Source organism: Pseudomonas taiwanensis DSM 21245, assembly GCF_000425785.1.
In the GTDB taxonomy this organism is placed as follows: Bacteria; Pseudomonadota; Gammaproteobacteria; order Pseudomonadales; family Pseudomonadaceae; genus Aquipseudomonas; species Aquipseudomonas taiwanensis.
Genome location: NZ_AUEC01000031.1, coordinates 1 through 57,671 on the forward strand (window position 1 = coordinate 1; position 57,671 = coordinate 57,671).

The 57,671-nt window shown below is 62.7% G+C and carries 46 protein-coding genes and 1 other RNA gene (1 of these 47 running past the window's edge); 31 read left to right on the forward strand and 16 right to left on the reverse strand.

Annotated elements, in window-relative coordinates:
* Window positions 1-365 precede the first annotated feature (365 nt).
* The 12 genes from ccoN to H620_RS0114710 all read left to right on the forward strand — a co-directional run bounded on the left by ccoN (window position 366) and on the right by H620_RS0114710 (window position 12,378).
* Window positions 366-1,808: a cytochrome-c oxidase, cbb3-type subunit I gene (gene ccoN / locus H620_RS0114655; protein WP_023381406.1), complete on the forward strand. Its 1,443-nt coding sequence runs from the start codon at window positions 366-368 to the stop codon at window positions 1,806-1,808.
* Window positions 1,808-2,416, forward strand: a complete 609-nt coding sequence (gene ccoO / locus H620_RS0114660) for a cytochrome-c oxidase, cbb3-type subunit II (RefSeq protein WP_023381407.1) — start codon at window positions 1,808-1,810, stop codon at window positions 2,414-2,416. The genes ccoN and ccoO overlap by 1 nt, the downstream gene beginning before the upstream one ends.
* Window positions 2,417-2,421: 5 nt before the next feature.
* Window positions 2,422-2,619: a CcoQ/FixQ family Cbb3-type cytochrome c oxidase assembly chaperone gene (locus H620_RS0114665; protein WP_023381408.1), complete on the forward strand. Its 198-nt coding sequence runs from the start codon at window positions 2,422-2,424 to the stop codon at window positions 2,617-2,619.
* Window positions 2,616-3,593: a cytochrome-c oxidase, cbb3-type subunit III gene (ccoP, locus tag H620_RS0114670; protein WP_023381409.1), complete on the forward strand. Its 978-nt coding sequence runs from the start codon at window positions 2,616-2,618 to the stop codon at window positions 3,591-3,593. Before H620_RS0114665 ends, ccoP begins: the two co-directional genes overlap by 4 nt.
* Before the next feature lie 290 nt (window positions 3,594-3,883).
* Window positions 3,884-5,299 carry a cytochrome c oxidase accessory protein CcoG gene (gene ccoG / locus H620_RS0114675; RefSeq protein ID WP_023381410.1) on the forward strand — a complete coding sequence of 472 codons (1,416 nt, stop codon included), beginning with the start codon at window positions 3,884-3,886 and terminating at the stop codon, window positions 5,297-5,299.
* Window positions 5,300-5,314: 15 nt separating this feature from the next.
* Entirely contained in the window at window positions 5,315-5,842 is a 528-nt protein-coding gene (locus H620_RS0114680; RefSeq protein WP_023381411.1) for a FixH family protein, read from the forward strand.
* Window positions 5,843-5,964: 122 nt separating this feature from the next.
* Window positions 5,965-8,409 carry a heavy metal translocating P-type ATPase gene (locus H620_RS0114685; RefSeq protein ID WP_027907551.1) on the forward strand — a complete coding sequence of 815 codons (2,445 nt, stop codon included), beginning with the start codon at window positions 5,965-5,967 and terminating at the stop codon, window positions 8,407-8,409.
* Between the two features lie 13 nt (window positions 8,410-8,422).
* Complete coding sequence (gene ccoS / locus H620_RS0114690; RefSeq protein WP_023381413.1) at window positions 8,423-8,635, forward strand: cbb3-type cytochrome oxidase assembly protein CcoS; 213 nt, start codon at window positions 8,423-8,425, stop codon at window positions 8,633-8,635.
* A complete protein-coding gene (locus tag H620_RS0114695; protein WP_027907552.1) occupies window positions 8,628-9,311 on the forward strand; it encodes a sulfite exporter TauE/SafE family protein in 684 nt (227 codons plus the stop codon). The genes ccoS and H620_RS0114695 overlap by 8 nt, the downstream gene beginning before the upstream one ends.
* Before the next feature lie 161 nt (window positions 9,312-9,472).
* The gene (hemN, locus tag H620_RS0114700) at window positions 9,473-10,855 is read left to right on the forward strand and encodes an oxygen-independent coproporphyrinogen III oxidase (protein ID WP_023381415.1); all 1,383 of its coding nucleotides are present in this window, start codon (window positions 9,473-9,475) and stop codon (window positions 10,853-10,855) included.
* A 184-nt stretch (window positions 10,856-11,039) separates the two neighbouring features.
* Window positions 11,040-11,774, forward strand: coding sequence for a Crp/Fnr family transcriptional regulator FnrA (gene fnrA / locus H620_RS0114705; RefSeq protein ID WP_015271145.1), 735 nt, complete (start codon window positions 11,040-11,042; stop codon window positions 11,772-11,774).
* Between the two features lie 55 nt (window positions 11,775-11,829).
* A complete protein-coding gene (locus H620_RS0114710; protein WP_027907553.1) occupies window positions 11,830-12,378 on the forward strand; it encodes an adenine phosphoribosyltransferase in 549 nt (182 codons plus the stop codon).
* 98 nt (window positions 12,379-12,476) lie between these two features.
* On the opposite strand, the gene recR is transcribed toward H620_RS0114710, so the two are convergent.
* From recR to dnaX, 3 genes are all read right to left on the reverse strand, one after another.
* On the reverse strand, window positions 12,477-13,079 hold the full coding sequence (recR, locus tag H620_RS0114715) for a recombination mediator RecR (RefSeq protein ID WP_023381417.1): 603 nt from the start codon (window positions 13,077-13,079) through the stop codon (window positions 12,477-12,479).
* 89 nt (window positions 13,080-13,168) lie between these two features.
* Window positions 13,169-13,504 carry a YbaB/EbfC family nucleoid-associated protein gene (locus H620_RS0114720; protein ID WP_023381418.1) on the reverse strand — a complete coding sequence of 112 codons (336 nt, stop codon included), beginning with the start codon at window positions 13,502-13,504 and terminating at the stop codon, window positions 13,169-13,171.
* A gap of 64 nt (window positions 13,505-13,568) precedes the next feature.
* Window positions 13,569-15,581, reverse strand: a complete 2,013-nt coding sequence (gene dnaX / locus H620_RS0114725) for a DNA polymerase III subunit gamma/tau (protein ID WP_027907554.1) — start codon at window positions 15,579-15,581, stop codon at window positions 13,569-13,571.
* Window positions 15,582-15,706: 125 nt separating this feature from the next.
* Between dnaX and H620_RS0114730 the strand changes: the two genes are divergently transcribed.
* Window positions 15,707-16,474 carry a substrate-binding periplasmic protein gene (locus H620_RS0114730; RefSeq protein WP_027907555.1) on the forward strand — a complete coding sequence of 256 codons (768 nt, stop codon included), beginning with the start codon at window positions 15,707-15,709 and terminating at the stop codon, window positions 16,472-16,474.
* Window positions 16,475-16,576: 102 nt separating this feature from the next.
* Here H620_RS0114730 and H620_RS0114735 read toward each other — a convergent pair whose 3' ends face one another.
* The 6 genes from H620_RS0114735 to H620_RS0114755 all read right to left on the reverse strand — a co-directional run bounded on the left by H620_RS0114735 (window position 16,577) and on the right by H620_RS0114755 (window position 25,217).
* Window positions 16,577-17,080, reverse strand: coding sequence for a hypothetical protein (locus tag H620_RS0114735; protein ID WP_023381421.1), 504 nt, complete (start codon window positions 17,078-17,080; stop codon window positions 16,577-16,579).
* A 231-nt stretch (window positions 17,081-17,311) separates the two neighbouring features.
* An RNA gene (gene ffs / locus H620_RS26515) (signal recognition particle sRNA small type) lies at window positions 17,312-17,408 on the reverse strand.
* Window positions 17,409-17,591: 183 nt separating this feature from the next.
* Entirely contained in the window at window positions 17,592-19,922 is a 2,331-nt protein-coding gene (ligA, locus tag H620_RS0114740) for an NAD-dependent DNA ligase LigA (protein WP_023381434.1), read from the reverse strand.
* A gap of 63 nt (window positions 19,923-19,985) precedes the next feature.
* Window positions 19,986-20,861, reverse strand: coding sequence for a cell division protein ZipA (zipA, locus tag H620_RS0114745; protein ID WP_023381435.1), 876 nt, complete (start codon window positions 20,859-20,861; stop codon window positions 19,986-19,988).
* A gap of 204 nt (window positions 20,862-21,065) precedes the next feature.
* Window positions 21,066-24,554 (reverse strand): chromosome segregation protein SMC, encoded by a 3,489-nt coding sequence (gene smc / locus H620_RS0114750; RefSeq protein WP_027907556.1) that lies wholly within the window; start codon window positions 24,552-24,554, stop codon window positions 21,066-21,068.
* 3 nt (window positions 24,555-24,557) lie between these two features.
* The gene (locus H620_RS0114755) at window positions 24,558-25,217 is read right to left on the reverse strand and encodes a GntR family transcriptional regulator (protein WP_023381437.1); all 660 of its coding nucleotides are present in this window, start codon (window positions 25,215-25,217) and stop codon (window positions 24,558-24,560) included.
* 269 nt (window positions 25,218-25,486) lie between these two features.
* Between H620_RS0114755 and xdhA the strand changes: the two genes are divergently transcribed.
* Genes xdhA through guaD form a run of 4 tightly spaced genes read left to right on the forward strand, consistent with a single transcriptional unit; the run spans window position 25,487 to window position 31,536 of the window.
* Entirely contained in the window at window positions 25,487-26,941 is a 1,455-nt protein-coding gene (xdhA, locus tag H620_RS0114760) for a xanthine dehydrogenase small subunit (protein ID WP_027907557.1), read from the forward strand.
* Window positions 26,934-29,330, forward strand: a complete 2,397-nt coding sequence (gene xdhB / locus H620_RS0114765; protein ID WP_023381439.1) for a xanthine dehydrogenase molybdopterin binding subunit — start codon at window positions 26,934-26,936, stop codon at window positions 29,328-29,330. The genes xdhA and xdhB overlap by 8 nt, the downstream gene beginning before the upstream one ends.
* Before the next feature lie 45 nt (window positions 29,331-29,375).
* Window positions 29,376-30,221, forward strand: coding sequence for a xanthine dehydrogenase accessory protein XdhC (gene xdhC / locus H620_RS0114770; protein ID WP_023381440.1), 846 nt, complete (start codon window positions 29,376-29,378; stop codon window positions 30,219-30,221).
* Between the two features lie 10 nt (window positions 30,222-30,231).
* On the forward strand, window positions 30,232-31,536 hold the full coding sequence (guaD, locus tag H620_RS0114775) for a guanine deaminase (RefSeq protein WP_023381441.1): 1,305 nt from the start codon (window positions 30,232-30,234) through the stop codon (window positions 31,534-31,536).
* Window positions 31,537-31,543: 7 nt separating this feature from the next.
* On the opposite strand, the gene H620_RS0114780 is transcribed toward guaD, so the two are convergent.
* From H620_RS0114780 to H620_RS0114790, 3 genes are all read right to left on the reverse strand, one after another.
* Window positions 31,544-36,565 (reverse strand): dermonecrotic toxin domain-containing protein, encoded by a 5,022-nt coding sequence (locus tag H620_RS0114780; RefSeq protein ID WP_027907558.1) that lies wholly within the window; start codon window positions 36,563-36,565, stop codon window positions 31,544-31,546.
* Window positions 36,566-36,678: 113 nt separating this feature from the next.
* Window positions 36,679-37,377, reverse strand: coding sequence for an aquaporin Z (gene aqpZ, locus H620_RS0114785; RefSeq protein WP_023381443.1), 699 nt, complete (start codon window positions 37,375-37,377; stop codon window positions 36,679-36,681).
* A 192-nt stretch (window positions 37,378-37,569) separates the two neighbouring features.
* Complete coding sequence (locus tag H620_RS0114790; RefSeq protein WP_023381444.1) at window positions 37,570-38,325, reverse strand: GntR family transcriptional regulator; 756 nt, start codon at window positions 38,323-38,325, stop codon at window positions 37,570-37,572.
* Between the two features lie 282 nt (window positions 38,326-38,607).
* Between H620_RS0114790 and H620_RS0114795 the strand changes: the two genes are divergently transcribed.
* Complete coding sequence (locus H620_RS0114795; protein ID WP_023381445.1) at window positions 38,608-39,957, forward strand: NCS2 family permease; 1,350 nt, start codon at window positions 38,608-38,610, stop codon at window positions 39,955-39,957.
* Window positions 39,958-40,770: 813 nt separating this feature from the next.
* Here the strand turns inward: H620_RS0114795 and uraH are convergent.
* Window positions 40,771-41,124 (reverse strand): hydroxyisourate hydrolase, encoded by a 354-nt coding sequence (gene uraH, locus H620_RS0114800; RefSeq protein ID WP_023381446.1) that lies wholly within the window; start codon window positions 41,122-41,124, stop codon window positions 40,771-40,773.
* A 397-nt stretch (window positions 41,125-41,521) separates the two neighbouring features.
* On the opposite strand from uraH, the gene puuE reads away from it, so the two are divergent.
* From puuE to H620_RS0114835, 7 genes are all read left to right on the forward strand, one after another.
* A complete protein-coding gene (gene puuE, locus H620_RS0114805) occupies window positions 41,522-42,448 on the forward strand; it encodes an allantoinase PuuE (protein WP_023381447.1) in 927 nt (308 codons plus the stop codon).
* Complete coding sequence (uraD, locus tag H620_RS0114810; RefSeq protein WP_023381448.1) at window positions 42,448-42,963, forward strand: 2-oxo-4-hydroxy-4-carboxy-5-ureidoimidazoline decarboxylase; 516 nt, start codon at window positions 42,448-42,450, stop codon at window positions 42,961-42,963. The genes puuE and uraD overlap by 1 nt, the downstream gene beginning before the upstream one ends.
* 107 nt (window positions 42,964-43,070) lie before the next feature.
* The gene (locus tag H620_RS0114815) at window positions 43,071-43,574 is read left to right on the forward strand and encodes an ureidoglycolate lyase (RefSeq protein ID WP_012315446.1); all 504 of its coding nucleotides are present in this window, start codon (window positions 43,071-43,073) and stop codon (window positions 43,572-43,574) included.
* A gap of 43 nt (window positions 43,575-43,617) precedes the next feature.
* Window positions 43,618-44,946, forward strand: coding sequence for a urate hydroxylase PuuD (locus H620_RS0114820; RefSeq protein WP_027907559.1), 1,329 nt, complete (start codon window positions 43,618-43,620; stop codon window positions 44,944-44,946).
* A 198-nt stretch (window positions 44,947-45,144) separates the two neighbouring features.
* Window positions 45,145-46,500 carry a nucleobase:cation symporter-2 family protein gene (locus H620_RS0114825; protein ID WP_023381450.1) on the forward strand — a complete coding sequence of 452 codons (1,356 nt, stop codon included), beginning with the start codon at window positions 45,145-45,147 and terminating at the stop codon, window positions 46,498-46,500.
* A 140-nt stretch (window positions 46,501-46,640) separates the two neighbouring features.
* Window positions 46,641-47,426 (forward strand): outer membrane protein OmpK, encoded by a 786-nt coding sequence (locus tag H620_RS0114830; protein ID WP_027907560.1) that lies wholly within the window; start codon window positions 46,641-46,643, stop codon window positions 47,424-47,426.
* A 352-nt stretch (window positions 47,427-47,778) separates the two neighbouring features.
* On the forward strand, window positions 47,779-48,561 hold the full coding sequence (locus H620_RS0114835) for an outer membrane protein OmpK (RefSeq protein WP_023381452.1): 783 nt from the start codon (window positions 47,779-47,781) through the stop codon (window positions 48,559-48,561).
* 78 nt (window positions 48,562-48,639) lie between these two features.
* Here the strand turns inward: H620_RS0114835 and H620_RS0114840 are convergent, their stop codons facing one another.
* Window positions 48,640-48,954, reverse strand: a complete 315-nt coding sequence (locus H620_RS0114840) for a hypothetical protein (protein ID WP_023381453.1) — start codon at window positions 48,952-48,954, stop codon at window positions 48,640-48,642.
* 153 nt (window positions 48,955-49,107) lie between these two features.
* Between H620_RS0114840 and H620_RS0114845 the strand changes: the two genes are divergently transcribed.
* Window positions 49,108-51,063 (forward strand): LTA synthase family protein, encoded by a 1,956-nt coding sequence (locus H620_RS0114845; protein ID WP_027907561.1) that lies wholly within the window; start codon window positions 49,108-49,110, stop codon window positions 51,061-51,063.
* Here the strand turns inward: H620_RS0114845 and H620_RS0114850 are convergent.
* The gene (locus H620_RS0114850; RefSeq protein WP_023381455.1) at window positions 51,053-51,961 is read right to left on the reverse strand and encodes a DUF808 domain-containing protein; all 909 of its coding nucleotides are present in this window, start codon (window positions 51,959-51,961) and stop codon (window positions 51,053-51,055) included. The genes H620_RS0114845 and H620_RS0114850 overlap by 11 nt on opposite strands.
* Before the next feature lie 132 nt (window positions 51,962-52,093).
* On the opposite strand from H620_RS0114850, the gene H620_RS0114855 reads away from it, so the two are divergent.
* Window positions 52,094-52,705, forward strand: a complete 612-nt coding sequence (locus H620_RS0114855) for a TetR/AcrR family transcriptional regulator (protein ID WP_023381456.1) — start codon at window positions 52,094-52,096, stop codon at window positions 52,703-52,705.
* A 91-nt stretch (window positions 52,706-52,796) separates the two neighbouring features.
* On the opposite strand, the gene H620_RS0114860 is transcribed toward H620_RS0114855, so the two are convergent.
* Entirely contained in the window at window positions 52,797-53,237 is a 441-nt protein-coding gene (locus H620_RS0114860; protein WP_023381457.1) for a GlcG/HbpS family heme-binding protein, read from the reverse strand.
* Window positions 53,238-53,494: 257 nt separating this feature from the next.
* Between H620_RS0114860 and gcl the strand changes: the two genes are divergently transcribed.
* From gcl to H620_RS0114880, 4 genes are all read left to right on the forward strand, one after another.
* Complete coding sequence (gcl, locus tag H620_RS0114865) at window positions 53,495-55,270, forward strand: glyoxylate carboligase (protein WP_023381458.1); 1,776 nt, start codon at window positions 53,495-53,497, stop codon at window positions 55,268-55,270.
* 54 nt (window positions 55,271-55,324) lie between these two features.
* Entirely contained in the window at window positions 55,325-56,107 is a 783-nt protein-coding gene (gene hyi / locus H620_RS0114870) for a hydroxypyruvate isomerase (RefSeq protein ID WP_027907562.1), read from the forward strand.
* A 51-nt stretch (window positions 56,108-56,158) separates the two neighbouring features.
* Window positions 56,159-57,049, forward strand: a complete 891-nt coding sequence (locus H620_RS0114875) for a 2-hydroxy-3-oxopropionate reductase (protein ID WP_023381460.1) — start codon at window positions 56,159-56,161, stop codon at window positions 57,047-57,049.
* 155 nt (window positions 57,050-57,204) lie between these two features.
* Window positions 57,205-57,671, forward strand: partial view of a glycerate kinase type-2 family protein gene (locus tag H620_RS0114880; RefSeq protein ID WP_023381461.1) — the beginning only. 808 nt of this gene lie beyond the right edge of the window; the window shows 467 of its 1,275 coding nt (coding positions 1-467); it begins with the start codon at window positions 57,205-57,207; the stop codon falls past the right edge of the window.

Here is a 57,671-nt window from a genome sequence, read left to right on the forward strand (position 1 = left end):
TCCCCTTCCCCTTCCCCTTCCCACGCCCCAAGCCGCAGCCCCTCCCTTGCACCCCCTCCGATCAGAACTAAGCTTGTTGCCTCAGTAGCCCTCGCTGCCAATCCAGCGAGACAGACGCGACGCACAGCCTGACGCCGCCAGCAGAAAAAGCTTGACCGTTCGATCAGAAAAAAGCGAAAAACGGTACACATTACAAATATTTATTTGTGTACAATCGACCAAGCCCCAACACCGCGGGACATCGGTGGACGGGTGTGGACACGGGTCGGCGCAAGGATCCTTGCGTTGCCATAACCCAGGTGGTTATCGATACTGGCGCCGATTTTTTCAACCAACAAGAACACCAAAACCGTGGAACCTTAGCAATGAGCACAGCAATCAGTCCGACTGCTTATAACTATAAGGTCGTCCGCCAGTTCGCCATCATGACGGTGGTCTGGGGGATCCTTGGCATGGGGCTTGGGGTGTACATCGCCTCGCAGCTGGTATGGCCACAGCTGAACCTCGACCTGCCCTGGACGAGCTTCGGCCGCCTGCGCCCCCTGCACACCAACCTGGTGATTTTCGCCTTCGGCGGCTGTGCACTGTTCGCCACCAGCTACTACGTGGTGCAGCGAACCTGCCAGACGCGGTTGATCTCCGACAGCATGGCCGCCTTCACCTTCTGGGGCTGGCAGGCAGTGATCATCGGGGCACTGGTGACCTTGCCGATGGGCTACACCACCACCAAGGAATACGCCGAGCTGGAATGGCCGATCGCGATTCTGCTGGCCATCGTCTGGGTCACCTACGCCTTGGTGTTCTTCGGCACCATCGTCAAGCGCAAGACCAAGCACATCTACGTCGGTAACTGGTTCTACGGTGCCTTCATCGTGGTCACCGCGATGTTGCACATCGTCAACCACATGTCCCTGCCGGTAAGCCTGTTCAAGTCGTACTCGGCCTACTCCGGCGCCACCGATGCGATGATCCAGTGGTGGTACGGCCACAACGCGGTGGGCTTCTTCCTCACCACCGGCTTCCTGGGGATGATGTACTACTTCGTGCCCAAGCAGGCCGAGCGGCCGATCTACTCGTATCGCCTGTCGATCGTCCACTTCTGGGCGCTGATCACCCTGTACATCTGGGCCGGCCCGCACCACCTGCACTACACCGCCCTGCCGGACTGGGCCCAGTCGCTGGGCATGGTGATGTCGATCATCCTGCTGGCACCGAGCTGGGGCGGCATGATCAACGGCATGATGACCCTCTCCGGCGCCTGGCACAAATTGCGCACCGACCCGATCCTGCGTTTCCTGGTGGTATCGCTGGCGTTCTATGGCATGTCCACCTTCGAAGGCCCGATGATGGCCATCAAGACCGTGAACTCGCTGTCGCACTACACCGACTGGACCATCGGCCACGTCCATGCCGGCGCCCTTGGCTGGGTAGCGATGATCTCTATCGGCGCGGTCTACCACATGATCCCCAAACTGTATGGCCGCGAGCAGATGCACAGCGTCGGCCTGATCAACGCGCACTTCTGGCTGGCCACCATCGGCACCGTACTGTACATCGCCTCGATGTGGGTCAACGGCATCACCCAGGGCCTGATGTGGCGGGCGATCAACGACGACGGCACGCTGACCTACTCGTTCGTCGAAGCCCTGCAAGCCAGTCACCCGGGCTACATCGTCCGTGCCCTGGGCGGTGCGTTCTTCGCCTCCGGCATGCTGCTGATGGCCTACAACGTGTTCCGCACCGTACGCGCCGCCAACCCGGCGCAGGCTGAAGAAGCCGCCAAGATCGTCGTCGTGGGAGCGCACTGATGAAGCATGAAGCAGTCGAGAAGAACATAGGCCTGCTGGCCTTCTTCATGGTCATCGCCGTGAGTGTCGGTGGCCTGACCCAGATCGTCCCACTGTTCTTCCAGGACGTCACCAACAAACCCGTTGAGGGCATGAAGCCGCGCACCGCGCTGGAACTCGAAGGCCGTGACATCTACATCCGCGAAGGTTGCGTCGGTTGCCACTCGCAGATGATCCGCCCGTTCCGCGCCGAAACCGAACGCTATGGCCACTACTCGGTCGCAGGCGAGAGCGTCTGGGACCACCCGTTCCTGTGGGGCTCCAAGCGCACCGGGCCGGACCTGGCCCGTGTCGGCGGTCGCTACTCGGATGATTGGCACCGCGCGCACCTCTACAACCCACGCAACGTAGTGCCTGAGTCGAAGATGCCCTCTTACCCGTGGCTGGTGGAGAACAAACTCGACGGCAAAGACACCGCGAAGAAGATGGAAGTACTGCGCACCCTCGGCGTGCCGTACACCGATGCCGACATCGCCGGCGCCCGCGACGCGGTCAAGGGCAAGACCGAGATGGACGCGATCGTCGCGTACCTGCAAGGCCTTGGCACCATCATCAAGAGCAAACGGTGACGCTGATGGATATCGGGATGATTCGCGGCCTGGGCACCGTCGTGGTGATGGTGGCCTTCGTGGGCCTGGCGCTGTGGGTATTCAGCCCACGGCGCAAGCGGGAGTTCGACGAGGCGACCCTGTTGCCCTTCGCGGATGATCCAGAGGCCACCCGGCACGTCGAACAAGCGCAAGAGAAAGCTTCTGGGAGCAAACAACAATGACAACCTTCTGGAGTCTGTACGTCACCGTCCTGACCCTGGGCACCATCTTCTCGCTGACCTGGCTGTTGCTGTCGACCCGCAAGGGCCAGCGCGAAGAGGTCACCGACGAGATCGTCGGACACGCCTTCGATGGCATCGAGGAATACGACAACCCACTGCCCAAGTGGTGGTTCTGGCTGTTCGTCGGCACCATCATCTTCGCCCTCGGTTACCTGGTGCTCTACCCGGGGCTGGGCAATTGGAAGGGCGTGTTGCCAGGCTATTCATACCTGGATAACGACAAGAAGACCGAGTTCGCCAATGGCCAGGCAGGCTGGACCGGCGTGCACGAATGGGAAAAGGAAATGGCCAAGGCCGATGCCCGCTTCGGGCCGATCTTCGCCAAGTTCGCCGCGATGCCCATCGAGGAAGTGGCCAAGGACCCGCAAGCGTTGAAAATGGGCGCGCGACTGTTCGCCTCCAACTGCTCGGTGTGTCACGGCTCCGACGCCAAGGGCGCCTACGGCTTCCCCAACCTCACCGACAGCGACTGGCGCTGGGGCGGCGAGCCCGAGACCATCAAGACCACCATCATGGGCGGCCGCCACGGCGTAATGCCGGCCTGGGCCGAGGTGATCGGTGAGCAGGGCGTGGCCGACGTGGCCGCATTCGTGGTCAGCAAACTCGATGGCCGTGCGTTGCCTGAAGGTGTCAAAGCCGATGCAGAGAACGGCCAGAAGATCTTCGCCGCCAACTGCGTGGCCTGCCACGGGCCTGAAGGCAAGGGTACACCGGCCATGGGCGCGCCTAACCTGACCCACCCTCAGGCGTTCATCTACGGTTCGAGCTTCGCCCAGCTGCAACAAACCATTCGCTATGGTCGCCAGGGACAGATGCCGGCCCAGGAGCAGTTGCAGGGCAATGACAAGGTGCACTTGCTGGCGGCTTATGTGTACAGCCTGTCGCACCAAGCGGAACCGGCCAAGGCTGAATAAGCAATAAGCAGGGCTGGCCTCTTCGCGGGTGAAACCGCTCCCACAGGGATCGTGCACACCCGCGAAGAGGCCGCCGCAGGTACCGCATTTCTAGCAAGCTGATGATCTGGATCAATTGACACCCGCCATAACACGATTCATACCACGAACCCAACGCGACTAAGTGTCGCAGCGCGACCCCGGCGCGCCATCAGCGGCGTATCATGGGGCGCAGAGCGCTAGCAGAATGCGCGAGACCGCGGCCGGCAAGCACTGGCCGAGGCATTTCTCCACTGCCGTGGGACTTGATGATGAGCAAGCAAATTCCGGTACATGACGTCACCCCGCCTGCCAGCAAAGGGAAGGATTCCGTCGACCTCTACGCCTCCCGAGAGAAAATCTACACCCGCGCCTTCACCGGTGTGTTCCGCAGGCTGCGCATGGTTGGCGGCGCGGTACTGTTCCTGCTGTACTTTGGCACCGTGTGGTTGAACTGGGGCGGGCACCAGGCCGTGTGGTGGAACCTGCCGGAGCGCAAGTTCTACATCTTCGGCGCTACCATCTGGCCGCAGGATTTCATCCTGCTGTCGGGGATCCTCATCGTCGCTGCCTTCGGCCTGTTCTTCATCACTGTGTTCGCCGGCCGGGTGTGGTGCGGCTACACCTGCCCGCAAAGCGTGTGGACCTGGATCTTCATGTGGTGCGAAAAAGTCACGGAGGGTGACCGCAACCAGCGCATGAAGCTCGACAGGGCGCCGATGAGCGGCAACAAATTCCTGCGCAAGTTCGCCAAACACAGCCTGTGGCTGCTGATCGGTTTCGTCACCGGCATGACCTTCGTCGGCTATTTCTCGCCGATCCGCGAACTGGCCGTTGAATTCTTCACAGGCCAAGCCGATGGCTGGGCCTACTTCTGGGTCGGCTTCTTCACCCTGGCCACCTACGGCAACGCCGGCTGGCTGCGTGAGCAAGTCTGTGTGTACATGTGCCCCTATGCGCGCTTCCAGAGCGTGATGTTCGACAAGGACACCCTGATCGTTTCCTACGACCCGCGACGCGGCGAAACCCGCGGCCCGCGCAAGAAGGATATCGACTACAAGGCCCAGGGTCTGGGCGACTGCATCGACTGCACCATGTGCGTCCAGGTCTGCCCTACCGGTATCGACATCCGTGACGGCCTGCAGATCGAGTGCATCGGCTGCGCCGCCTGCATCGACGCCTGCGACAGCATCATGGACAAGATGAACTACCCCAGGGGCCTGATCAGCTACACCACCGAGCACAACCTCTCGGGTCAGAAGACCCACATGCTGCGCCCACGGTTGATCGGCTACGCCGTGGTGCTGCTGATCATGATCGGCGCCCTGGCCACGGCGTTCGCCACCCGTTCGCTGGTCGGATTCGACGTCAGCAAGGACCGGGTGCTGTACCGCGAGAACGCCCAGGGCCGGATCGAGAACGTGTACAGCCTCAAGGTGATGAACAAGGACCAGCGCGACCATGTGTATGTGCTCGATGCCGCTGGCCTGCCGGACCTGAGGCTCGAAGGCCAGCGCGAAATACGTGTGGCCGCAGGCGATATCGTCAGCCTGCCGGTGCAGCTGTCGGTCGCGCCCGAGAAACTGCCATCGACCACCAACGAAATCACTTTCATCCTCAAGAGCGCCGACGACAGCGCCAGCGAGGTTGAAGCCAAGAGCCGCTTCATCGGCCCCCAGATCCGCTGAGAGAGAACCACAAAAATGCCTGCCGCCACCGCCGCCAGCCCTTGGTACAAGCACCTCTGGCCCTGGATCATCATCGGCATCCTCACCACCTCGGTGTGCCTGAGCCTGACCATGGTCAGTATCGCCGTGCGCAACCCGGACAACCTGGTCAACGACAACTACTACGAGGCAGGTAAAGGCATCAATCGCTCCTTGGACCGCGAACTGCTGGCCCAGACCCTCAACCTCAAGGCCAGTGTGCACCTGGATGAGTTGACCGGCGAAGTCGAGGTGCGCCTGACCGGCAACAGTGACCCGCAGCAGTTGGAACTGAACCTGATTTCACCCACCCAACCGGACAAGGACCGCAAGGTGCTGCTGAGCCGTGCCGAGGTCGGGCGCTATATCGGCCAGTTGGATGACAAGGTCGATGGACGGCGTTTCGTCGAATTGCTGGGCAGCCAGGACGAGCATGTATGGCGCTTGTTCGAAGAAGAGAAGGTGGAGCATGGCCTGACCTTGCAGCTGGGCGACGAGGCCCTGCAAGGGGCCGAGCACCAGTAATGACCCGGCACACGACCGGGGGCGCTCTGAGCGTTGCGCGCGATCATTCGTGGGAGCGGCCCTGTGTCGCGAAAGGGCCGCGAAGCAGCCCCAACCCTGTCAAGACATAAGACTGCCCCAAGATGACCCACCCCACCCCTTGCTACCACTGCGCCATGCCCGTCCCCGCCGGCAGTCGATTCACTGCCGTGGTCCTTGGGCAATCGCGGCAGTTCTGCTGCCCCGGTTGCCAGGCGGTAGCCGAGTCCATCGTTGCGGGGGGCCTGGAGCATTACTACCAACACCGCAGCGACAGCAGTTCCAACCCCGAAGCGCTGCCAAAGCAGTTGCAGGATGAGCTGGCGCTATACGATCGTAACGACGTACAACAGACCTTCGTTCGCCATGCTGGGGAACTGGCCGAGGCCACCTTGCTGGTCGAGGGCATCAGCTGCGCCGCCTGTGGCTGGCTGATCGAAAAACACCTGGGCAGTCTGCCTGGAGTCGCCGAGGCGCGGCTGAACCTGTCCAACCACCGCCTGCTGCTGAGCTGGGATGACCACCAGCTACCGTTGTCGCGCCTGCTGGCCGAGTTGCGCCTGATCGGCTACGCCGCCCACCCCTATCAGCCCGACCAGGCCGCCGAACGCCTGGCCCAGGAAAACCGCAGCGCCCTGCGCCGCCTGGGTGTGGCCGGGCTGCTATGGTTCCAGGCGATGATGGCGACCATGGCCACCTGGCCGGAATTCAACATCGACCTGTCACCCGAACTGCACACCATCCTGCGCTGGGTGGCGCTGTTTCTGACCATTCCCATCGTGTTCTACAGCTGCGCGCCGCTCTTCAAAGGGGCCGCGCGAGACCTGCGCACCCGTCACCTGACCATGGATGTTTCGGTCTCGCTGGCAATCGCCCTGGCCTTCGGCGCTGGGATCTGGACCGCCATCACCGGCAGCGGCGAGCTGTACTTCGATACCGTCGGCATGTTCGCCCTGTTCCTGCTCACTGGCCGCTACCTCGAACGGCGCGCCCGCGAGCGTACCGCCGCGGCGACTGCCCAGCTGGTGAACCTGCTGCCGGCGTCATGCCTGCGACTGGATGCCAGTGGCAAGACCGAGCGCATTCTGCTCGCAGAGCTGCAATGCGGCGACACCGTGCAGGTCCTTCCCGGCGCGGTGATTCCCGCCGACGGGCGCATCGTCGAAGGCCGCTCCAGTATCGATGAATCGCTGCTCACTGGCGAATACCTGCCTCAACCCCGTAAGCCGGGCGAGCGGGTGACCGGCGGCACCCTGAACGTCGAGAGCACCCTGAACGTGCAGGTCGAGGCCCTGGGGCATGACTCCCGGCTGTCGGCCATCGTCCGCCTGCTGGAGCGGGCGCAGACGGAAAAACCGCGCCTGGCGGAAATCGCCGACCGCGCCTCGCAAGGCTTCCTGTTGTTCAGCCTGGTAGCGGCGGTGGCCATCGGACTGTGGTGGTGGCACCTGGACCCAAGCCGGGCGTTCTGGATTGTCCTGGCCATGCTGGTGGCGACCTGCCCTTGCGCACTGTCCCTGGCCACCCCCACCGCCCTGACCGCCGCTACCGGTACCCTGCACAAACTTGGCCTGCTGGTGACCCGTGGCCATGTGCTGGAGGGCCTGAACCAGATCGACACGGTGATCTTCGACAAGACCGGCACCCTCACCGAAGGCCGCCTGGCGCTGCGCAGCATCCGCCCGCTGGGCTCACTGCCCGCCGACCGCTGCCTGGCCCTGGCGGCCGCCCTCGAAAACCGCTCCGAACACCCCATCGCCCGCGCTTTCGGCCGCACCGCCCGGTCGGCCGACGACGTGCAGACCGTGCCTGGGCTTGGCCTGGAAGGACGGGTGGACGGTCAGCGACTGCGGATCGGCCAGGCCACCTTCGTCTGCGCCCTGAGCGGCGCCGAGATCCCCGGCGTCCCAGAGCCCCGCGGCCAATGGCTGCTGCTGGGGGATCGCCAAGGCCCGCTGGCCTGGTTTGGCCTGGACGACCGCCTGCGCGAGGACGCCGCTGACCTGCTGGCCGCCTGCAAGGCTCGCGGCTGGCGCACCCTGCTGCTGTCCGGCGACAGCTCACCGATGGTCGCCGAAGTGGCCGCGCAACTGGGCATCGACCAGGCCATCGGTGGTCTGCGTCCGGACGACAAGCTGGACCGCCTCAAGGCACTGCAGTCAGCAGGCTGCAAGGTGCTGATGCTGGGTGACGGGGTCAACGACGTGCCGGTGCTGGCTGCCGCCGACATCAGCATCGCCATGGGCAGCGCCACGGACCTTGCGAAAACCAGCGCTGATGCCGTGCTGTTGTCCAACCGCCTGCAGGCCTTGGTGCAGGCCTTCGACCTGGCTCGCCGCACTCGCCGCAACATCATCGAGAACCTGCTCTGGGCAACGCTGTATAATGGCCTCATGTTGCCGTTCGCCGCGCTCGGCTGGATCACTCCGGTATGGGCCGCCATCGGCATGTCGGTCAGCTCGCTGATCGTGGTCCTCAATGCCCTGCGCCTGACCCGGCCGCCAGGCAGGCCGGCCGCCAGCAGCCATCCGCAACCCGCCACGGCCTGACCAGGAGCCCACCATGCCAGCCCTCTATGTCATGATCCCGGCCGCCCTGCTGCTCGTTGGCGTGGCGGTGTACATCTTTTTCTGGGCGGTGGACAGCGGCCAGTACGACGACCTCGAAAGCCCGGCCCACAGCATTCTTTTCGACGACCAGGACCCCCGTCACCAGGCTGCCGTGAAGGGCGACGAGGCGCATATCGACGACAAGGAACCACCTTCCCGTGCCTGAACTGCTTCCCCTGCTGGGCTCGGCACTGGTGCTGGGACTGCTCGGCGGCGGCCACTGCCTGGGCATGTGTGGCGGCCTGATGGGCGCCCTGACTCTGGCGATTCCGCCAGAACAGCGCGGTCGTCGCCTGCGTTTGCTAATGGCCTACAACATGGGCCGGATTCTCAGTTATGGCTGTGCCGGCCTGCTGCTGGGCCTGGCCGGCTGGGCCGTGGCCAGCAGCCCTGCCGCCCTGGCGTTGCGGGTGATGGCAGCGCTGCTGCTCATAACGATGGGGTTGTATCTGGCCGGCTGGTGGAGTGGACTGACCCGTATCGAAGCGCTGGGGCGTGGCCTGTGGCGGCATATCCAGCCAGTCGCCTCACGCCTGATGCCCGTCTCCAGCGTACCCCGCGCCCTGCTGCTGGGGGCACTGTGGGGCTGGTTGCCGTGCGGTCTGGTGTACAGCACCTTGCTGTGGTCGGCCAGCCAAGGCAATGCCGGTTACAGCGCAGCCTTGATGCTGGCATTCGGAGTCGGCACCTGGCCGGTGCTGCTGGCCACGGGTTTGGCGGCAGAACGTGTGAACGGGCTGTTGCGACGACGCAGTGTGCGTGTGGCCGGCGGTGTACTGGTGATCGTGTTTGGCCTGTGGACCCTGCCCGGGCCACATCAGCATTGGCTCATGGGGCATTGATCGTCAGCAGCCCCAGCGGGAACGCGCTGACGCTGTAGGAACGAGCTCGCGGGCAAGTAGGCCGCACGACGCGCCCCCATGGCCCTTGATACAAATCAACACAGTTTCCTACAGACGCCCCTAGACTCCGGACACTGCTGCTCTTTCCGGGGACTGCCCACATGCTCGACGACCTACGTTGGGATTCCGACCTGATCCGCCGCTACGACCTGGCCGGACCACGCTACACCTCCTACCCGACCGCCGTGCAACTGCACAGCGAAGTGGGTTCGTTCGACTTGCTGCACGCCCTGCGCGAAAGCCGCCGAGCCGTGCGCCCGCTGTCGCTCTATGTGCATGTGCCGTTCTGCGCCAACATCTGCTACTACTGCGCCTGCAACAAAGTCATCACCAAGGACCGCGGCCGTGCCGCGCCTTACCTGCAGCGCCTGGAGCAGGAGATCCAACTGATCGCCTGCCACCTGGACCCTAAACAACGTGTTGAACAGCTGCACTTCGGCGGCGGCACGCCGACCTTCCTCAGCCATGTGGAATTGCGCCAGCTTATGGCCACCTTGCGCCAGCACTTCCACCTGCTGGACGACGACTCGGGCGACTACGGCATCGAGATCGACCCACGCGAGGCCGACTGGTCCACCATGGGCTTGCTCCGCGAGCTGGGCTTCAACCGTGTCAGCCTGGGCGTCCAGGACCTCGACCCGGCCGTGCAACGGGCCGTCAATCGTCTGCAGAGCCTGGAGCAGACCCGCACCTTGATCGAAGCGGCGCGCACCCTGCAGTTCCGCTCAGTGAACCTGGACCTGATCTATGGCCTGCCCAAGCAGACCCCCGAAGGCTTCGCCCGCACGGTCGAGGAAGTGATCCGCCTGCAGCCCGATCGCCTGTCGGTGTTCAACTACGCCCACCTGCCCGAGCGCTTCATGCCGCAACGGCGCATCGACAGCAACGACCTGCCCAGCCCCGCCGCCAAGCTCGAAATGCTCCACGCCACCATCGACCAGCTCACCGCCGCCGGGTACCGCTACATCGGCATGGACCACTTCGCCCTGCCCGACGACGAACTGGCCATCGCCCAGGAAGAAGGCACCCTGCAGCGCAACTTCCAGGGTTACACCACCCATGGACACTGCGACCTGATCGGCCTGGGAGTTTCGGCCATCAGCCAGATCGGCGACCTGTACTGCCAGAACAGCAGCGACCTCAACACCTATCAGGACGCCCTTTCCAATGCACAGCTGGCCACCCAGCGCGGCCTGCTGTGCAACCAGGACGACCGCGTGCGCCGCGCAGTGATCCAGCAGCTGATCTGCCACTTCGAACTTGACTTCGCGCCCATCGAACAGGCCTACACCATCGATTTTCGTGGGTACTTCAATGACCTTTGGCCACAGCTGCTGACCTTGCAGCGGGACGGCCTGATCCGCCTGGACGACAAAGGGATCCGTATCCTGCCGGCAGGCCGCCTGCTGGCGCGCTCGGTGTGCATGGTGTTCGACGCCTATCTGACCCTGCACAACCACCAACGCTTTTCACGGGTCATCTGAACAGACGAGTCGCATTACCACATGGACAACCTACCTTGCCAGGGACACTATGGGCAGATCGCGAGCCAAGGCATACCCCGCTTAGGCTGCACCAGTTCGCACCACAACTGCGCACACTGGCCTACAACCTATGCCGTGAGTTACCCTTACGGCTTATGTGTGTTTCCCACAAGGATCGATTCAAATGTCCGAGCCAGTCAAACTGCGCCCCCACAACCAGGCCCATTGCAAGGATTGCAGCCTGGCCCCTCTGTGCCTACCTCTTTCGCTCAATCTGGAAGACATGGATGCACTGGATGAAATCGTCAAGCGTGGGCGGCCGCTGAAGAAAGGCGAATTCCTGTTCCGACAGGGGGACAATTTCGGTTCGGTCTATGCAGTACGCTCCGGCGCCCTCAAGACGTTCAGCCTGAGCGACAGTGGCGAAGAGCAGATCACCGGCTTCCACCTGCCCAGCGAGCTGGTCGGCTTGTCGGGCATGGACACCGAGGCGTACCCGGTGTCGGCCCAGGCCCAGGAAACCACCTCGGTCTGCGAAATCCCGTTCGAGCGCCTCGACGAGCTTTCGGTGCAGCTTCCACAGCTCCGCCGCCAGCTGATGCGGGTGATGAGCCGCGAAATCCGCGACGATCAGCAGATGATGCTGCTGCTCTCGAAGAAAACCGCCGATGAGCGCATCGCCACCTTCCTGGTCAACCTGTCCGCCCGCTTCCGCGCCCGTGGCTACTCGGCCAACCAGTTCCGCCTGAGCATGTCGCGCAATGAAATCGGCAACTACCTGGGCCTTGCCGTGGAAACCGTGTCGCGGGTGTTCACCCGCTTCCAGCAGAACGGCCTGATTCGCGCCGAGGGCAAGGAAGTGCACATCCTCGACCCGATCCAGCTTTGCGCGCTGGCCGGTGGTGCAATGGAGGCCTGAGGTCGCAGCTAACGAGGTATACTTGCGCATTCGTTTTCCCAGGATACCTGCAACAATGCACAGCGATGCCTTCGACCTCAAAGCCCTGATCCGCCCGGTAGTGGACTTCCCCAAGCCGGGCGTGATCTTCCGCGACATTACCCCCTTGTTCCAGTCGCCGCGCGGGCTGCGCTATGTCGCCGACCAGTTCATCGAGCGTTATGTCGAGACCGAGTTCAGCCATATCGGCGCGATGGATGCACGCGGCTTTTTGATCGGCTCGATCATCGCCCACCAGTTGAACAAACCCCTGATCCTGTTCCGCAAGCAGGGCAAGCTGCCGGCCGACGTACTGTCAGAGGGTTACCAGACCGAGTACGGCGAAGCCTTCCTTGAAGTGCACGCCGACAGCCTGTGCGAGGGTGATTCGGTGTTGATCTTCGATGACCTGATCGCGACCGGCGGCACGCTGCTGGCAGCGGCGAACCTGGTACGTCGCACTGGCGCGCAGGTGTTCGAGGCGGCGGCGATCATCGACCTGCCGGAGCTTGAAGGCTCGCGCAAGCTGCAGGCGGCTGGGGTGCCGACCTTCTGCCTGACCGAGTTCTCGCTGAGCGAATACTGAGTCGGGGCACCACGACAAGCCGGCTCCCACACTGTCCGGATCACCGCCGTACCTGTAGGAGCCTGCTTACCCGCGAACACGGGCAAGCCCGTGTCAGATCACAACGAAATCGGCTTGCGCCCGGCGAAGGCATGGGCCAGCGTCCCGCCATCCACCAGCTCCAGTTCGCCACCCAGCGGCACGCCATGGGCAATGCGCGAGGCCACCAGGCCCTTCTCGGCTAGCAACTGCGCGATGTAATGGGCCGTCGCCTCCCCTTCCACCGTAGGGTTGGTCGCCAGGATCACCTCGGTAAACGTCCCCTGCTCTTCGATGCGCGCCATCAACTGCGGCACGCCGATCGCCTCTGGCCCCAGGCCATCCAGTGGAGACAAATGCCCCTTGAGCACGAAGTACCGGCCGCGGTAGCCGGTCTGCTCGACCGCATACACATCCATCGGCCCTTCCACCACGCACAGCTGGGTATCGTCGCGACGTGGGTCGGCACATTGCGGACACAGTGCCTGCTCGGTGAGCGTACGGCACTGCTGGCAATGACCCACACCTTCCATGGCCTGGCTCAGAGCTTGCGCCAGGCGGGTACCACCGCTGCGGTCGCGCTCAAGCAGTTGCAGGGCCATGCGCTGGGCAGTTTTCTGGCCGACACCCGGCAGAATGCGCAAGGCGTCGATCAGTTGGCGGATCAGGGGGCTGAAGCTCATGTGTGCAGGCCTGTGAATTCAAGAAACAGAACGAACAAGGGAGCAACGACCCAGCGGCCGTTGCTCCCCAATTTGACGCAAGAGCCCGATCAGAACGGCATCTTGAAGCCCGGCGGCAACTGCATGCCGGCCGTCATGCTGCCCATTTTTTCCTGGCTGTTCTGCTCGACCTTGCGTACGGCGTCATTGAGCGCGGCCGCGATCAGGTCTTCGAGCACTTCCTTGTCGTCTGCGTCGGTCGACATCAGGCTCTGGTCGATGCTGACGCGCTTGACGTCGTGACGACCGGTCATCACCACGCTCACCAAGCCGCCACCGGACTGGCCGGTGACTTCGGCGTTGGCCAGCTCTTCCTGCATCTTCTGCATTTTTTCCTGCATCTGCTGGGCCTGCTTCATCAGGCCGGCCATGCCACCTTTCATCATGGGGGTATACCTCGATTGGGTCGTGTGATGCAGCCCGACGGGTGGCCGGGCGCATGGTTATCCGTTACTGGCCCTGGCTGACCAGGGCGTCTACAGGCTCAATAGTATCGTGCCGGACCGTGGCACCGAACAGTTTGATCATCTGCTGGATCAAGGGGTCCTGCTCGATCGACACCACCGCCTCATGCTGGCGCTCGGCGCGCTTGCGCGATGCGGCTTGGGCGGGCGTCTCCTGCTCGGGGCGCACCAACTCGATCCTAAGGTTCAGGGTACGCCCCAGGTGCTGGTTGAGCGCTTCGTTCAAGCGGCGCTGCTGAGTGCTGTTGAACAGCGCGCCCTGCCCGGGATCCAGGTGCAACAGCCAGTCATCACCGTCTGCCGCGATCAGCGTACAGTTTGCCGCGATGTTGCCTGTCATACCGGAGACAGGCAACTGTGGGAATAATTCCAGCCATTGCAAGGCCAGACCGGTGGCTGGCTGGGCAGCAGGCAACGGCTCTGGGGCTGCGACAGGCTGGTCTTCCTGAACGTGTTCGGCCAATTCGTCGAGGTAGCTGAAGCCCATCGGCTCGCTGTCGCCAGCATAGTAGTCGTCGTCCATCGGCGGCTCATCGTCACGGTCCATGCCTGCTGGAGCATAGGCATTCGGATCGAACGGTGGCGCCTCGAAGGCTGGCGGTGCGCTTGGTGGCTCGGGCTTCACAGGCACAGGCGCCGGAACGGGCTCGATGGCCTTCGGAGCTGGCTGGGCCGCGGGCTCCTCCCACGGCAGGTCGACAACCTCTTCTACAGGTGCAGGCTCCGAATGAGCCACTTCTGGCTCAGCTTCCGGCGCCGGCTCCGCGACCACCTGCTCGACCGCAGGCGCCGGCGGCGCCTCGACAACGGGCGACGCAACAGCAACCGCCGCCGCTGCCACCGGTTTCGCAGAATCAGCTGTGGCCTGGCTGATCCCCACCGGCTTTAGTACCGGTTTCGGCGCATCGTCGGTATCGGCCGGACGGAACGCCAGCATGCGCAACAGCACCATCTCGAAGCCGCCCCGAGGGTCCGGCGCCAACGGCAGGTCACGACGGCCGATCAGGCCCATCTGGTAATAGAACTGCACGTCCTCGGCGGGCAACGCCGCCGCCAGGGCCAGCACTCGCTCACGATCGCCCTGGCCATTGTCCACCGCCTCTGGCAAAGCCTGGGCGATGGCCACCCGGTGCAACACATTGAGCATTTCAGCCAGTACGCCACTCCAGTCCGGCCCTTGCTCGGCCAGGTTGCGCACCGCTTCGAGCAGGGCACGGGCATCGCCTTCCAGCAACGCCTGGAGCACGCCATAGACCTGGCCATGGTCAAGGCTGCCGAGCATGGCACGCACGTCAGCGGCCAGCACCTTACCCTCACCGAAGGCGATGGCTTGGTCGGTAAGGCTCATGGCGTCGCGCATCGAGCCATCGGCGGCACGTCCGAGCAACCACAGCGCATCCGGCTCGAACGGCACGTTCTCGGCCGTGAGCACGTGACTCAGGTGCTCGACCACCCGCTCGGGGCTCATGTTCTTCAGCGAGAACTGCAAGCAACGCGACAAGATGGTGGCCGGCAGCTTCTGCGGGTCGGTGGTGGCCAGGATGAACTTGACGTAGGGCGGCGGCTCTTCCAGCGTCTTGAGCAAGGCGTTGAACGAGTGAGTGGACAGCATGTGCACTTCGTCGATCAGGTAGACCTTGAAGCGTCCGCGGCTTGGCGCGTACTGCACGTTATCGAGCAGTTCGCGGGTGTCTTCCACCTTGGTTCGGCTGGCGGCGTCGATCTCGATCAGGTCGACGAAACGGCCCTCGTCGATCTCACGGCACACCGAACAGGTGCCACAAGGCGTGGACGTGATGCCGGTTTCGCAGTTCAGGCATTTGGCTATGATGCGCGCAATGGTAGTCTTGCCGACCCCGCGGGTGCCGGTGAACAGGTAGGCGTGATGCAGGCGCTGATTGTCTAGCGCGTTGATCAAGGCCTTGAGCACATGGGTCTGGCCGACCATTTCGCGGAACGAGCGCGGACGCCATTTACGTGCAAGAACCTGATAACTCATCGAAAAACCATCGTAGCCTGATCGAGCGAAGGATCGCTAATCCTAGCGGAGCGGGGGCAAAATTGCACCCTGCGCGGTTCGTCTAAGCTAAGGAACTGGCGCAGGAAGTTCCGGGAGGAAAGCCCTTGCGAAGACTGCTGGCCCTGTTGTTGTTCTGGACCACCCACAGCCTGGCCGAGCAGCCAGTGCTGCGCTTCTCCGTCGTCGAGAGCTGGAGCATGCCGCTGATTCGTACCGAAAAGGGTCGGCCGGTGGAGGGCATGCTGTACGACCTGATGCAGGCCCTGGCCCGCGAAGCCGGTGTCCGCCCTGAATACCACCTGATGGCCCGCCTACGCTTGCAGCAGGCGATGAACGACGGCGATATCGACGTGCGCTGTTACGTCAGCACCCTGTGGTTCAATGACCGCCCTGGAGATTTCGTCTGGAGCATTCCTCTGTTCACCCAGCGCGATGTGCTGGTCGGCCGCCCCGGCGAGCGCAGCCCTGCCAGTGTGGAGCAGTTGCCACCGCAAGCCATCGGCACGGTGTTGGGGTACACCTATGCCTCGCTCGAGCCCCTGTTCAAGCAGCAGCGCCTGCACCGTGAAGACAGCCGTAACCAGGTGCTGGTGCTGCAGAAGCTCGAGGTGGGTCGCTATCGGCATGCGGTGAGCAACCTGATGTCACTGCAGTGGTTCAACCAACGCTTGCCGGCCGAGCAGCACCTGAAGGCAGTGGCCGTGCTGGAAGAGCAGTCCCTAGGCTGCATGGTGCGCAATGATCCGGCGATACCGACCCAGGGGTTGCTCCGGGCGCTGGTGAGGATGAAGCAATCGGGAGAGATCGAGCGGATCACCCGGCGGTATGGGGCCGTGGAATATCCGGGAGACGCCTCGGCGGCTCTACCTTGATGCGGTGGGCACTGGGCTCGCCTTGATTGGGGCACGGCTGCGCCATACCCCCTCTACCAAGAAGAGATCAGCCACCGGGATGCCAGAGGGGTTGCTCTGGGCTCAGCGAGACGGCGCAGCCATGTGTTGCTGATGCTGCATCATCTGCTCCATCATCATCTGCTGCATGCCCATATACCTGTCCATCATGTATTGATGCTGCTTCATCTGCTCGGGCGTCATCTGGGAGTAATGGCTGCCCATTTGCCCCCAGCCCATCTTGTGGCCGCCGCCCATCATAGGCCCGCCCATCTTGCCGCCTGCACAGCATCCCATCATGCCCGCACCCCACATCCCGGACATCATCTGCATGCTCTGCTGCATCATTGCCTGGTGCTCCTGCATCAGCTTCTGCCGCTGAGCGGGGTCGGTGGTTTTCTGGATAAGGCTCATCTGCTCCTGCATCTTCTTCAGATTTTCCTGGGCCTTGGCCATCTGTTGATCGAACTTCTCGACACTCATGGACTGCTCGGCCGGCTTGGCGACGCCAGCGTCCTGCTGGGCATAGGTCAGCGCCGGGAAAAGCACTGCTGCAAAAGCGATAACGGCGAATTTGGAGGCTTTCATGGTTCAGCTCCTTGCGCGCAAGGTCAGGGTAGGGAGTGGAGCGCCACTGTCCAATCTAATCCTGGCCGCACACCCGAAACTGATCTAAATCAACCACGCAACCTATCGCGACGCACAGGCGATAGCAGCCGCTCAGCGACCACCACTGGGGCGTACCAATACGTTGTTCGACTCTGGGGATGCTGGAGCGAGAAATCCTTGAGAATTCAAGGACTTGCGTAATGGAGGCGGCCCCACCAGCCACACCCCGGCACTCGATGTCACCGCTACGGCTGCTCCCTTCCGGGCCTGACCGGGTTAACGGTTAATCAATGCGGGGGGACCGATGGGGCCACCACTACGCGGCTCGCCATGTGACGAGCCGCGCCATTGTACCGGTCTGGGGCGAACTTACAACCTCTGCGGCGAGAAAAAGTCATCATTTCTCAATGACTTGTCCTGACGCGCCTGACTCGTCGCCGCTAAGCCGGCCGCTACACGGGCCGCGACGCCCCAGGATCACGGCAGGCCCCTAGATAGCAATACCCTGATCGGCCAAGAACGCAACAAATGCATCCTCATCCAGCACCCTCACCCCCAGCTCACTGGCCTTGGCCAGCTTGGAACCGGCACCGGGACCGGCAACCACGCAATGGGTCTTGCCGGACACCGAGCCGGCTACCTTGGCGCCCAGGCTTTCGAGTTTTTCCTTGGCGATGTCGCGACTCATGCGCTCCAGGGTCCCGGTCAGCACCCAGGTCTGACCGGCCAGCGGCAGCCCTTCGGCAACTTTTTTCTCATTGCTCCAGTGCATGCCGAACTCCAGCAACTGAGCCTCGAGAGCCCGTGCAAGCTTCTGGTTGGCCTCGTCGCGGAAGAATTCGCGCACCGCATCGGCCTGCTTGGTGTTCAAGACCTGGCGCAAGTCGATGCCGTCGGCTTCGATGATCTTGTCCAGGCTGTCGAGCTTGGCCACCAGCTTTTCCGCCCCCGTCGGGCCGACCGAGGCGATATCGAGCTTGGCGATCATGCCGGCCAAGGTGGTGCTGGCCGCGAACTCCGCTGCCACCTCGCCCTCGTCCTGCAACTGCATGCCGCTGGCGAACAGTTGCTCGATGACCTTGCGGTTGTGGTCGTCTTCAAAGAAGTTATGAATCTCATAGGCCACTTCGAGCCCGATGTCCGGCAGGTAGGTCAGCACCTGCGGCAGCGCCTTCTGAACCCGCGCCAGGCTGCCCAGCGAGCGAGCCAGGACCTTGGCGGTCTCCTCGCCCACATCCGGAATGCCCAAGGCATAGATGAAGCGTGCAAGGCTCGGGCGCTTGCTGGCCTCGATGGCGTCCAGCAGCTTCTTGCTGGAGACCTCAGCGAAACCTTCCAGACCAACGATCTGCTCGAACGCCAGCTTGTACAGGTCCGCCGGCGAGCCGATCAGCCCCTCATCCACCAACTGCTCGACGCTCTTTTCACCCAGGCCGTCGATGTCCATGGCGCGACGGGACACGTAGTGAATGATCGCTTGCTTGAGCTGGGCACCGCAGGCCAGGCGACCGACACAGCGATACACCGCGCCCTCGCTGGTGGTTTCCTTGCCCTTGCTGCGCTTGACCAACTGGGTGCGCTCGACCTGCGAGCCGCACACCGGACATTCGCTAGGCACCTCCACCGGACGGGCATCTTCGGGACGACGCTCGAGCACCACCTGCATCACCTGCGGGATAACGTCACCGGCGCGGCGAATGATCACCGTGTCACCGATACGCAGCCCCAAGCGCGCAATTTCATCCATGTTGTGCAGGGTGGCGTTTGACACGGTCACGCCGGCGACCTTGACCGGCTTCAGGCGTGCCACGGGAGTGACCGCTCCGGTACGACCGACCTGGAACTCGACATCCAGCACTTCGGTCAGCTCTTCCATGGCGGGGAACTTGTGGGCCACGGCCCAGCGCGGCTCTCGGGCGCGGAAGCCCAGCTCGCGCTGCGCGGCCAGACTGTTGACCTTGAACACCACGCCGTCGATTTCGTAGGCCAGGCTGCTACGCCGCTCACCGATGTCGTGGTAATAGGCCAGGCACTCTTCGATGCCCGCCGCGTGCTTGAGTTCGCGGCTGATCGGCAGGCCCCATTGCTTGAGTTGTTCGAGGATACCAATGTGGCTTTCGCCGATGCTCTCGGAGACCTGCCCCACGCCATAGCTGCAGAATTCCAGCGGGCGACTGGCAGTGATCTTCGGGTCCAACTGACGCAGGCTGCCGGCCGCCGCGTTGCGTGGGTTGGCGAAGGTCTTGCCGCCAGCAGCGGCCTGGACAGCGTTGAGCCGGTCGAACCCGGCCTTGCTCATGTACACCTCACCGCGCACTTCAAGCACGGCAGGCCACCCCTGGCCCTGGAGCTTGAGCGGGATATTCCGCACGGTGCGCACGTTGGCGCTGATGTCCTCGCCGGTGGTGCCATCACCTCGGGTCGCGCCTTGCACCAACTGGCCATCACGGTACAACAGGCTGACCGCAAGGCCATCGAGCTTGGGCTCGCAACTGAAATCGACCGCACCGGACTGATCGAGCCCTTCGGCCACGCGCCGGCCGAACTCGCGCAGATCGGCCTCGTCGAAGGCGTTGCCGAGGCTGAGCATCGGCACTTCGTGACGGACCTGGCTGAATGCCGCCAAGGCATGACCACCGACACGCTGGGTCGGCGAGTCGGGCGTCACCAGGTGCGGGTATTCGGCCTCCAGCGCCTTGAGTTCGTTGAACAGGCGGTCGTACTCGGCATCTGGGATGCTTGGCTCGTCGAGCACGTAATAGCGGTAGTTGTGCTGATCGAGCTCGGCTCGCAGTTCGAGAATTCGGGTTTCGGCAGTCATTTTTGGCTCTCTTGCAAAGCAAAAAAGCAGCCAACAGGCTGCTCTTTCGTTTGGATCCTTCTGTCAGCGCTTCTGAGTCAACGCACGGCGCTCGAACTCGACGATACGCTGGCGGTAGTGCTCGATGGTCTGGGCGGTCAGCACGCTGCGCTGGTCGTCCTTGAGCTCGCCATTGAGCTCATGGGCCAGCTTGCGTGCCGCGGCCACCATCACATCGAAGGCCTGCTTTGGATGGCGCGGGCCTGGCAGACCGAGGAAGAAACTCACGGCCCGGGTGCTGAAGTGGTCGATGTCGTCCAGGTCGAAGACGCCTGGCTTGACCGCGTTGGCCATCGAGAACAGCACTTCGCCGTGACCGGCCATGCTTTCGTGACGGTGGAAAATATCCATTTCACCGAAACGCAGGCCGCTCTCGAGAATGTTCTGCAGCAGCGCCGGCCCCTTGAAACCACCTTCGTCACGGGAGATGACACTGATCACCAGCACCTCTTCGACAGGTGGCAGCTCTTTGGCCGCGTTGCCGCTGGCAGCAAAACCGCTGTTGCGATTGTTGTCCGCGGCCAGACCTTCATCGGCATCGTCGAACAGATCGGGCTCGCGCTGCTCGGCAACCAGGTTCAGGTCACCCTGTTGGGCTTGCGCGGTACGCTTGCCGCGCTTGTTGGCCTTGGCAGGCTTGGGTTCGCGCTCACGCTCGGGCGCACTGACCGAAGGCAGGTCGCTCTCGTCCAGCTCCGGCTCCTTGTGGGTGTCCAGTACCCGCGATGGGCCAAGCACCTCGGCACTGCCTTCGTCGTCCGGCAGGTTGGAGTAGCTGCGATCCAGACGGAACTTCAACTTGCCTTTACCGCCGCGCATGCGGCGCCAGCCGTCGAAAAGAATACCGGCGATGACAATGATGCCGATGACGATCAGCCACTCGCGCAGACCGATTTCCATGTAATCCCGTGCCTCTATAAAAATATGCTTGAAAACAAAGGGTTCAAAGCCCTTTAACACGTGGCGCCAACTCTATGTTCTGACAGGCGTTTTACCCACGCAAAAAACGAGTGACATTAAGCTAGCACGACCAAAGACAACTTTACACCGTCTGTCGCACATGACGGGGGCATTTGCCCACACATTCTGCCCTATCTTCGCTCATCAGGCGTCGACCATGGCCAGAGCCTCCTCCACATCAACTGCAACAAGACGTGAGCACCCAGGCTCATGCATGGTCACCCCCATCAATTGATCGGCCATCTCCATGGCAATCTTGTTGTGGGTGATGTAGATAAATTGCACGCTTTCACTCATGTCCTTGACCAAACGGGCGTAGCGCCCGACGTTGGCATCGTCCAGCGGTGCATCGACTTCGTCGAGCATGCAGAACGGTGCGGGGTTCAACTTGAAGATGGCAAACACCAGCGCCAATGCGGTCAGTGCCTTTTCGCCGCCGGACAGCAAATGGATGGTGCTGTTCTTCTTGCCCGGCGGACGCGCCATGATCGTCACCCCTGTATCGAGTAAATCTTCGCCCGTCAGTTCCAGATACGCGCTGCCGCCACCGAAAACTTTTGGGAAAAGCGCCTGTAATCCGGCATTTATCTGATCAAAGGTATCCTTGAAGCGGTTGCGGGTTTCCTTGTCGATCTTGCGAATGACGTTCTCCAGGGTCTCCAGAGCTTCGACCAGGTCGGCGTCCTGAGCATCCAGATAGCGCTTGCGCTCGGACTGCTGCTCGTATTCTTCGATCGCCGCCAGGTTGATCGCGCCCAGGCGCTGGATCCGCGCCTCCAACTGCTCAAGCTCCTGCTCGGTGCCCTGCTCGCTGGCCTCAGGTTCCAACGTGGCGAGCACGCCCTGCAAATCATAGCCATCGGCCAGAAGTTGCTCCTGCAGCGTCTTGCGGCGCACGTCCAGGCCCTGGCACTCCAGGCGCAACTGCTCCAACTGGCCACGCAGCAACTGTGCCTGCTGTTCGGCCTGGGTACGGCGCTTCTCGGCCTCTCGCAGTTCGCGGTCGGCCTCATCCATGTGCAGACGCGCCTGGCGCATTTCCTCGTCGACGCTCATGCGCCGCTCCAGCAACTCCTCCAGCTTCAGACGCAGTTCTTCGAGCGGCGCTTCGCCCTCCTCCAGATTGAGGCTCAATTGCTCCTGGCGCTCGCCAAGGCGCGCAGCCTGCTGCTCCAGACGCTCCAGAGCCTGGCGAGTGGAGTCGTGCTGGGCGCGCAACGAACCCAGGCGCACGGCGAGTTGGTGGGCATGGTCCTTGTGCTGACGGGCCTCCTGTCGCACACGGTCGAGACCCTCGCGCAAGGTATCGCGCCGGGCCATCAGCGCTTCGCGCTGCTCGGCGTCCTGTGCCATGAGGTCCAGCGCCTCTTGCAGCAACAGGCGCGCTTCGCCCAATTGCTCATGCTCCACGGCGCGTTGCTCCTGCAACTCGACCAGCTCTTCGTGCAAGCGGCCGCGGCGCAGTTCCAACTGCTCGGCACGCGCACGGGCGGCCGACAGGCGCGAGTTGAGCTCGCCGTGCTGTAGGGTTTGCTCCTGGGTGCGGCGGCGCAGTTGCTCTCGCTGCTCTTCGTGGTCCAGTTGCTGCTCGCGCAAGGCCTGCAACCGTTGTTCGAGCACCTCGAGCGCCGCCTCCTGCTCAGCCTGGTCGAAGCCCAGGCGCTCGATTTCCTGGCCACGGGCCAGCACACCACCCTGGGCGTCTCCACCACGGCTGATGCGCAGGAAGTGCCGGCCCACCCAGTAGCCGTCGCGGCTCACCAAGCTCTGACCTTCGCCCAGGGAGGCGCGCAGGGCCAAGGCTTGCGCGAGGTCCTCCACCGGCTTGACCTGGGCCAGCCACGGGGCCAGGTCGGTACGACCTTCGACCTTGTCCAGCAGGCTGCCGGCCGGGCGCGCACCCTCCTCGTCGGCCAGCAGCAAACGCAGCTCGCCCTGCTCGAGGTGCGTGAAATCAAGCCCGACGAAGTCATTGACCAACACCGCTTGCAAGTCAGCTCCGAGCACCGTCTCCACGGCCAGCTCCCAACCCGGCTCGACACGCAAGCCCTCGGCCAGCCGGGGCTGGTGCGCCAGGCCTTGTTCGCTCAACCACTGCGCAATGCCTGCGCCTGGCTCGAGGGCGGCCTGCTGCAATGCCTCGAGCGAGGCCAGGCGTCCGCCCAGCCGCTGCAGATCGCCCTGCGCCTGCTGCTGCGCTTGGGTCGCCTGCTGCAACTGCTCACGCACGCCCTCAAGGCTGTCGACCAGTTGCTCTTCCGCCAACTGCAGCGCTTCAAGCTGTACTTCACTGCCTGCCAACTGCTCGCTCAAGGCCCGCATGTCGGCATCCTGCGGGTCGGCGCCCAGCTGCTCGCCTTCCTCGGTCAGTTTGCGCTGGCGTTCGCTCAGGCGCTCCAGGCTGGCTTCAAGCTGCTGCAGACGCGACTGCTGGACCTCGGCCTGGCGCCGAGGTTCGGCAGAGCGGGTATTGAAGCTGTCCCACTGCTCTTGCCAGCCGTGCATGCCTTGCTCGGCTTCTTCCAGGATGGCGGCAGCCTCCTCGGCCGCGGCCAGGGTCAGCTCCTGCTCGGGCAGCAGCCTGTCCAGCTCTTCGCCCAGCGTGGCCAGCAGGGTGCGATCGTGGCCCAGGTGCGACTCGGTCTCCAGTCGCGTGCGCTCGACCTCCTTGAGGTCGTCCTGCAACTGACGAAGGCGTTGCTGGCCGTGCTGAATGCTCTGCTCGACCCGGGCGATATCGCCGGCCACCGAGTAGAAACGCCCTTGGACCTGGTTGAAGCGTTCGGACAGCTCGTGATGACCGTCGCGCAGGCGCTCGATGGCGGCGTCGGCATTGCGTTGCTCGGCCACCAACGCCTCATGGGCGACGTCCTGATCGCCAATCACCCCTTCACGCTGGCGCACGCGGGCATCTAGGTCGCGCCAGCGCAAAGCCGACAAACGCGCCTTGAACTGGCGCTCCTGGGCTTTGTACTCGCGGTATTTCTCGGCGGCCTGGGCCTGGCGATGCAGGCGCTCCAACTGGCGCTCCAGTTCTTCGCGCAGGTCGGTCAGACGCGCCAGGTTTTCCTGGGTGCGGCGAATGCGGTTCTCGGTCTCGCGGCGGCGCTCCTTGTATTTGGATATGCCAGCGGCTTCCTCGATGAAATTGCGCAGCTCCTCGGGCTTGGCCTCGATCAGCTTGGAGATCATGCCCTGTTCGATGATCGAATAGCTGCGCGGGCCCAGGCCGGTGCCGAGAAAAATATCGGTGATATCACGCCGACGGCACTTGGCACCGTTCAGGTAATAGGTGTTCTGCCCGTCGCGGGTCACCTTGCGACGGATGGAAATCTCCGCATAGGCGGCGTATTCGCCCACCAGGGTATTGTCACTGTTGTCGAACACCAGTTCGATGCTGGCCTGGCTGACAGGCTTGCGGCTGGTGGAGCCGTTGAAGATGACATCGGTCATCGACTCGCCACGCAGGTTCTTCGCCGAACTTTCGCCCATCACCCAACGCACCGCGTCGATGATGTTGGACTTGCCACAGCCGTTGGGGCCGACCACGGCCGCCATGTTGCTGGGGAAGTTGACCGTGGTCGGGTCGACGAACGACTTGAACCCGGCCAGGCGAATGCACTTTAGGCGCATCGGTCAGACTCGGGCCAACGCAGCCAGCACCAGTTCGCAACTACGCTGGCCGTAGGCGGTAAGCACTTCGCGAATGCGCGGCAGGTCTCGGGCGACCACGGCGTCGAGCAAGCGGGCGAACAGCTCCAGGTAGTCGTTCATGTTGGCCTGGCGCTGATCCAGTGACAGGTAGTAGGCACGGCTCATGGCCGGCTGCAGGTTCTCGACGGTTTCCTGGAGGAACGGGTTGTCGGCAAACGGGTAGGCCGCGCGCATCACGGCAAAACTTTCGGCGACGAAGGTCTTGATGTCCTTGTTGGCGCACGCTTGCTGCAGGCGCTGCTGAATGCCCAAGAATGGCAACAGGTCGCTCTCGACGCGCCACTTCTGCGCAACCGCGTTGCCCAGCAGGATGTAGAACTCGCTCATCAAGGTGCACAGGCTGCGCACGCTGCGTTCGTCCAGTTCGGTCACATGGGCACCACGACGCGGCAAGATCGCGACCAGATGCCGACGTTCGAGGATCAACAGGGCCTCACGCACCGAGCCACGGCTGACATTGAGCGCCTGGGTGACCTTCTGCTCCTGGATACGTTCTCCCGGCGCGAGTTCGCCACGGATGATCCGCTCGGCCAGGTAGTCGGCAATCTGCTCTGAGAGGCTGTCCGGCGCCTTGAACGTCATGGTTTTCCTTCAGAATCATTGAACTGGAGACAAGGGCGGGATTGTAGCGCACTTGCAGCCCAATCGAGCAGGGGGACTACAGCCTTTGTTGGCATCGCCCAATGCCCTCGATGACGGCCCGATCTATGCTTAGGAAAAGGACGGGTTCGGTGGAATCGGCGTAGGCATGAATAATTTCCTGACCTTTGAGTCAGAAAAATATTGACCTTCAGGTCAGCCCTGCTTAGAGTCCGCCCGAACAACAATAAAACCATTGCGAGGCCTTCCCCGTGATCCAGTTTCTCGTCAATCAGGAGCTGCGTAGTGAGCACGCCCTGGACCCGAACATGACGGTGCTGCAATACCTGCGCGAGCACCTGGGCAAACCCGGCACCAAGGAGGGCTGCGCCAGTGGCGACTGCGGCGCCTGCACCGTGGTAGTCGGCGAACTGACCCAGGACGCTGCCGGCAACGACACCTTGCGCTACCGCAGCCTCAACTCGTGCCTGACGTTCGTTTCGTCGCTGCACGGCAAACAGCTCATCAGCGTCGAAGGCCTCAAGCACCAGGGCAAGCTGCACAGCGTGCAACAGGCCATGGCCGACTGCCACGGTTCGCAGTGCGGCTTCTGCACCCCTGGTTTTGTCATGTCGCTGTTCGCCCTGCAAAAGAACAGCGAATGCCACGACCTGCACCAGGCGCAGGAAGCACTGGCTGGCAACCTGTGCCGTTGCACCGGTTACCGCCCGATTCTCGACGCGGCCCAGCAGAGCTGCGCCCAGCCCTGCCGGGACCAGTTCGATGCCCAGCAGGCCCAGACCATCAGCCGCCTCAAAGCCATTGCCCCGACCCAGACCGGCGAGCTCAACAGTGGCGACAAGCGCTGCTTGGTGCCGCTGACCGTGGCCGATCTGGCCGACTTGTACAGTTCCCACCCCGAGGCACGCCTGCTGGCCGGTGGTACCGACCTGGCGCTGGAAGTCACCCAGTTCCACAAGACCTTGCCGGTGATGATCTACGTCGGCCACGTCGCCGAACTCAAGCGCATCGAGAAAACCGCCAGCCACTTGGAAATCGGCGCCGCCACCCCGCTCACCGACTGCTACGGCGCGCTCAACGAGGAATACCCTGACTTCGGCGCCCTGCTCCACCGCTTCGCCTCGCTGCAGATCCGCAACCAGGGCACCCTGGGCGGGAACATTGGCAACGCCTCGCCGATTGGCGACTCGCCACCCTTGCTGATCGCCCTGGACGCGCAGATCGTGTTGCGTCAAGGCCAGCGCCAGCGCACTCTGGCACTGGAAGACTATTTCATCGACTACCGCATCACCGCACGCCAGGACAGCGAGTTCATCGAAAAGATCATCGTGCCCCGCGCCAGCGCTGACTGGGCGTTCCGCGCCTACAAAGTGTCCAAGCGCCTGGACGACGACATCTCCGCCGTGTGCGGGGCGTTCAACCTGAGCATCGAAAATGGCGTGGTCAGCGGTGTGCGCATTGCCTTCGGCGGGATGGCCGCCATTCCCAAGCGTGCCCGGGCCTGCGAAGCCGCACTGCGCGGCAAGCCTTGGAACCAGGCCAGCATCGAACGCGCCTGCCAGGCGCTGGCCGAGGACTTCACCCCGCTCAGCGACTTCCGTGCCAGCAAGGAGTACCGCCTGCTGACCGCGCAGAACCTGCTGCGCAAGTACTTCATCGAACAGCAATCGCCATACATCGAGACCCGGGTGACCGCTTATGTCTAACCATCACGCAGCCAAGAGCCAGGCCGAGATGGCCGAACTGTTCCGCCAGGACCTGACCACCGGTGTTGGCCGCAGCATCAAGCACGACAGTGCCGACAAGCATGTGTCCGGCGAGGCGGTGTACATCGACGATCGCCTGGAGTTCCCCAACCAGCTGCACGTGTATGCCCGCACGTCCGACCGCGCCCACGCACGCATCCTGCGCATCGACACCACGCCCTGCTATGCCTTCGAAGGTGTGCGCATCGCCATTACCCACGAAGACATTCCCGGCCTGAAGGATATCGGCCCGGTGGTTGCCGGTGACCCGCTGCTGGCCATCGACAAGGTCGAGTTCTTCGGCCAACCGGTACTCGCCGTGGCCGCCCGCGACCTCGACACCGCGCGCCGTGCGGCCATGGCCGCCATCATCGAGTACGAAGACCTGGAACCAGTGCTGGATGTGGTCGAAGCGTTTCGTAAGAAGCACTTCGTGCTCGACAGCCACACCCACCAGCGTGGCGATTCGGCCGCAGCCCTGGCCAGCGCTGCGCACCGCCTGCAAGGCACCCTGCACATCGGCGGCCAGGAGCACTTTTACCTGGAAACTCAGATCTCTTCGGTAATGCCTACCGAAGATGGCGGCATGATCGTCTACTGCTCGACCCAGAACCCCACCGAGGTGCAGAAGCTGGTCGCCGAAGTGCTGGACGTGCCGATGAACAAGATCGTGCTCGACATGCGCCGCATGGGCGGCGGTTTCGGAGGCAAGGAAACCCAGGCGGCCAGCCCGGCGTGCCTGTGCGCGGTGATCGCCCGCCTGACCGGCCAGCCGACCAAGATGCGCCTGCCGCGCGTCGAAGACATGACCATGACCGGCAAACGTCACCCGTTCTACGTCGAGTACGACGTGGGCTTCGACGATGACGGCCGCCTGCATGGCATCACCTTCGACCTGGCTGGCAACTGCGGCTACTCCCCGGACCTGTCCGGTTCGATCGTCGACCGCGCCATGTTCCACTCCGACAACGCCTATTACCTGGGCGATGCCACCGTGCACGGCCACCGTTGCAAGACCAACACCGCCTCCAACACCGCCTACCGTGGCTTTGGCGGTCCGCAGGGCATGGTCGCCATCGAGCAGGTGATGGACCACATCGCCCGCCACCTGGGTCGCGACCCGCTGGAGGTACGCAAAGCCAACTACTACGGCAAGACCGAGCGCAACGTCACCCATTACTACCAGACGGTCGAGCACAACATGCTCGAAGAGATGACCGCCGAACTGGAAGCCAGCAGCGACTATGCCGAGCGTCGCGAGTCGATCCGCCGCTTCAACGCCAACAGCCCGATCCTGAAGAAGGGCCTGGCGCTGACCCCGGTCAAGTTCGGTATTTCGTTCACCGCCACCTTCCTCAACCAGGCCGGTGCGCTGATCCACATCTATACCGACGGTAGCATCCACCTGAACCACGGCGGCACCGAAATGGGCCAGGGTCTGAACACCAAGGTCGCCCAGGTGGTCGCCCAGGTGTTCCAGGTCGACTTCAGCCGTATCCAGATCACCGCCACCAATACCGACAAGGTGCCCAACACCTCGCCGACCGCCGCCTCCAGCGGCGCCGACCTCAATGGCAAAGCGGCGCAGAATGCCGCCGAAATCCTCAAGAAGCGCCTCACCGAATTCGCCGCACGCCACTATCAGGTGACCGAGGAAGACGTCGAGTTCCGCAACGGCCATGTACGGGTGCGCGACCAGATCGTCAGTTTCGAGCAACTGGTTCAGCTGGCGTACTTCGCCCAGGTTTCGCTGTCGAGCACCGGTTTCTACCGTACGCCGAAGATCTACTACGACCGCAGCCAGGCGCGTGGCCGGCCGTTCTACTACTTCGCCTTCGGCGCGGCATGCGTGGAGGTGATCGTCGATACCCTGACCGGCGAATACAAGATGCTGCGCGCCGACATCCTGCATGACGTCGGTGACTCGCTGAACCCGGCCATCGACATCGGCCAGGTGGAGGGCGGCTTCATCCAGGGCATGGGCTGGCTCACCACCGAGGAACTGGTGTGGAACGCCAAGGGCAAGCTGATGACCAACGGCCCGGCCAGCTACAAGATACCGGCAGTGGCCGACATGCCGCTGGACCTGCGCGTGAAGCTGGTGGAGAACCGCAAGAACCCGGAAGACACCGTGTTCCACTCCAAGGCCGTGGGCGAGCCACCGTTCATGCTCGGCATCGCTGCCTGGTGCGCGATCAAGGATGCCGTAGCCAGCATCGCCGACTACCGCGAGCAGCCGAACATCGACGCGCCAGCGACGCCGGAGCGGGTGTTGTGGGGCTGTGAGCAGATGCGCAGGGCGGTGGCCACGCAACCGGCCGAACCGCAACTGGAAACAGAGACTCAGTAACACCGCCCCCAAAGCGGGCCGAGCTACCTGAAGAGGAATTGGATCATGCACCAATGGATCAACGCCCTCGCCGACCATCAATCCCGTGGCGAAGCCTGCGTGCTGGTGACCATCATCGAAGAGCGCGGCTCCACGCCACGCAACGCAGGCTCGAAGATGGTGGTCAGCGCCGACGGCCTGTTCGACACCATCGGTGGCGGCCACCTGGAATACAAGGCCCTGCACATCGCCCGGCAGATGCTCGAAGCGCAACGCACGACCCCGCATCTGGAGCGCTTCAGCCTGGGCGCCAGCCTCGGCCAGTGCTGCGGCGGCGTCACTGTACTGCTGTTCGAACCCATGGCCGCGGTGCAGGCGCAGATTGCTGTGTTCGGCGCGGGCCATGTCGGCCGCGCTCTGGTACCCTTGCTCGCCGCGTTGCCCTGCCGAGTACGCTGGATCGACTCACGCGAGCAGGAGTTTCCCGAGGTCATCCCTAACGGTGTGACCAAGGTCGTCAGCGAGGAACCGGTCGACGAGGTGGCAGAGCTGCCAGCAGGCTGCTACTGCATCGTCATGACCCACAACCACCAGCTCGACCTGGAACTGACCGCCGCCATTCTGAAGCGCAACGATTTCACCTGGTTTGGTCTGATCGGCTCGAAGACCAAGCGCACCAAGTTCGAGCACCGTCTGCGCGAGCGCGGCTATGACGACGCCGTCATGGCACGCATGCGCTGCCCGATGGGCCTGGCCGAGGTCAAAGGCAAGCTGCCGATCGAGATCGCCGTGTCCATAGCCGGGGAAATCATTGCCACTTACAACGCCTGCTTCGGCCAGCACGACGCTGCCGCCAATGCCGGCCCCATTGCCCAGTTGCTGCCGCCTTCACGGCGCAGCCAAGCCCTTTGACGAGCGTTTTATGACTGCTACCCGTAAAGCCTACCGCGCCGCCATCCTGCACAGCATCGCCGACCCGGCCGAAGTTGGCCTGGACGCCTCCCACGAATACTACGAGGATGGCCTGCTGGTAATCGATGATGGCCGCATCAGCGCCGTTGGCCATGCCAGCGAGCTGCTGCCGACCCTGGACGCCGACATCGAGGTGGTGCACTACCAGGATGCCCTGATTACCCCAGGCTTCATCGACACCCATATCCACTTCCCGCAGACCGGCATGATCGGTTCCTACGGCGAACAGCTGCTGGACTGGCTAAATACCTACACCTTCCCCTGCGAGAAGCAGTTTGCCGACAAGGCCCATGCCGACCAGGTGGCGAAGATTTTCCTCAAGGAGCTGCTGCGCAATGGCACCACCACCGCCCTGGTGTTCGGCAGCGTGCACCCGGAATCGGTCAACGCGCTGTTCGAAGAAGCTGAGCGTCTGGACCTGCGCCTGATCGCCGGCAAGGTGATGATGGACCGCAATGCGCCTGACTACCTGACCGACACCGCCGAGTCGAGCTACAGCGAAAGCAAGGCATTGATCGAACGCTGGCATGGCAAGGGCCGCCTGCACTACGCGGTCACCCCGCGTTTCGCCCCTACCAGCACCCCGGAACAACTGACCATGGCGGGGCAACTGCTCAAGGAACACCCCGGCGTGTACATGCACACGCACCTGTCGGAGAACCTCAAGGAAATCGACTGGGTCAAGTCGCTGTTCCCTGAGCAGAAGGGTTACCTGGACGTCTACGACCACTTCGAACTGCTGGGCGAGCGCTCGGTGTTCGCCCACGGCGTGCACCTGTGTGACGACGAGTGCCAGCGTCTGGCAGAAACCGGCTCGGCGATCGCCTTCTGCCCAACCTCCAACCTGTTCCTGGGCAGCGGCCTGTTCAACCTGCCCCAGGCCGAGCGTTTCAAGGTCAACGTTGGCCTGGGCACCGATGTCGGCGCCGGCACCAGCTTCTCGCTGCTCACTACCCTGAACGAGGCCTACAAGGTGATGCAACTGCAGGGCGCTCGCTTGCACCCCTACAAGTCGCTGTACCTGGCGACCCTCGGCGGTGCCCGTGCCTTGCGCCTGGACGACCGCATCGGCAGCCTGCGCCCAGGCAACGATGCCGACTTCGTGGTGCTCGACTACAAGGCCACGCCGCTGCTGGACTACCGTATCCAACAGTCCAACAGCATCGAAGAGACCCTGTTCGTCCTCACCACCCTGGGCGACGACCGCACCGTGCGGGAAACCTACGCGGCCGGTCGTTGCGTGCACCAGCGCTGAGGCGCGATCAGAAATCGGCCAGGCGCGTCACCGCGACCTGGCCACTGTAAGGCCCTGCCCCTACGCGCAAGGTCACCAGCAAGCGAACCAGACGTCCTTGCTCGACCGCCTGCTGCAGAGCCTGGCGCGCTTGCGCGCCGATCTGCGTGTGCCACTGCGCCAGCCAAGCCTGGGACAGCACTGATCCTCCCAGGTCCGGGGCCACATCGATAACCGCCTCTTCGCTGACGGCCACCAGCACGAGGTAGACCCTGCCTGTCGACGACTGCCCATACTGGACGACATTGCCGATACGCTGCTGGTGGCTCAATCCATAACGCCTGAGCATATCGTCGACCACGTTGATGGCGTGCTGGCGCATGCGTCTGCCACTGACAGTGCCGAGCAATTGCTGGCTGTGGGCATCCACGGCTCGCAGGTAGTACACCGGAGGCCTGGCTGCCGGAGCATCCAGCGCCAGCGTCAACCGCCACCCCCTCTGCCCCTCCAGCTGCAAGGGCCGCTGCGGCGCGAGCAACAACAGCGGGTCGGCGAGATCACCCAGGGCGCGGGTATCTCCCAACCAGCCATTGAGCACCTGCTCAAGGTGCAACAACCGCGCATGCTCGCTGCCCTGGAACCCTTCGAATACCGTACGGGCGACGTTCTGCGCACTCTGTTGGGCCAAACCTGGACGCGCACGGCTAACCTGGTAATCCAACGGCAGGGTGAACAGCGCCCGCCGCACCGACCACCCCTGCTGGTTACGCACCACCAACCAGGGCTGTTCGCCGTAGCGCTGACGCACACAGCGTTGCAGGTCATCGAAACGCAACGGTGCAGGTAGCTGCTGCGTCCGGGTAAGCACAATGGCGCTGTTGCTTTCCACCGGAAAGATCGGCACCCAGCGCCCTTCGATAGCGACCCCTTGGACCAACGCTTCGCCTTCGGCTCCATAAAGCCCTGAGCCTGGCACTCGCTCGATGTCCGCCATCGTGAGCTCACGCGAGCTGTGTCGCCAGCTCCGTCCTTGCGGGACCGTGGGATTCTCGCGCAGCTGGAAATGGATACGCTGCCAGACCAATTCGGTGGTGTGCGGCCCCTCGAAGTGCACGCCGCCCAGCACTGGCCGCAGCAATCGTTGCTGGCGGGCCGTGCGCAGCGCGGCAGCGACCGGCAGTGTCAAGCGGGAGATCAGTTCGTCCAGCCAGACTTCACCGAACAGCACCATGCCGTTGCGCCCCATCAGCGATACCCGCCCCAGCGCCAGATGCTGCAGCAGCACATACACCTCCCGATGCCCGGGCCTCACGAAGATGAACAGGCAACGCCCTTGGTGGCCACCCTCCTGGAGAATCCGGTAACCTCGGTCGACGATGGCCCGCCTGATGCCTGCCTGGAATGGCTGCAAGGTCGGCTGCCCCACAGCGCTGCGCAGCGCATCGGCTTCGGGACGCGCGAGCATCCAGCGCCACTCGTACGTCTGGGTGCCGAGGACGTCTCGGTTGACCGCCACTTGCAGATTGTCGACGATGCGCTCGTCGATTATCCGCAGCGGCTCGGAGGTCGCATCATCCAGCCAGTGATCCAGATCCTCCAGCGTGATCGAACTCCATCCATGGCGGCGCCGGGCATTCCTGAACAACGTCTCGCCCATTACCTGCCGGGCGTTGGCATTCATCAAGGGATAACGCCGGGCAAGCCGTGCACCGAAGGTTTCGGCAAAACCACCCAACACTTCAGGCGCCTCGGCGGCGTGCTGCCCCAGTCGGACCCGCACCGGTCCGAACCCTTGTGCGATCCCGTCATCGAGATCGACCAGCCGTTCAGGCTGCCAGCCCGGCTGGACGATGAAACGCACCCGACTGGAGGCCGCCCCTTCAAGTATTGGGTAATAGTTACCCTCGACACGCACACCGAGCGCCGAGGTATCCGACTGCCCCCCGAAATGTACACTGACTTCGCCCCCGGACCTTGCGATCACACGGTCTTCGCCATGAAGCGCCCAACGCCACTGCTGCCAGGGCTGGGAAGGCCTGGTGACCGGCACACCCGCCGAGCTGCCTGGGCCAATGAGGTAGGTACGCGACCAGGCTGGCGCGACACCATCGGCCAGGTAGGACAATACGAACTCCACCCGCTGCTCTTCACTTCGAAAGGCGTAGTTGGCGAGGATGCGCCGTCCCCGCGCCAAGGCGGTCTGCGGGCTTGCCCCGGCGAACGGCTGGTGCCGGCTGCGCGGCCCCGCATATTTCAGCAGCCCTTCCGATTCGGTCAGTTTGCCGCCGCCACCGCGCAGGCCGACCTCGGCATGCACGACCCAACGCCCACCCTCCCTGCGCACTGGCGCCTCGTAGCGCCGCATGGTGGTGGCACGCAAGCGTAGCGTGTGCTCCCCGGCTCGCCGGTAGACGGCATAGAGGCGACCGTCCTGCTGGATGTACTGCTGGCCGGCATGCAGCCAAAGCCCCTCGTCGCCCCCCTGCAAGCGAGTCGCGCCGCGCAGTCGTGGTTGTACCTCATAGCCGGCCAGCGGGCGGCTGGCGCTGAGTTGCCGCAGGCGCAGGCGCACGGCCCGGCGCAGGCTCCACAGCCCACCGGCGACAGGAACGGCGGTTAGCAGGATGTCGGCCACGGCACCCGCCACGCTCAGCGCAGCCCAACCCAATGAGTCGGCATCCCGTGCCCGCCAGGCGCTACCGATGGCCTGGACACTGTGCTGGATATCCTGCAATGCGACGACCACGTTCACACCCGGCACTATCGCCAGGCCAGCCCTGAGATAACCGATGTGGCGCTCATGCGCCTGCTGGTCACGGCTGATCCTGATACCCAGCTGATTGCGCCCTTGCTGGCGCGCCAGACTCATCAGGCGGTTACGCCGGTCCGTCAGCTGCAGGCCGATGAGCGTCTGGTCGATTGCCGCTGGGGCATTCAAGAAGCCGTCATAGCCCTTGCTGGCCGCCTGGCGGAAATAGCTCAGGAGCCGGTCAGGGTCGTCGGTGCAGCGCTGCGCAACATAGTCGGCTACATCCGTGCGGGTGCGGATGGCCAGCCGCAGATGAGCCAACGCCTGTTCAAGGCTATCGCGCTCGATCAAATTGATGTCTTCTGGCGCACCGGGCAAAACCAGCACGGTTAGGCCTGAATCGGTCCTGACCAGCGCACCGGCGCCGCGGATTTCGCTACCCAGGGCCTGGTTGCTGTTGATGGTCAACCAGTGAACTCGCATCCTTGCTTGCGCCAGTGCCGCAGTTGAAGTCACCTGCGCCGCGGTGTCCAGCATGTCCACGGCAGGTTGGCTGAGCGCCTGACGCCAGTGTTGTACGCGGGCCAACAGTTGCAGTTCGAGTCTGTAAGGTCGACGCAAGCGCTGGATATCCGCCTCCTGCGACGGGTCGAATGTCACAGCCAGAGTAGTCTCGAATTGCCTCAGCGGGTCGAGCGAGACCAAGGTGTCGGACAGATACTTCGCCGAGATGCCCGCTACCCGCCACTGGGCCATCTGCAGGCGTCTAGTCTCGGCGTCGTCCTGGCCATCGAAGCCTTCGCAAGCCAGTTGCGCGACCGTCACATCCTCCCATTCGTCGCTTGCCACCCATGTCATCGACGCCTGCGCCGCGTGTAATGGAGCGCCGGAAAAGCCGAACTCGCCGCCAGGGAAGGGCTCGATGACTGTACCTTCGCCCAACCAGTGAAAGCCGACCGACACCGGCCGATGCAGCAGCACGGTGTCAGGGGTCAGCGTGATGCCCAGGTCCTGCTGGATTCGATCGCAGAGCAACTGACCGGCGAATGTGACAAATGGCGGTAATTGTTCTTCAAGCCAATCTTCCAGCGCCCAGGCTGCCTGTTGGTACTCCCTCAGCCAGGCGGCAAAGAGCTCGCGCTCATCTTCGCTTCGCGCCAGCAGCCACTGTGGCAGGTGTTGGGCCAACGTATCGGCTGCCCACAGTTGCTCGAGCACCGCCACCGCCGCCTGCCGACAACTGTCGACCGGCATCGACAGCGCCGTGCGGGCAAGCTCCCGACGCCGCTCGGCCTCCTGATCGGGCGTCAGTTGTGCCAGCGGGCCATTGGCTGGCGGAGCGTCCCCCAACTGCCCCGACCAGTGATCCAGCAGGTCCTGTACAAGACCGGTGAGGCCTTGCGGAGCGGGCACGAACTGCAATTGAGCCTCATCCTCGGGAACCAGCGAGGATACTGGCAGGCGTGCGTTGGCCAGGGTGAAGGCCAGGCGCTCGCGCAGTTGTACCTGGGCCTCCAGGCAAATCAGCCCTCCGCCTTCGCCATGAACCCAGACCAGCAGGGGGGCATCGAGCAAGCCAGAGGCCCATGCACTGGCTTGGACCATCGCCCACACCCCAGGCAGTGGCTGTTCACCCACCTGCACCGAAAGCCACTGCACGGGGTGCTGATCATCGGGCGAGAACAATTGGTCGCGAGCCTGATGTGTGATTTGCCCCTCAAGCACCTGCAAGCTTGCCTCGGCATCCATGGCCGCGAGGATTGCTGCTTGCAATGGCCCCGACTCGCGCCACGGCCCTTCCCCCGTCAGCGCCCGACGCGCCTGCTCGGTCGCTTTATGCCGGGTGCTTTGCAGGCTTATCCAAGGCGCCAGTGCCTGTCGCGCTGGCGCCGTCGCGCCGAAACAGTCCAACAGCCGCTGAAGGTGCTGTGCCCGGTAACGGTCACGCAGACGCTCGGGGTAGCTGTCCGGCAAACTGCCTAATGGCAACAGGTCGGCATAAACCTGCGCTTGGGCCTCCAGGGCTTCCTCCAGCACGCTGAACCACTGCGGTTCGGCGGACTCGATGTGCCCTGCCTGCAAATCGAGCCCAGCGGGCAAACGTTGCCGCCATTGCGTATCGCCAGCCGACCTGGCCCGCCGTGCAACCGATGCCTGGTTGAGCCAGTCCACGGGATCGGGCGCATCGGCAAGCAGTGCATGCAGTTGCACCCTGGCCTGCTCCAGGACCGGGTCGGGGGCGCTTGTCGATTCAACGCTGTCGAGGGGTACGGCATCGAACAATTCGGCCGGTAAAGTCATGTAGGTAGCTCCTTATGAAGAGCCACCAGTCTGCGCAGGGGGACCGTCGAAAAGCGGTACATTCATATTCACAGCCCATCGGCGCCCCTGCGCCCCCAGCCTGCAAACCGGCTTTATGGCTCGCGGGCCAAGCCACGGTACAGCGCACCACCGATCGCAGCGCCAATCAACGGTGCCAGCCAGAATAGCCACAACTGCTGCAAGGCCCAGCCGCCGACGAACAATGCCGGGCCGGTACTGCGTGCGGGATTGACCGAGGTGTTGGTCACCGGGATCGAGATCAGGTGAATGAGGGTCAGGGCCAGGCCGATGGCGATAGGGGCGAAGCCTGCCGGTGCGCGTGCGTCGGTGGCGCCCATGATGACCACCAGGAACATCGCCGTCATCACCACTTCGCTGACAAAGCCGGCCGCCAGCGAATAGCCGCCGGGCGAGTGATCGGCATAACCGTTCGAAGCCAGACCAGATGCCAGTTCGAAACCGGCCTTGCCGCTGGCGATGAAGTAAATCACCGCCGCCGCCAGGATCGCGCCGATCACCTGGGCGATCACATAAGGCAGCAGTTCCTTGGCCGGAAAGCGCCCCCCCACCACAAGCCCGAACGACACGGCAGGGTTGAGGTGGCAGCCGGAGATATGGCCGATGGCGAACGCCATGGTGAGCACGGTGAGGCCGAAGGCGAAAGCGACACCAAGCACGCCAATGCCGATGGGGGAACTGGCTGCGAGTACTGCACTGCCACAGCCGCCAAGCACTAACCAGAAGGTGCCGACCAGTTCGGCGCCCATACGTGTACCCAGGGAGATGCTCATGATTCCTTTCCTCAAGTAGTTGAACGCAATGAATGCGCAAGCCCAACTGCTTGATGAAGGTTTGCCCACAAGAATTTAGCAGACCTTGGGTTAATGGCCAGTCAAGGCCACGGGACCGCTGCGCGACACGAGGCCGCGCCCTCTCGGACGGCGCGGCGCTGGAGAAAACTCAGGAGACCGGCGCGGGAAGGATCAGCCCTTGACGGAGGCCTTGGGCTTTTTCAGGAGGTGCGAAAACACGGCATGCAAGTCGTCCGAGGCACTCTCCTCGTCCAGGTTGAGCTTGCTGTCGATGTGGTCCATGTGGTGCATCATCAGGCTCACTGCCTGCTCGGCATCGCGCGCCTCGATGGCGTCGATCAACTGCATGTGCTCGTCGTACGAGCAATGCGAACGGTTGCCGCTTTCGTACTGGGCGATGATCAGCGAGGTCTGGGACACCAGGCTGCGCTGGAAGCTCACCAGCGGGGCATTGCCAGCCGCTTCGGCCAGCTTGAGGTGGAACTCGCCGGAAAGACGGATACCCGCACCCCGGTCGCCACGCGAGAAGCTGTCCCGCTCTTCACGCACCATCTGGCGCAGCTCGTTGAGTTGCTCGGCGGTAGCGTGCTGCACGGCCAGTTCGGTGATAGCGCGCTCGACCATACGCCGCGAGAAGAACACCTGACGCGCCTCTTCCACCGTCGGGCTGGCCACCACCGCGCCGCGATTGGGTCGCAGCAGCACCACACTTTCATGGGCCAGGCGCGACAACGCGCGGCGAATGATGGTACGGCTGACACCGAAGATCTCGCCCAGCGCTTCCTCGCTCAACTTGGTGCCCGGTGCCAGACGCTGCTCGAGGATCGCCTCGAAGATGTGCGCATAGACGATGTCGTCCTGGGTACCACTGCGGCCAGCCTTGCCAGCGCGTGCAGGTTTCTTCAGAGGTTGCAGCTGTTCGTTCATGGGCTCTCGAGGCACGAAGGAAAGTATGGCGCCATTGTACACAGGCTGAGCCGTTTCTGCAGGTGGCCTTTTCGCTATATAGCCATCGAGCGACAGTTTATGCACACAAAAGATAAAACATTATTTGCATTCTTTGTACACAAAAGGATAATCCAGCGAGCAACTTCTTGACCCATAAGTCAACAAACGGTCGGACGTCTGCCTTCCCTCTTGGAGCCGCCAAGCGCTTTTGCGCAGGACGAAGGCTCCACAACAACAAGAAAGACTTGAGGAGTACTCGCTGTGGAAAGCCGCAAATCCGAAGCCCCTACGCTGGATCTCGCGCCGCCGCTCGAAACGAGCTGGCTGGAGCGGATTTTCAAACTCAAGCAACACGGCAGCACTGTCCGAACCGAGCTGATCGCCGGGGTGACCACCTTCATCACCATGGCGTACATCATTTTCGTCAACCCCAACATCATGGCCGACGCAGGTATCGACCATGGCGCGGCCTTCGTCGCCACCTGCATCGCCGCCGCCCTCGGCTGCCTGCTGATGGGCCTTTACGCCAACTGGCCGGTGGGCCTGGCACCGGGCATGGGGCTTAACGCCTTCTTTACCTACACCGTGGTCGGGACCATGGGCTACAACTGGGAAACAGCGCTCGGGGCCGTGTTCGTCTCGGGCGTGCTGTTCATGTTCCTGACCTTGTCGAAGGTTCGCGAATGGTTGCTCAACAGCATCCCAGTGAGCCTGCGACATGCCATGGGTGCCGGGGTCGGACTGTTTCTCGGACTGATCGGCCTCAAGACCGCAGGGATCATCGTCGACAGCCCGGCCACACTGATCAAGCTCGGCTCGCTGCATGAGCCTGGTCCGCTGCTGGCAGCGGTGTGCTTCCTGATGATCGCCATCCTCAGCTACAAGCGGGTGTTCGGCGCCATCCTGATCAGCATCATCGGCGTCACCGTCGCTGGCTGGGGCTTGGGTCTGGTGAAGTTCGGTGGCGTGATGTCGATGCCTCCGAGCCTGGCACCCACCTGGATGGCCATGGATGTGGCGGGCGTGTTCAACGTCAGCATGATCAGCGTGGTACTGGCGTTCCTCTTCGTGCACATGTTCGACACCGCCGGCACCCTGATGGGCGTAGCCCAGCGGGCCAACCTGGTGGCAGCGGATGGGCGTATCGAAAACCTGTCGAAGGCCCTGAAGGCCGACAGTGCCTCCAGTGTGTTCGGAGCGGTGGTCGGCGTGCCACCTGTGACCAGCTACGTGGAGAGTGCCGCGGGTGTCGCGGCGGGTGGCCGTACTGGCTTGACTGCAGTGGTCGTCGGCGTCCTGTTCATCGCCGCGATGTTCTTCGCGCCACTGGCCGGGATGATCCCTGCCTATGCCACTGCTGGTGCACTGATCTATGTAGCGATGCTGATGATGGGCAGCATGGCGCACATTCACTGGGATGAAGCCACCGACAGCATTCCAGCGATCGTTACCGTGATCATGATGCCGCTGACCTTCTCGGTCGCCGATGGTATTGCCCTGGGCTTCATCAGCTATGTGGCATTGAAGGCAGGCACTGGCAAGTACAAGGAAATCTCTGCCAGCCTTTGGGTACTGTGCGCGATTTTCATTGCCAAGTTCGTGTTTCTTTAATTCGTGAATGGCTTGGCTTTAGCTTTTTAGCGATTGCGAGATCGAGCGCCGCCCGCGCGGCGCATCGCGAGCAAAGCTCGCTCCTACGTCTGTTTCAGGTCGGTCTTCCTGTTTGAGGCGCACGCCCGCTTTGTTGCATGGCTCGCGATGCGCCGCGCAGGCGGCGCTCGATTTCAAGCCCACCCCAAATCCGCGCCCTACACCACACGCCACCCTCCTCTTTTTTCACCGTGGCCGAAGGGTATGCCCCAGGTTCCGGTAGCTTGGCTTGAGCTTTCTAGCAATTGCAAGATCGAGCGCCGCCCGCGCGGCGCATCGCGAGCAAAGCTCGCTCCTACGTCTGTTTCAGGTCGGTTTTCCTGCTTGAGGCGCACGCCCGCTTTGCTGCATGGCTCGCGATGCGCCGCGCAGGCGGCGCTCGATTTCAAGCCCACCCCAAATCCGCGCCCTACACCACACGCCACCCTCCTCTTTTTTCACCGTGGCCGAAGGGTATGCCCCAGGTTCCGGTAGCTTGGCTTGAGCTTTCTAGCAATTGCAAGATCGAGCGCCGCCCGCGCGGCGCATCGCGAGCAAAGCTCGCTCCTACGCCTGTTTCAGGTCGGTTTTCCTGCTTGAGGCGCACGCCCGCTTTGCTGCATGGCTCGGTAGGAGCGAGCCTTGCTCGCGATGCGCCGCGCAGGCGGCGCTCGATTTCAAGCCCACCCACATCCGCACCCGACACCACACGCCACCCTCTTTTTCTGCAGACGAAAAAAAGCCCGCCAGTGTGAGAGCGGGCCAAGGACCTACGAAGATTCTTCTAGCGACCCACTAGCTTCCACGATAGGTCGAATAGCTATACGGCGAGATCAACAGCGGCACGTGGTAATGCTCCTGCTTCTCGTCGATGCCAAAGCGCAGCACAACAACATCCAGAAACGCCGGCTCCGGCAACTGCACGCCGCGAGCACGGTAATAAGCGCCCGCACTGAACTGCAACTGATAGACACCGGTACGGTAATCGTCGCCTTGCAGCAACGGTGCGTCGACCCGCCCATCGCTGTTGGTCAGCGCAGTGTTCACCAGCTCCAGCTGCTGGCCTTCTACGCGATAGAGCTCGACCTTGATCGAGCTGCCTGGGCAGCCGTGCGCGGCATCCAGTACGTGTGTGGTCAAACGTCCCATTGCTTGTCGCCTCTTGTGCAGATCGTGGGCAGAAAATACTCGGCATGGCACCAAAATGGACCTCGCCGTATGCGGGAATGCAGTCATTAAGACATTTTCACGAAAGATTGTACACAATTTTCTAAACCCTTCCTTCGCCCTCCTCCCTGCGCCCCGACAAACCGGCCACCAGTCGCAAATACAGGCCCAGCGCAGACGTCAACGTCATTAACTGACCAAGTGGGCAGGTTTCTTGCAAAGACTTAACCGGCAAGGCTCATGCGACAAATGGGAAGAAATGCGGAAAAACAGGCTTACAAAAGATTTCAGAAGTTGTATACAATCAGCCCATCCGGTGGTGCGACATCCCGACGCGGCCCGCCCACCCCCGCACAAACGCACAAGAAGGAAGACTGCAGTGAGCGCTGACTACCCTCGCGACCTGATCGGTTACGGCAACAACCCACCTCACCCGCAATGGCCGGGCAACGCCCGTATCGCGCTGTCTTTCGTGCTCAACTACGAAGAAGGCGGCGAGCGCAACATCCTGCACGGTGACAAAGAGTCCGAAGCCTTCCTCTCCGAAATGGTTGCCGCCCAGCCACTGCAGGGTGTGCGCAACATGAGCATGGAGTCGCTGTACGAGTATGGTAGCCGCGCCGGTGTCTGGCGCCTGCTCAAGCTGTTCAAGGACAGCGGCGTACCCCTGACCATCTTCGCCGTGGCCATGGCCGCCCAGCGCCACCCGGACGTCATCCGCGCCATGGTCGAGGCCGGCCACGAGATCTGCAGCCACGGTTACCGCTGGATCGACTACCAGTACATGGACGAGGCCCAGGAGCGCGAGCACATGCTCGAAGCCATCCGCATCCTCACCGAGCTGACCGGCGAGCGCCCGCTGGGCTGGTACACCGGCCGCACCGGCCCAAACACCCGTCGCCTGGTGATGGAGGAAGGTGGCTTCCTCTACGACAGCGACACCTATGACGACGACCTGCCCTACTGGGAGCCAAACAACCCCACCGGCAAACCGCACTTGGTGATCCCCTACACCCTGGACACCAACGACATGCGCTTCACCCAGGTGCAGGGCTTCAACTGCGGCGAGCAGTTCTTCCAGTACCTCAAGGATGCCTTCGACGTGCTGTATGCCGAAGGCGCCGAAGCGCCGAAGATGCTCTCCATCGGCCTGCACTGCCGCCTGGTCGGTCGCCCGGCGCGCCTGGCTGCGCTCAAGCGCTTCGTCGACTACGCCAAGAGCCATGAGCAAGTCTGGTTCGCCCGTCGCGTGGATATCGCCCGCCACTGGCATGCCACCCACCCGTACAAGAAAGAGAACGCCTGATGACTGCCTTCAAGACCCTCAAGCCCTCCACCCTGGACCGTGACGCCTTCGTCGAGGCCTTCGCCGACATCTACGAGCACTCGCCGTGGGTTGCCGAAAAGGCCTACGACCTCGGCCAGCTGGGTGAGCTGGACGAGATCGAAGCCCTGCACCAGCGCATGAGCGATATCCTGCTCAGCGCAAGCCACGCAGAGCAACTGGCCCTGATCAACGCTCACCCGGACCTGGCCGGCAAGGCCGCCATCCAGGGCGAGCTGACCGAATCGAGCACCAACGAGCAAGCCGGTGCCGGCATTCACCAGTGCACCGCCGAGGAGTTCGCCCGGTTCACCGAACTGAACGATGCCTACAAAGCTAAGTTCCAGTTCCCGTTCATCATGGCGGTTAAAGGCAGCAACCGGCACCAGATCCTGGCCTCGTTCGAAAAACGCATTCACAACGATGCCGAAGCAGAGTTCAAGGAAGCCCTGGCACAGATCAACCTGATTGCCCTGTTCCGCCTGCTGCAGCTTTAAGGACCGAGCGCAGCCGTGGCCCGAGTGCGTGACGCGTCCGTACCCAGGGCCTGGCCTGCAAGCCGGTCCACCTATTCAAGAACAACGAACATAGAAGAGATAACCGCATGCGCACCCTGATGATCGAGCCCCTGACCAAAGAAGCCTTCGCCCCCTTCGGTGACGTGATCGAAACCGACGGCAGCGACCACTTCATGATCAACAACGGCTCGACCATGCGCTTTCACAAGCTCGCCACGGTCGAGACCGCAGAGCCTGAGGACAAAGCGATCATCAGCATCTTCCGCGCCGACGCGCTGGACATGCCGCTGACCGTGCGCATGCTGGAACGCCATCCGCTGGGCAGCCAGGCTTTCATCCCGCTGCTCGGCAACCCCTTTCTGATCGTGGTCGCGCCCGTTGGCGATGCACCTGTATCAGGCTTGGTCCGAGCCTTCCGCAGTAATGGCAGGCAGGGCGTTAATTACCATCGCGGCGTCTGGCACCACCCGGTGCTGACGATCGAAAAGCGGGATGACTTCCTGGTGGTTGATCGCAGTGGTTCCGGCAACAACTGCGACGAGCATTACTTCACCGAGGAACAGATGCTGATCCTCAATCCCCACCAATAAGAAAAGGTCGGTCATCGTTCGGTGACCGGCAGAGGTACATACTGTGGAAGCACACCTTCACGAATGGCTGAACCTGAGCATTCGCTGGGTTCACATGATCACCGGTATCGCCTGGATCGGTGCATCGTTCTACTTCGTCTGGCTTGAAAACAACCTGAACCGGAGCAATCCGCGCGAGGGGCTGTCGGGTGACCTATGGGCCATCCACGGCGGTGGTATCTACCACCTTGAGAAGTACAAGCTGGCACCGCCGAAAATGCCCGAGAACCTGCACTGGTTCAAATGGGAAGCCTACTTCACCTGGATGTCCGGTATCGCCTTGCTGTGCGTGGTGTTCTACTGGAACCCGGCCCTGTACCTGCTGGCCCCTGGCAGCACCCTGAGCGGTGCCGAGGGCGTGGCCATCGGTATCGGTTCGCTGATCGCCAGCTGGTTCATCTACGACTTCCTGTGCGACTCGCCCCTGGGTAAAAAGCCTGCGCTGCTCGGTGCCGTGCTGTTCGTGCTGATCATCGCCGCCTGCTTCGGCTTCAGCCAGGTATTCAGCGGCCGTGGGGCGTACCTGCATACCGGCGCGATCATCGGCACCATCATGGTCGGCAACGTGTTCCGGATCATCATGCCGGCCCAGCGTCAGCTGGTGGCCGCGATCGAAAACAACACCACCCCTGACCCGGTTCTGCCGGCCAAGGGCCTGCTGCGTTCGCGCCACAACAACTACTTCACCCTGCCGGTGCTGTTCATCATGATCAGCAACCACTTCCCGAGCACCTATGGCAGCCAATACAACTGGCTGATCCTGGCTGGGATCGCAGTGGCCGCGGTACTGATCCGTCACTATTTCAACACCCGCCATGACAGCAATAAGTACGCCTGGACCCTGCCTGTCGGTGCCCTGGCAATGATCTGCCTGGCCTACGTCACCGGTCCCAAGCCGATGGCTGTAGCGCCTGAGCAAGCCGCGGCGAAGATCGAGTACCAGCCTCTGCCGGAAACCGCTGTCGGCGGGAAAACCGCAGCCGAGAAGCGTGCCGAGGAGGCCGCCAAGGCCGCCGAAGCGCCTGCGGCGGCTGCGCAAGCCCCGGCCCAGGCCACCGCCCAGGCCGTGACCGATGGATTCGAAAAGATCCATACCGTCATCCAGGAACGCTGCACCGTGTGCCACTCGTCCAAGCCGACCAGCCCACTGTTCAGCGCCGCCCCTGCCGGCGTGATGTTCGACACCCCACAGCAGATCCAGGCCCAAGCCGCGCGCATCCAGGCTCAAGCGGTCGCCAGCCAGATCATGCCACTGGGCAACATCACCCAGATGACCGTGGAAGAGCGCAAGCTCGTCGGTGACTGGATCGCCAAGGGCGCGCCGGTCAACTGATCCAACGGGCACACCCCACGCCTCCTGGGGAGCGGGCTCGCCCGCGAAGAGGCCGGTAAACCCGGCCTCGGTTTCAAGGCAATACGCAAGCATCGAGCGCTCGGGCCTCATGCGGGAACCCCAGGTCTTCTTCTGAAGACCTGCCGCCTGCAGCCCGGCGCTTGGATCCGAGAATAAAAACAAAACTCGAGGTGCTGCATGTCCGAGTCACGCAAGGCGTACATTCCCGTTGCGCCGCCGCGACAGCCTCTGCCCCTGTTCCAATTGATTCTGGTAGGCCTGCAACACGTTCTGCTGATGTATGGAGGCGCGATTGCCGTGCCTTTGATCATCGGCCAGGCTGCCGGGCTGTCTCGCGAAGAAGTCGCCTTCCTGATCAACGCCGACCTGCTGGTTGCTGGCGTCGCCACGATCATCCAGTCGTTCGGGATCGGCCCAGTGGGCATCCGCATGCCGGTGATGATGGGCGCAAGCTTCGCAGCCGTCGGCAGCATGGTGGCCATGGCCGGCATGCCCGGCGTCGGCCTGCAGGGGATCTTCGGGGCGACCATCGCCGCCGGGTTCTTCGGCATGCTGATCGCGCCGTTCATGTCCAAGGTCGTGCGCTTCTTCCCGCCCTTGGTCACCGGTACGGTGATCACTTCCATCGGCCTCTCGCTGTTCCCGGTCGCGGTCAACTGGGCCGGCGGTGGGCACGAAGCGCAAACCTTCGGCTCGCCGATCTACCTGCTGGTGGCCGGCCTGGTGCTGGCAGTGATCTTGCTGATCAACCGCTTCATGCGCGGGTTCTGGGTGAACGTTTCCGTGCTGGTGGGCATGGGCCTGGGCTACATCCTGGCCGGCTCGATCGGTATGGTCGACCTGTCCGGCCTGTCCGAAGCTCCGTGGTTGCAAGTCGTTACCCCGCTGCACTTCGGCATGCCGACCTTCAGCCTGGCGCCGATCCTGTCCATGTGCCTGGTGGTGGTGATCATCTTCGTCGAGTCCACCGGCATGTTCCTGGCCCTGGGCAAGGTCACCGACCGCGAAGTCACCCCCGGCATGCTGCGTCGCGGCCTGTTGTGCGATGCCGGCGCGTCGTTCGTGGCAGGCTTCTTCAACACCTTCACCCATTCATCCTTCGCCCAGAACATCGGCCTGGTGCAGATGACTGGCGTACGCTGCCGCTACGTCACCGTGGTGGCAGGCGCGCTGCTGATTCTGCTGAGCCTGCTGCCCAAGGCGGCCTTCCTGATCGCTTCGATCCCGCCCGCGGTGCTGGGCGGCGCGTCCATTGCCATGTTCGGCATGGTCACCGCCACCGGGATCAAGATTCTCCAGGAAGCGGACATCGGCGACCGTCGCAACCAGTTGCTGGTTGCGGTCAGCGTCGGCTTCGGTCTGATCCCCGTGGTCCGCCCGGAGTTCTTCGCGCAGATGCCACAGTGGATGGAACCCATCACCCACAGTGGTATCGCCATGGCCACGGTCAGTGCCCTGGTGTTGAACGTTCTGTTCAACATCCTCGGTGGCGCCGAACGCGCGGTGCACAACGACGCTTGTCACCAGCATTGAGCCAGACGGGGCGGCGCATGGCCGCCCTGCATTCACATAAGCAGTAAACGCAACACCGTCGGCCCGCCGGAATGGGCCGCCCGGGGCGCCTGCGCGCCAAAAAAACCGCCAACAAAAACAATAAGTCCGGGAATCACAACATGAAGCGCATCACCACGTCCCTGTTGCTGGGCAGCAGCCTGCTGGCCACCCTCCCCTCGCATGCAGGCGAATGGCTGCAATGGCACGGCGAAAGCCTGACCTACCTGTACGGCAAGGACTTCAAGGTCAACCCTGATATCCAGCAGACCATCACGTTCGAGCACGCCAACAAATGGAAGTACGGCGACACCTTCATGTTCGTCGACAAAATCTTCTACAACGGCAAGGCCGACCCCGGCAAAGGCGTCACCACCTACTACGGCGAGTTCAGCCCACGCCTGTCATTCGGCAAGATCTTTGACAAGAAGCTGGCCTTCGGCCCGATCAAGGACGTACTGCTGGCCATGACCTACGAGCGCGGCGAAGGCGACAACGAGGCCTACCTGATCGGCCCCGGTTTCGACCTGAACGTCCCCGGCTTCAACTATTTCACCCTGAATTTCTACGTGCGCAACACCGAAGGCAGCCGCCCGGGTGACAACGTCTGGCAGATTACCCCCGGCTGGTCCTACACCCTCCCCGTGGGCAGGTCCGACATTCTGATCGACGGCTACATGGACTGGGTCACCGACAACGACCAGACCCGCCGGGGCACCTACCACGCCAACCTGCACTTCAACCCGCAGGTGAAGTACGACCTGGGCAAAGCGCTGAACCTGGGCGCCAAGCAGCTGTACGTGGGTTTTGAGTACAGCTACTGGAAGGACAAGTACGGCATCGACAGCCGCGGTAATCTGGACAGCAACCAGAGTGTCGCCAGTGCGCTGATCAAAGTGCACTTCTAGAAAACTGACCAAACGCACAAGTTTGTACCACCCCGCTCCAGGACGGAGCACTTGAGGCGCGGCGCGCAAGCCAGTAATCTGCGCGCCCCCTCGATCAGGGCAGAACGGATTCTGCCTGCGTTTACTGACCGCTCAGTCAATGAATACGGGCGGTTGGCCAACGTGTTGCCAGCCTGAAAGACCCTTTTCATCCGTTCAGAACGAAGTCGAGCAGGAAGGTTTTGCCAACCCGGAAAAGTTGGCCCAACCCTTGCCAAACAGCTGTGGCCTATCGAAAAAAGCTGACTCAAAAGACAAAAAAGCGCCAACAACGAGCGCTGACAACAGATCAATCAAGGGAGCGACACTTTCAATGCGTACCATCAACAGCCTGATCCTCGCCGGCGGCCTGCTGGCCTGTGGCACCACCTTCGGCGGCGACCTGCTGCAATGGCAGAACAACAGCCTGACCTACCTGTGGGGCAAGAACTTCAAGGTCAACCCCGAGACCCAGCAAACCTTCACCTTCGAGCATGCCGATGCGTGGAAGTACGGCGACAACTTCTTCTTCATCGACAAGATCTTCTACCAGGGCAAGAAGGACGCCAGCAACGGCCCCAACACCTACTACGGCGAGTTCAGCCCACGCCTGTCGTTCGGCAAGATCTTCGACCAGAAGCTGGCGTTCGGCCCGGTCAAGGACGTGCTGCTGGCCATGACCTACGAGTTTGGCGAGGGTGACACAGAGTCGTACCTGATCGGCCCTGGCTTCGACCTGGCCATCCCGGGCTTCGACTACTTCCAGCTGAACTTCTACAACCGCACCACCGACGGCAGCCGCGCCGGCGACAACGTGTGGCAGATTACTCCGGTGTGGTCGTACACCATCCCGGTCGGCGATTCCGACGTGCTGATCGACGGCTTCATGGACTGGGTGGTGGACAACGACGAGAACCGTCGCGGCACCTACCAGGCCAACCTGCACTTCAACCCGCAGATCAAGTACGACCTGGGCAAGGCATTGCACCTGGGTGAGAAGCAGTTGTACGTGGGTGTGGAGTACGACTACTGGAAGAACAAGTACGGCATCAAGGACAGCGATGCGTTTACCACGGACCAGAACACCATGAGTTTCCTGGTGAAAGTGCACTTCTGATGCGCTGAAACGTGACAGCGCGTTGCATTAACAACGCGCTGTCATGTGCAATAGGCTGCGCAGCATGTAAGTAATTTCCTACAACTTATTCAGATCAATCCTATTCGCATTTAAAGTTGCCTTGAAAGTCAGAGCAAGCAGGCAAGGCAACAACCCACCAAACAGCAACAGCCCCGCTTCTACCTGCCAGTGTTCAATCACTCGAAAGATGTCCAGCACCAGCATGATGCTGCTGATTGTCAATGCCAGGCCGAACATGGCACAGCACTTGTACAACGCCTCGACGCCCGCCCCGCGCAGCAGCAGCCACAGGCCCAACGCCCCCCAGGCCATGACCGTACCCAGGTAGAGCGCCAGGTGGTACACATCGTAAGTTAATACTTTACCAAACATGGTTTCTCCCTCCTGAGCTGTAGGAAAAAGCAAAGTACTGACTATAGGCCCAGGCTTTCCACTTTAACACCGCAAATTTTTGACAAAATTTTTGCACTTTGCTCTTTAGCATGCTTGGATTCTTGCATTCAAAAAAGAAAACAGGCCTACTTAATGCGCACGTCCCTCGCCGCCCCGTGGCGGTATCTTCTGTTAGTTTGCTCACTGTGGTTCGGCATCTTCCTGCTGACCCGCCTGGTATTACTGGTCACCCATCTGGATGAAGTACATGGCGACTACGTCTCATTGTTCTTCAGTGGTGCCCTGTACGACCTGAGCTTCCTCACCTACGCTGCCCTGCCGCTGGGGCTGTACCTGGCCGTGTGCCCGGCAGGCTTATGGCGCACGCGCTTGCATCGCCGGCTGATGGGCGGCGTACTGGTCGTCAGCCTGTTCGTGATGCTGTTCGTCGCGGTGGCCGAGTGGCTGTTCTGGGACGAGTTCGGGGTACGCTTCAACTTTATCGCGGTCGATTACCTGGTGTATTCCAAGGAAGTGCTGGACAACATCCGCGAATCGTACCCGCTGCCCACCCTGCTGGGCAGCATCGCTGTGGTCGCCGTGTTGCTTGCAGTGGTCTTGCGCAAGCCCCTCGGCCAGGCGCTCGCAGCCCCCGGTGCCAATCTGCGCCAACGCCTGGGCGGCATTGCGCTGTTGGCTGTGCTGGGGGGGCTCAGCGGTTTGCTGGTCGACCAGCAATTCCCCCGCGGCCAGGGTGGTAACGCCTACCAACGCGAACTGGCCAGCAACGGCCCGTACCAGTTCTTTGCCGCGTTCCGTAACAACGAACTGGACTACAGCCAGTTCTACGCCACCCTCGATGCCAGTGAAGCCGGCGCGCAGATGCACCAGGAGCTGGCTGAGCCCAATGCCCGGTTCCAGGCCAGCGAGCCCGAGGATATCCGCCGCCATATCAACGCCAGCGGCGAGCCACGCACGCCCAACATCATCCTGGTCACCATCGAGAGCTTCAGCGCCAAGTACATGGGCAGCAACGGCGACCCGCGCAACCTCACGCCCAACCTGGACGCCCTGCGCCGCGAAAGCCTGTACTTCAACAATTTTTACGCCACCGGCACCCGCACCGACCGTGGCCTGGAGGCCATCACCCTGTCGATTCCGCCAACACCGGGCCGCTCCATCGTCAAACGCATCGGCCGCGAAAGCGGTTACGGCAGCCTGGGCCAGCAACTGGCTGCTGTCGGCTATGACCCCGTGTTTGTCTATGGCGGGCGTGGCTACTTCGACAACATGAACGCCTTCTTCAGCGGCAACGGCTACCGTATCGTCGACCAGAGCAGCGTGGATGAAAGCGAAATCAGCTTCAAGAATGCCTGGGGCATGGCCGATGAAGACCTGTACCGACAGGCCCTCAAACTGGCCGATGCCGACCATGCCAAGCAGCAGCCGTTCTTGCTGCAACTGATGACCACCTCCAACCACCGCCCTTACACCTACCCGGACGGGCGTATCGACATCCCGTCGGGTGAAGGCCGTGAAGGCGCGGTGAAGTACACCGACCATGCCATCGCGCAGTTCCTGCGCGAAGCCAAGGGCAAGCCATGGTTCGACAACACCCTGTTCGTCTTCGTGGCCGACCACACCGCCGGTAGCGCCGGCGTGGAAGACCTGCCGGTGAACAATTACCAGATCCCGCTGTGGATCTACGCCCCCAAGCTGATCGCCCCGCGCGAAGACGCGCAACTGGCCAGCCAGATCGACCTTGCACCGACCTTGCTCGGCCTGCTGAATCTCAGCTACACCTCGACCTTCTTCGGCCGCGACCTGCTGCGTGAAGACGCCCTGCCGCCGCGGGTACTGATCGGCAACTATCAGCACCTGGGCCTGTTCGACGGTAAGGACCTGGCGATCCTCAGCCCGCGCGGCGGCATGCGTGTGCATAAGGATGCATTGGGCAACAGCCGGGAAATGAGCGTGGGTAGCGATAACCCGCTGGTACGTCGGGCGATTGCCTACTACCAGAGTGCGGCCAACGATTTCAGCAAAGGCCTACTCGCCTGGAAGCCGGCAGCCGGCGATGAGGAAAAAGGCGTGGCCGTCAGCCCTTGACGGCGCGCCAAATCTTAGAGACCACGCTGACCACCGCCAGCACCACGGCACCGGCCACCACCCCGGCCACACCGTTGAGCAGCGCCCCGGTCAGCGCCCCACCGCGCCCCTCGCTGAACGCCTCGATGGCGTGATGCAGGGGCTCGATGCCATGCACCAGAATGCCACCGCCCACCAGAAACATCGCCGCCGTGCCAATCACCGACAGGCTCTTCATCATGTACGGCGCCGCCCGCAAAATGCCGTTACCCACCGTCTGGGCAAGCCGCGAAGCCTTCTGGGTCATCCACAGCCCCAGGTCATCGAGCTTGACGATACCGCCCACCAGCCCGTACACGCCGATGGTCATGACGATGGCAATGCCCGACAGCACGATGATCTGCTGGGTCAGCGGCGCATCGGCGACGGTACCCAAGGTGATGGCGATGATTTCGGCCGACAGAATGAAATCGGTGCGCACCGCGCCCTTGATCTTGTCCTTCTCGTACGCCACCAAGTCGACGTTGGTATCGGCCACCGCCTCCTTGAGCGCATCGTGCCCGGCGGCGTCCTCCTCCTTGCTGTGCAGGAACTTGTGCGCCAGCTTCTCGAAACCCTCGAAGCACAAGTAGGCGCCGCCGACCATCAACAGCGGCGTAACCGCCCATGGAATGAACGCACTGATCAGCAGCGCCGCAGGGACCAGGATCAGCTTGTTGACCAACGACCCCTTAGCCACCGCCCACACCACAGGGATCTCTCGCTCGGCACGTACGCCAGTGACCTGTTGGGCATTGAGCGCCAGGTCGTCACCCAGCACGCCCGCAGTCTTCTTCGCCGCGACCTTGGTCATGACCGAGACGTCATCGAGCACCGTGGCGATGTCGTCGATCAGCACCAGTAGACTGCTTCCTGCCATGATTGCCGGTTCCGAATAAGTTGAATGGGCCAGATTCTAGCCGAAAGTCGCTGCCTTGAGCGCCCATTGGGGCCGGTGCTACCATGCCCGATCCCTCTTAGAGGTGGCCAGACACGAGGAAGAGCCCCGACAATGAGCACCATTCGCGAGCGCAACAAGGAACTGATCCTGCGCGCGGCCAGCGAGGAATTCGCCGACAAGGGCTTCGCCGCCACCAAGACCAGCGATATCGCGGCCAAGGCCGGCCTGCCCAAGCCGAACGTGTATTACTACTTCAAGTCCAAGGACAACCTCTACCGCGAGGTCCTGGAAAGCATCATCGCCCCGATCATGCAGGCGTCGACGCCGTTCAATGCCGATGGCGACCCCAGAGAAGTGCTGAGTTCCTACATTCGCTCTAAGATCCGCATCTCCCGCGACCTGCCGCACGCTTCGAAAGTGTTCGCCAGCGAGATCATGCATGGCGCACCGCACCTGTCGCCGAGTCAGGTAGAGCAATTGAACGAGCAGGCACGCCACAACATCGAGTGCATCCAGCGCTGGATCGACCGTGGGCAGATCGCCCATGTGGATGCGCACCACCTGATGTTCAGCATCTGGGCCGCGACCCAGACCTATGCCGACTTCGACTGGCAGATCTCGGCGGTGACCGGCAAGGCCAAGCTGGCCGACAGCGATTATGACGCGGCGGCGGAGACTATCATCCGGATGGTACTCAAAGGCTGTGAGCCTGAGGTGGCCTGAACCACCTGCCGCCATTCGCGGACAAGCCCGCTCCTGAAGTCTCTGTGGGAGCAGGCTTGTCCGCGAATAGGTCAGAGCCGGCAATCGAGATTCAGGCAGCTACCCCGGCATCCGCCTTCAACCCGATCTCTTCGATCGCACTGATCGCGCACTGCTCGTCGATATCCGACGTATCTCCACTGATCCCTACCGCCCCCAGCACTTTCCCGTCCTGATCACGAATCAGCACGCCACCTGGAGCCGGCACCACCGGCCGCTCACCCAACCCATTCAATGCCGCGAAGAACGCTGGGCGCTGCTGCGCATCCAACGCCAGCAAACGCGAGCCCTTGCCCAGCGCAATCGCGCCCCATGCCTTGCCCATGGCTACCTCCGGGCGAATCAGGCTCGCCCCATCTTCGCGCTGCAACGCCAGCAGGTGCCCGCCGGCGTCCAGCACCGCCACCGTCAGCGGCGCGGAATTGATCTTGCGGCCCGCAGCCAGCGCGGCGTTCACCAGGCTGACAGCGGCTTTGAGGTTCAAAGCGTTCATGGAAAGGTCCTCTTCTTGTTGTGAGAAGCCCTGAGGGCAGTTGAAAACCGATAGGACAAATAGAACACAACCGCGAATATTTTTGTATACAATAATTTGAAACGATCGTATGCGATCACGCAAACAGCCGTTTTCACGGGCGCTCGAACGAAAGCGAACTGCCCCGATGAAAATCCATTGACCTGAGCCGCCAGGCGTGAATACACTCTGGCACAAAGCAAGTTGTATACAATTACAAAATCAATGAGGCACAAACCATGAGCAAAATGAGAGCAATCGATGCAGCCGTTCTGGTCATGCGCCGTGAAGGTGTAGATACCGCGTTCGGCATCCCGGGGGCAGCCATCAACCCGCTGTACTCGGCCCTGAAGAAAGTCGGTGGCATCGATCACGTCCTCGCTCGTCACGTCGAAGGCGCCTCCCACATGGCCGAGGGCTACACCCGCGCCAATCCGGGCAACATCGGCGTGTGCATCGGTACGTCCGGCCCTGCCGGCACCGACATGGTCACCGGCCTGTACAGCGCCTCGGCCGACTCCATCCCGATCCTCTGCATCACCGGCCAGGCGCCGCGTGCCCGCCTGCACAAGGAAGACTTCCAGGCCGTCGACATCACCAACATCGTCAAGCCGGTCACCAAGTGGGCCACCACCGTTCTGGAACCCGGCCAGGTGCCTTACGCCTTCCAGAAGGCCTTCTATGAAATGCGCACCGGCCGCCCAGGCCCAGTGCTGATCGACCTGCCGTTCGACGTGCAGATGGCCGAAATCGAATTCGACATCGACGCCTACGAGCCGCTGCCAGTCCACAAGCCGTCCGCTACCCGCGTACAGGCTGAAAAGGCCCTGGCCCTGCTCAACGACGCCGAGCGCCCGCTGCTGGTGGCCGGTGGCGGCATCATCAACGCCGATGCCAGCGACAAGCTGGTCGAGTTCGCCGAGCTGACCGGCGTGCCGGTGATCCCGACCCTGATGGGCTGGGGCACCATCCCGGACGACCACGCACAGATGGTCGGCATGGTCGGCCTGCAGACCTCGCACCGCTACGGCAACGCCACCCTGCTCAAATCCGATCTGGTGTTCGGTATCGGTAACCGTTGGGCCAACCGCCACACCGGTTCCGTCGACGTCTACACCGAAGGCCGCAAGTTCATCCACGTCGACATCGAGCCAACCCAGATCGGCCGCGTGTTCACCCCGGACCTGGGGATCGTTTCCGATGCCGGCAAGGCGCTGGACGTGTTCCTGGAAGTCGCCCGCGAGTGGAAAGCCGCTGGCAAGCTCAAATGCCGCAAAGCCTGGCTGGAAGACTGCCAGGAGCGCAAGGCCACCCTGCAGCGCAAGACCCACTTCGACAACGTGCCGGTCAAGCCGCAGCGCGTCTACGAAGAAATGAACCAGGTCTTCGGCAAAGACACCTGCTACGTCAGCACCATCGGCCTGTCGCAGATCGCTGGCGCGCAGTTCCTGCACGTCTACAAGCCACGCCACTGGATCAACTGCGGCCAGGCCGGCCCGCTGGGCTGGACCATCCCTGCCGCCCTCGGTGTGGTCAAGGCCGATCCAAAGCGCAAAGTGGTTGCGCTGTCGGGTGACTACGACTTCCAGTTCATGATCGAAGAACTGGCCGTGGGCGCGCAGTTCAACCTGCCATACGTCCACGTGCTGGTGAACAACGCCTACCTGGGTCTGATCCGCCAGGCTCAGCGTGGCTTCGACATGGATTACTGTGTACAACTGGCGTTCGAGAACATCAACGCCACCGACGCCGCCACCTACGGTGTCGATCACGTCGCCGTGGTCGAAGGCCTGGGCTGCAAGGCCATTCGCGTGTTCGAGCCGGGCGAGATCGCCCCTGCCCTACTCAAGGCGCAGAAAATGGCCGAAGAGTTCCGCGTGCCGGTGGTGGTCGAAGTGATTCTCGAGCGTGTGACCAACATTTCCATGGGCACCGAGATCAACGCGGTCAACGAGTTCGAAGACCTCGCCCTGGTCGGCAACGACGCACCGACCGCCATCTCGCTGCTGGACTGATCGCCTGACGCCCCCAGGCTTGAACTGGGGGCCTTCATCGCAAGGAGACCACTCATGCCTCGCTTCGCTGCCAACCTGTCCATGCTGTTCACCGAACAGGACTTCCTGGCCCGCTTCAAGGCTGCCGCCGACGCTGGCTTCAGCGGCGTCGAATACCTCTTCCCGTACGACTTCAGCGCTGCCGAAATCAAGCAGCAGCTCGATGCCCACGGCCTGACCCAGGTGCTGTTCAACCTCCCAGCGGGCGACTGGGCGAAGGGCGAGCGCGGTATCACCTGCCACCCTGATCGGGTCGAAGAATTCCGTGCAGGTGTCGACAAGGCCATCGAGTACGCCAAGGTGCTGGGCAACACCCAGGTCAACGCCTTGGCCGGCATTCGCCCGCAAGGTCCGGACTGCGCCACTGTGCGCAAGACCTTCGTCGAGAACCTGCGCTACGCCGCCGACAAGCTCAAGGCCGCCGGTATTCGCCTGGTCATGGAAATGATCAACACCCGCGACATTCCAGGCTTCTACCTGAACAACACCCAGCAAGCCCTGGAAATCCAGGCCGAGGTGGGTAGCGACAACCTGTTCCTGCAATACGACATCTACCACATGCAGATCATGGAAGGTGACCTGGCTCGCACCCTGGAAGCCAACCTGAAATTGATCAACCACATCCAGCTGGCCGACAACCCGGGCCGCAACGAACCCGGTACCGGCGAGATCAACTACCGCTTCCTGTTCGAGCACCTGGACCGCATCGGCTACCAGGGCTGGGTGGGCGCGGAGTACAAGCCGCTGACCACCACCGAAGCTGGCCTGGGCTGGCTGAAAACGCACAACGCGATCTGAATCCTTTGCTCCCACCGGGAATGCGAACAAATATAAAAGAGGTAATTTCTCATGGCTAAAATCGGTTTCCTCGGCACCGGCATCATGGGCAAACCCATGGCCCAGAACCTGCAAAAAGCAGGTCACAGCATCTTCGTTTCCACCCACCACGACGCCGCCCCTGCCGACCTGATCGCCGCTGGCGCAGTGGCCCTGGCCAACCCGAAGGAAGTGGCCCAGGAAGCCGAGTTCATCATCGTCATGGTGCCGGACACCCCACAGGTCGAAAGCGTGCTGTTCGATGAGAACGGCGTTGTCGAGGGCGTAGGTCCGAACAAGGTAGTGATCGACATGAGCTCGATCTCGCCCACCGCGACCAAAGTCTTCGCCGAGAAGATCAAGGCCACCGGCGCTGCCTACCTGGACGCGCCGGTATCCGGCGGTGAAGTCGGCGCCAAGGCCGCGACCCTGAGCATCATGGTCGGTGGCTGCCCGAAAGCCTTCGAGCGCGCCCTGCCGCTGTTCGAAGCCATGGGCAAGAACATCACCCGCGTCGGCGGTAACGGCGACGGCCAGACCGCCAAGGTCGCCAACCAGATCATCGTCGCCCTGAACATCCAGGCCGTTGCCGAAGCCCTGCTGTTCGCTGCCAAGAACGGCGCGGACCCTGCCAAGGTCCGTGAAGCTCTGATGGGCGGCTTCGCTTCGTCGAAGATCCTTGAAGTGCACGCCGAGCGCATGATCAAAGGCACCTTCGACCCAGGCTTCCGCATCAACCTGCACCAGAAGGACCTGAACCTGGCCCTGCAAGGCGCCAAGGAACTGGGCATCAACCTGCCCAACACCTCCAATGCCCAGCAAGTATTCAGCACCTGCGTGGCGCTGGGCGGCGGCAACTGGGACCACTCCGCGCTGATCAAGGGCCTGGAGCACATGGCCAACTTCTCGATCCGCGACCTCTAGGAGCGAGCGTAGCTCGCGATGAAGCACACGCTGCCTGACCTGCGACCACAGGCCAGGCAGTGACCCGAGCAACACCCGCCCCTGGTTCGGCCTGCACGGAGGCAGTTCCAGGGGCGTTTTCGATTCTGCAGAACAAAAACAATTGGGAGCCTGCCATGTCGGTCGATCCGCAAAAACTTCTCCGCGAGCTGTTCGACACAGCCATCGCCGCCGCCCACCCGCGCCAAGTCCTCGAACCCTACTTGCCCACCGACCGTAGCGGTCGGGTCATCGTCATCGGCGCCGGCAAGGCCGCAGCCGCCATGGCCGAAGTGGTCGAAAAGAGCTGGCAGGGCGAAGTCTCCGGGCTGGTCGTGACTCGCTACGGCCACGGCGCCAACTGCCAGAAGATCGAGGTAGTCGAAGCCGCCCACCCGGTCCCCGATGCCGCCGGCCTCGCCGTGGCCAAGCGCGTGCTCGATCTGGTCAGCGACCTGACCGAAGACGACCGCGTCATCTTCCTGCTATCCGGCGGCGGCTCCGCCCTGTTGGCCTTGCCGGCCGAGGGACTGACCCTGGCCGACAAGCAACAGATCAACAAGGCACTGCTCAAGTCCGGCGCTACCATCGGTGAGATGAATTG

Excerpts from the sequence above, each read along its gene's own strand:
- ccoN (WP_023381406.1), top strand. The coding sequence starts at position 366 with ATGAGCACAGCAATCAGTCCGACTGCTTATAACTATAAGGTCGTCCGC.
- ccoO (WP_023381407.1), top strand. The coding sequence starts at position 1,808 with ATGAAGCATGAAGCAGTCGAGAAGAACATAGGCCTGCTGGCCTTCTTC.
- H620_RS0114665 (WP_023381408.1), top strand. The coding sequence starts at position 2,422 with ATGGATATCGGGATGATTCGCGGCCTGGGCACCGTCGTGGTGATGGTG.
- ccoP (WP_023381409.1), top strand. The coding sequence starts at position 2,616 with ATGACAACCTTCTGGAGTCTGTACGTCACCGTCCTGACCCTGGGCACC.
- ccoG (WP_023381410.1), top strand. The coding sequence starts at position 3,884 with ATGAGCAAGCAAATTCCGGTACATGACGTCACCCCGCCTGCCAGCAAA.
- H620_RS0114680 (WP_023381411.1), top strand. The coding sequence starts at position 5,315 with ATGCCTGCCGCCACCGCCGCCAGCCCTTGGTACAAGCACCTCTGGCCC.
- H620_RS0114685 (WP_027907551.1), top strand. The coding sequence starts at position 5,965 with ATGACCCACCCCACCCCTTGCTACCACTGCGCCATGCCCGTCCCCGCC.
- ccoS (WP_023381413.1), top strand. The coding sequence starts at position 8,423 with ATGCCAGCCCTCTATGTCATGATCCCGGCCGCCCTGCTGCTCGTTGGC.
- hemN (WP_023381415.1), top strand. The coding sequence starts at position 9,473 with ATGCTCGACGACCTACGTTGGGATTCCGACCTGATCCGCCGCTACGAC.
- fnrA (WP_015271145.1), top strand. The coding sequence starts at position 11,040 with ATGTCCGAGCCAGTCAAACTGCGCCCCCACAACCAGGCCCATTGCAAG.
- H620_RS0114710 (WP_027907553.1), top strand. The coding sequence starts at position 11,830 with ATGCACAGCGATGCCTTCGACCTCAAAGCCCTGATCCGCCCGGTAGTG.
- recR (WP_023381417.1), bottom strand. The coding sequence starts at position 13,079 with ATGAGCTTCAGCCCCCTGATCCGCCAACTGATCGACGCCTTGCGCATT.
- H620_RS0114720 (WP_023381418.1), bottom strand. The coding sequence starts at position 13,504 with ATGATGAAAGGTGGCATGGCCGGCCTGATGAAGCAGGCCCAGCAGATG.
- dnaX (WP_027907554.1), bottom strand. The coding sequence starts at position 15,581 with ATGAGTTATCAGGTTCTTGCACGTAAATGGCGTCCGCGCTCGTTCCGC.
- H620_RS0114735 (WP_023381421.1), bottom strand. The coding sequence starts at position 17,080 with ATGAAAGCCTCCAAATTCGCCGTTATCGCTTTTGCAGCAGTGCTTTTC.
- ligA (WP_023381434.1), bottom strand. The coding sequence starts at position 19,922 with ATGACTGCCGAAACCCGAATTCTCGAACTGCGAGCCGAGCTCGATCAG.
- zipA (WP_023381435.1), bottom strand. The coding sequence starts at position 20,861 with ATGGAAATCGGTCTGCGCGAGTGGCTGATCGTCATCGGCATCATTGTC.
- smc (WP_027907556.1), bottom strand. The coding sequence starts at position 24,554 with ATGCGCCTAAAGTGCATTCGCCTGGCCGGGTTCAAGTCGTTCGTCGAC.
- H620_RS0114755 (WP_023381437.1), bottom strand. The coding sequence starts at position 25,217 with ATGACGTTCAAGGCGCCGGACAGCCTCTCAGAGCAGATTGCCGACTAC.
- xdhB (WP_023381439.1), top strand. The coding sequence starts at position 26,934 with ATGTCTAACCATCACGCAGCCAAGAGCCAGGCCGAGATGGCCGAACTG.
- xdhC (WP_023381440.1), top strand. The coding sequence starts at position 29,376 with ATGCACCAATGGATCAACGCCCTCGCCGACCATCAATCCCGTGGCGAA.
- guaD (WP_023381441.1), top strand. The coding sequence starts at position 30,232 with ATGACTGCTACCCGTAAAGCCTACCGCGCCGCCATCCTGCACAGCATC.
- H620_RS0114780 (WP_027907558.1), bottom strand. The coding sequence starts at position 36,565 with ATGACTTTACCGGCCGAATTGTTCGATGCCGTACCCCTCGACAGCGTT.
- aqpZ (WP_023381443.1), bottom strand. The coding sequence starts at position 37,377 with ATGAGCATCTCCCTGGGTACACGTATGGGCGCCGAACTGGTCGGCACC.
- H620_RS0114790 (WP_023381444.1), bottom strand. The coding sequence starts at position 38,325 with ATGAACGAACAGCTGCAACCTCTGAAGAAACCTGCACGCGCTGGCAAG.
- uraH (WP_023381446.1), bottom strand. The coding sequence starts at position 41,124 with ATGGGACGTTTGACCACACACGTACTGGATGCCGCGCACGGCTGCCCA.
- uraD (WP_023381448.1), top strand. The coding sequence starts at position 42,448 with ATGACTGCCTTCAAGACCCTCAAGCCCTCCACCCTGGACCGTGACGCC.
- H620_RS0114815 (WP_012315446.1), top strand. The coding sequence starts at position 43,071 with ATGCGCACCCTGATGATCGAGCCCCTGACCAAAGAAGCCTTCGCCCCC.
- H620_RS0114825 (WP_023381450.1), top strand. The coding sequence starts at position 45,145 with ATGTCCGAGTCACGCAAGGCGTACATTCCCGTTGCGCCGCCGCGACAG.
- H620_RS0114830 (WP_027907560.1), top strand. The coding sequence starts at position 46,641 with ATGAAGCGCATCACCACGTCCCTGTTGCTGGGCAGCAGCCTGCTGGCC.
- H620_RS0114835 (WP_023381452.1), top strand. The coding sequence starts at position 47,779 with ATGCGTACCATCAACAGCCTGATCCTCGCCGGCGGCCTGCTGGCCTGT.
- H620_RS0114840 (WP_023381453.1), bottom strand. The coding sequence starts at position 48,954 with ATGTTTGGTAAAGTATTAACTTACGATGTGTACCACCTGGCGCTCTAC.
- H620_RS0114845 (WP_027907561.1), top strand. The coding sequence starts at position 49,108 with ATGCGCACGTCCCTCGCCGCCCCGTGGCGGTATCTTCTGTTAGTTTGC.
- H620_RS0114850 (WP_023381455.1), bottom strand. The coding sequence starts at position 51,961 with ATGGCAGGAAGCAGTCTACTGGTGCTGATCGACGACATCGCCACGGTG.
- H620_RS0114855 (WP_023381456.1), top strand. The coding sequence starts at position 52,094 with ATGAGCACCATTCGCGAGCGCAACAAGGAACTGATCCTGCGCGCGGCC.
- H620_RS0114860 (WP_023381457.1), bottom strand. The coding sequence starts at position 53,237 with ATGAACGCTTTGAACCTCAAAGCCGCTGTCAGCCTGGTGAACGCCGCG.
- gcl (WP_023381458.1), top strand. The coding sequence starts at position 53,495 with ATGAGCAAAATGAGAGCAATCGATGCAGCCGTTCTGGTCATGCGCCGT.
- hyi (WP_027907562.1), top strand. The coding sequence starts at position 55,325 with ATGCCTCGCTTCGCTGCCAACCTGTCCATGCTGTTCACCGAACAGGAC.
- H620_RS0114875 (WP_023381460.1), top strand. The coding sequence starts at position 56,159 with ATGGCTAAAATCGGTTTCCTCGGCACCGGCATCATGGGCAAACCCATG.